This window comes from Pseudomonas sp. GL-B-26 (genome assembly GCF_019947405.1).
Taxonomy (GTDB): domain Bacteria; phylum Pseudomonadota; class Gammaproteobacteria; order Pseudomonadales; family Pseudomonadaceae; genus Aquipseudomonas.
The window spans coordinates 1-54,475 of sequence record NZ_JAGYGJ010000009.1 but is presented as its reverse complement, the minus strand read 5'-3'; the positions used below and the strand labels follow the sequence as shown (position 1 = coordinate 54,475).

The window sequence follows — 54,475 nt, the reverse complement described above, 5'->3', positions numbered from 1 at the left end:
CGGCCCGGACGAAGTGCACCGTGCGGCGATCGGCAAGTTCGAGATCGGCAAGTACGTGCCTAAAGAGATGATGCGCAGCAGCCACTGATAATGTGGGAGCGAGCTTGCTCGCTCCCACAGATTCGGTTCTTCAGTCGACCATTGGCAACCCGTAGAACGCTCGCGCACACGCCGTGCTGTGAGCGGCCAGATCTTCCTCGCTCTCCCCACGATGCAACGCCACTTCACGCAATACTTCGGTCAGATACGCCGGTTCGTTGCGACCATTCTTCGGCTTGGGTCGCAGACTGCGCGGCAACAGATACGGCGCATCGCTTTCCAGCATTAGCCGTCCCTGTTTGATCTCTTTCACCAGTGGATGCAGGTGCGTGCCCCGGCGCTCGTCGCAGATCCAGCCGGTGATGCCGATGTGTAAATCCAGATCGAGGTAACTGAACAGCGCCTTCTTTTCGCCCGTGAAGCAATGCACCACGGCAGCCGGCAATTGATCACGGTAATCGCGAAGGATTTCCAGCAAGCGCTGACTGGCATCGCGCTCGTGGAGGAACACCGGCAATTGCAGCTCGACTGCCAACTCCAGGTGCTTTTCCAGGACTTTTTCCTGCTGCGGGCGCGGCGAGAAATCACGGTTGAAATCCAGCCCGCATTCACCCACCGCCACGACGTTCGGCTCTTTGAGCAAACTGCGCAGACGCTGGGCGCTGTCGGCGTTCCAGTCGCTGGCGCAGTGGGGGTGAATGCCGGCGGTGGCGAACAGCCGTTGAGCCGTTTCGTCCAGTTGGCGGCACAGTTCCAGCGCCTGCTCGCTGCCCTCGACACTGGTGCCGGTGAGCACCAATTGGCAGACCCCGGCAGCGTAGGCGCGGTCGAGTACAGCCTGGTGTTTGTCGGCAAAACTGGGGTTGGTCAGGTTGACGCCGATATCGATGAGTTGCATGGTGCTACCTCGGACCAAAGGCCGGAAAGCATATCAGAGCTGTAGATTTATAAGAAAAGCCAAGAACTACAACGAGTTAAAGCTGTCTCTTGATGCCGCGAGACAGGTCAGGGTGGCCACGGTGCCATCACTGTGCCAGTCTTTCGCACTTTGCCAGCGCTCAAGGCGCTCTGTTTCTGTCGTTCGATTTCATGAAAATTCTTGAGATCGGCCCAGTATTCTTTCTGGAGAGTGGATGATACGTCCCTCGGTTTTGCTACTGCTGTGTTGCTCGTTGCTGCTGCCGATGCCGGCGGTCGCGCGTTTGGCCGGGCCGCTGCAAGCCGTGCCTTCGACCAAAGTGCGCGACTTGGCGGAAATCCGCAGCAGTCGCGTGCTGCGCGTGTTGGTCAACCAGAGCCGCAACAGCTCCGGCGAAGTCCAGGGCCAGGCCATCGGTGTTGAATACCATCGCTTGCGTGCCTTCGAGCAATACCTCAACGGTCACGCCCGTGACGGTCAGGAAATCACCCTCAAGATCATTCCCAAGGGCAAGGATCAACTGATCGGCGCGTTGCAGCGCGGCGAGGGTGATCTGGTCGCGCCGGGGGAACTGCTGGACCTGCAACCGGGCCACGCGGTCAGCACCAGTGAACCGATTGCCAGCAACATCCCGTTGATATTGGTCGGGATCAAAGGCGAGCGACGTTACACCCGTCTCGAACAGCTTTCCGGCAAAACCCTGGCGTTGCCCACCGGCAGTGCCGCCGGGGACGCGGTCAGTCAGATCAATCAAAAGCTCGCGCTGCTTAAACTGCCACCGGTGATCATCGAGTGGGTCGATCCCAGTCTGGCGGTCGAGGATGTGCTGGAGATGGTCCAGGGCGGAATCTTTCACCTGACGATCGTCGAACAACCCATTGCCGAGCGCTGGGGCAAGATCCTGCCCAAATTGCGTTTCGATCGGCAGGTGCTCATCAGTGAACCGGGCGAAGAATTCTGGTTCGTGCGCCGCGACGCCTCAATGTTGCGCGCGAGCATTGATCGCTTCCTGACCGGTTACAAAAAATCATCGGATCAGGATGCCGCGTTCCTGCGGATCTATCGACGCCTGTATCAAGTGCACTATCCATTGGCCAAGGCTGATCGCCAGCGCCTCGAAAAACTTCGGCCGGTGCTGCAGAAACACGCCGAAGCCCAAGGCATGGACTGGTTGAACCTGGCGGCCCTGGCGTTCAAGGAATCGGCCCTGCAACCCAATGCCCGCAGTGGCAGCGGCCCTACCGGCCTGATGCAGATCACCCCGTCCGCCGCCCAGCGGGTGGGGGTCAACAACATTCAGAATCTCGACGCCAATGTGCAGGCCGGGGCCAAGTACCTGGCCATGATTCGTCGCAAGTTCTTCGCCAGCCCCAAACTCAACGAGCGCGAGCGCATGGCGTTCGTGCTGGCGGCCTACAACATGGGGCCGGAGCGGGTTCAGGGCATGCGTGCCGAGGCTCGTCGGCGCGGTTTGAATCCCAATCAGTGGTTCTTCCAGGTCGAACGCATCGCCATGGAGCAGGTGGGAATGGGCGCCGTCAGCTATGTTAATAGCGTGAACAAGTATTACTTGGCGTTCGATCGGGAGCGGGAGTCGTTGGAGCCCCAGGGGCAGAAAGTTGCCTCACGTAAATAATCGAATAAACTGATTGTTATGGCGCATTAATTGCGCTTTTAACATGGGATTTACTGATTAATATAGCGGCCAACCAACACACACTGACAACGGATGACACAGCATGAGCACACTGATCAACAAGGTACTGTTTACCCGCGCTGGCTACGGCCTGACTGTCTTGCGGATCTTCGTCGGCATCATCTTCGCTGCCCACGGCTCGCAGAAGCTCTTTGGGGCGTTCGGTGGTTACGGTTTGGCGGGCACCGCGCAGTACATGGAAAGCATCGGCCTGGCGCCGGGCTATCTGATGGCGACGCTGGCGGGCGGTACCGAGTTCTTCGCCGGTCTGGCATTGATCATAGGCTTGCTCGTTCGCCCGGCAGCCCTCGGCCTGGCGTTCCTCTCGCTGGTGGCAATCTTCTCGGTGCACCTTCCTAACGGTCTGTTCATGGCCAACAACGGTTATGAATTCGCTCTGGCCCTGCTCGGTGGCAGCATCGCGGTGCTGATCGAAGGCGCCGGCAAGCTCTCGGCTGACCGCGCTATCGCTGGCTGACCGCTCTGGTTCAATTAAAAGGCCCGCATTGCGCGGGCCTTTTTTGTTCTCGTCATTCTTGACACTGTCCGGTCAGCTTCTCTAGGATGCTGCCCATGCGCCGATTTAAACAGCTACTTGCGGGGCGCCAGGTGACTCATTCAGTTGCTGATAGAAGCTTGAAACAGGCTTCGAAATACCGCTAAAGCGCTGGTTCGGTGTTGCCTCTCACCTGCCATGCAGACTTTTGAGGCAGAGACACGACACAATGAATGCACTAAGCCCGGTTATACGCCCCGCGCCGATCACGGCACACCTGACCCAGCGCAATCCAAAAATCCTGCTTGGCGGCAAACATCAGCCGACACTTTTGCGTTATCTCGATGGCTGGCCACGTCGCACCGGTGGGCCTGCGGCCTTCCTGATCCAGTTTGTCGAAGAGGGTGAATCGCTGGCTCGATTTGCCAGCGACAGTTTCGATCTGGCGGTGATTCAATCGCCCAGCTTCGAGGACGCCCCCGAAGTGATCAAGCAATTGATTCGCGTTGCCCGACAGGGGCTGATTACCCGCCGTTGAGGTTTAGAGCGCTGCGGCTCAAAGATAGTCGATCGCCACGATATACACGCACTGCTCACCGGTCGGTGTCTGGACCCGAACCTCGGCGTCCAGCGCCTTGCCGATCAGGGCGCGCGCCAACGGCGAATCGATGCTGATCAGGCCCAGTTTCAAATCCAGTTCATCCGGCCCGACGATACGGTAGCGCGACTCCTTCCCGTCCTCGTCTTCAATCGTGACCCAGGCGCCAAAATAAACCTTGTTCGGATCGCTCGGTTTTTCGCTGACGACTTTGAGCGCTTCCAGCCGCTTGGTGAGAAAGCGTACGCGACTGTCGATCTCGCGCAGCATCTTTTTGCCGTAGGTGTATTCGGCGTTTTCCGAGCGATCGCCCTGTGCCGCGGCCTCGCTGACGGACTGTGTCACCTGCGGCCGCCGAACATGCCAGAGCTCATGAAACTCGGCCCGCATCCGCGCTTCACCTTCGGGGGTGATCAGCGCGGTGCCAGCGGTGCGGGGAGGGCGATAACGGCTCATGGCAACTTCTTGTGGTGGAGAGAGCTTGAGTCTATCAACCCTCGCGCAAGACTGTCAGGGGGCTGGCGTTCAGCGCGCGACGTGTGCCGAACACGCCGGCACCCCCGATCAGCACTGCGCCGATCAGTGGCAATACCAGCAACCACGGATGCGGGTGCCACGGCAGGTCGAAGGCGTAGCGGTAGAGCACCAGACTCACCAGTTCCGAACCCAGCGCTGCCAATAATCCGCTGACCGCCCCCAGCAAACCGAACTCGATCCGCCGGGCCTTGACCAACAGTTGCCGCTCGGCCCCTAGCGCTCGCAACAAGGCGCCTTGGCGAATGCGTTCATCGAGCGTCGCCTGCAAGCCTGAAAACAACACCGCCATCCCCGCCGCCAACACGAACAACAGCACGTACTCCACCGCCAGGGTGACCTGGGCGAGGATGCTGCGCAGCTGTTCGAGCAAGGCTTCGACTTGCAAGATGGTCACTGCCGGGAAGGCTCGTGACAGATCCACGATCTGCTGATCATGACCCGCTGCCAGATAAAAACTGGTCAGGTAGGTCGCCGGCAGATCTTTTAGTGTGCCGGGCTGGAAGATCATGAAGAAGTTAGGCTGGAAGTTGTCCCAGTTGACCTCCCGCAGGCTGGTGACTTTGGCTTCGCGATTGACGCCGCCCACGGTAAACACCATGTGATCGCCGAGCTTGAGCTTCAGGCTTTCAGCGACTTTGCCTTCCACCGATACGCCGGGAATTTCTTCCGGTGTCTGATCAGTCCACCAGTTGCCCGCCGTGAGTTTGTTGCCCGTCGGCAAATCCGCCGCCCAGGTCAGGCTCAGGTCGCGCTGGATCGCTCGATCACCGGCCGAATCCTTGCTGACGATTTCCTGTACCGGTTCGCCGTTGACGCTGATCAGCCGTCCAGGTACCACCGGGTATAGCGGCGCCGATTGCGCAGACAGTTTGATCAGGCGATCGATGAATGCCTGTTTGTCCGCCGGCAGGATGTTCAGTGCGAAATAGTTGGGTGCGTTTTTCGGTAGCTGGTTCTGCCAGGTGTCCAGCAACTCGCCGCGCAGCAATGCGATCAGCGCCATGGACAGCAGAATCAACCCGAAGGCCAGGGATTGCCCAGCGGCTGCCAGCGGATGACGCAGCAATTGGCCCAGTCCGAGGCGCCATGGCAAAGAGGCACGGGCCAGCATTCGACGCAGGCTCTTCAGAAGCAGCAACAGCAAGCCGCCAAGCACCAACGCCGCGATCACGCCGCCACCGAGCAGGGCGAAGGTCAATATCAGGTCCAGGCTCAGGCGCCACATGATCAGCCCGAGGGCGCCCAATGCCGCGCCGTAGACCATCCAGGTGCTGGAAGGAATCGGCAGCATGTCCCGACGCAATACCCGCAATGGTGGAACCCGACCCAGTGCCGCCAGTGGCGGCAAGGCAAAACCGGCCAGCGCCACCAATCCGGTGCCGATCCCGGCAATGGCAGGAAACAGACCGCCCGGTGGAACGTCGGTCGGTAATAAATCATGCAGCAGCGCGAACAGTCCCAGTTGCGCGAACCAGCCGATGAGGGCGCCGCTGATGCTGGCGAGCAGCCCGAGCGCCGTCAGCTGCAAACTGAACAGCACCATGGTTTCCCGCCGGGACAATCCCAGACAACGCAGCAATGCGCTGGCATCGAATCGGCGAGTGGCGAAGCGCGTGGCCGACAGCGCCACCGCCACACCGGACAGCAGAACCGCCACCAGACTGGCCATGTTCAAGTAACGCTCGGCCTTGCCCAAGGCGCCGCCGATCTGTCGGTTGCCATCGCGGGCATCTTGCAAACGCTGGTTGGCGGCCAGTCCGGGTTTGATCAATTGACGATAGGTTTCCAGCGCCTCGGCTTTGCCGCGCCAGAGTTCGCGGTAACTGACCCGGCTGCCGGGTTGCACCACGCCGGTCGCGGCGAGGTCGCTGAGGTTGATCAGCACCCGCGGCGTCAGGCTGTAGAAATTGCCGGCGCGGTCCGGTTCGTAGGTCAGCACTCGCGCCAGTTTGAGGGTTCGCATGCCGACGTCGATGCTGTCGCCGATCTTCAGGTCCAGCGCCGTCAGCAGTCGTGCTTCGACCCAGGCTTCACCGGGTTTCGGTCCGCCACCGGGTTCTTCCGGGGCGAAGGGCACCGGGGCACTTTTCAGCTCGCCGCGCAGTGGGTAGACGTCGTCGGCAGCTTTAATGCTGGACAACTGAATGCCGTTGTCAGTGGCGATGACGCTGGAGAATTCCACCACCTGAGCGTGCTCAAGGCCCAGCTCCGTGCCGCTTTTAATTTGTTCGGGGCGCGCGGGAGAGCTGCCTTCAAGCAGCAAGTCGGCACCGAGAAACTCGGTGGCGCGCAGCATCATGGCGCCGTTCAGGCGGGCACCGAAGTAGCCGATGGCGGTACTCGCCGCCACGGCCACCAGCAAGGCAAAGAACAACACGCGCAACTCACCGGCGCGGGCGTCACGCATTAGTTGGCGGATGGCAAGACTGAACAGGCGCAACAGCGGCAGGCGTGCCATCAAGGCTCCAGAGGGGCGACCAGCAGGCCGGCTTCAAGGCGAATCAGACGCCGGCAGCGATGTGCCAGGCGTTCGTCGTGGGTCACCAGCACCAGGGTTGTGCCGCGTTCCTGGTTGAGTTCGAACAGCAGATCGCTGATGCGCTCGCCGGTGTGGCTGTCGAGGTTGCCGGTGGGTTCGTCGGCGAACAGCACATCGGGTTCTGCGGCAAACGCACGGGCAATCGCCACACGCTGCTGTTCGCCACCCGAGAGCTGGCGTGGCGAATGGGTCAGTCGCTGGCCCAGACCGACCCGTTGCAGCAGCTCGGTGGCGCGTTCACGGGCGTCTTTGCGGCCATCGAGTTCCAGCGGCAGCATGACGTTTTCCAGGGCGTTGAGACTGTCGAGCAGCTGAAAGGACTGAAACACAAACCCGACATGCTCGGCCCGGATGCGGGCGCGCTGGTCTTCATCGAGATTGCTCAGGGCTTGCCCGGCGAGGGTGACGTCGCCGCTGCTCGGCAGATCGAGGCCAGCGAGCAAGCCGAGGAGGGTGGACTTGCCGGAACCGGAGGCGCCAACGATGGCCAGGCTGTCGCCCTTGTTCAGTTCCAGGCTGAGTTCGTGCAGGATAGTCAGTTCACCTTCCGCGCTGGGAACCACTTTGCTGAGGTTCTTCGCGGTGAGAATGCTTGCGCCCATGGAGAATCCGATGCGTGTGTGGTTTTTGAGTGCTGGCCTGGCCTTGATGTGCATGGCCCAGAACGCAGCGGCGGGTACAGTCCTGATCGTTGGCGATAGTATCAGCGCGGGTTTCGGGCTGGATACCCGGTTGGGATGGGTGTCATTGCTCGAGCAACGGCTCAAGCGCGAAGGTTTCGACGATAAGGTGGTCAATGCGTCCATCAGCGGCGACACCAGTGCCGGAGGCCAGGCGCGCCTGCCCGCGCTGCTTGCAGAGCATAAACCGGAGTTGGTAATCCTCGAGTTGGGCGGCAACGATGGCCTGCGCGGATTGCTGCCAACGCAATTGCAACAAAACCTTGCAGCAATGATCGACAGCTCTCGCGCGAGTGGCGCCAAGGTGCTGCTGCTCGGCATGCAATTGCCACCCAACTACGGCGTTCGTTATACCGAGGCCTTCGCGAAGGTCTACAGCACCCTGGCCGAGGAGAAAAAAATCCCGTTGGTGCCGTTTTTTCTCGACGGCGTGGGCGGTCATCCGGACTTGATGCAAGCCGACGGCTTGCACCCGGCTGTCGGGGCTCAGGACAAGTTGCTGGAAAATGTCTGGCCTACACTGAAACCGCTGCTTTGAAATAATCTCCTGGGCGGATCAGAGCGGAAGCTGATCCTCGAAAAAAATGATTTTCATCTCTAGCGAAAAAAAACGCGGAATCCCGAGGTGAGACAACGAGATCAGAACGGAGAAAGCTGTTTGCTGTAGCCGAACTTGACTCCCGAGGAGAAAAATCCCCCGCACTCATTCTGTTTCTTGCAGCTCTGACACTCGGGTGCGAACTCGTTTTTCCAATCACTAATCGATTTGCGGTAGTAGGGCAGAATGTCCGGATTCACCAAGCAAAGCTGATGGTTGTAGACTGAAATGTTCATGCCATATCTGGCCAGAATGCTAACAGACCTGCTGAGAGTGTCTTTGTACTCAATTGGGTCAATCCATAGCTCGTCAAGATTTGCCCTGGTGAAGCCCATCATTTCAAGGCCCATCAGTGCTACCTGATCAACAAACAGAAGATTGCGGGCGATGAACTCACACAGTTCAGGAAGGCGCTGTACTGAGAGTTTGTGAATGACCACTCGGATCTCAACCTTCTGACCCAAACGCTTCAGGTTGAGAATGCCCTGGATGGTTTCATCAAATGCTCCTCGAGCTTGGACGATGTAATCATGCAGTGTGGGATCGTCTGAGTAGACTGGGATTCCGATCATCGCGTCGGACAATTCTATTGCTGCATATTTTTCTGCGAACGTTGGGTCTTTGAAGCTTCGACCATTCGAAAGGATGTGGATTGCGGTTCTTGGCAGATAGCTTTTGGTCAGGCGGATGATCTTAAGAAAACGCTCTTTGTCGGTCGTTGGCTCACCCCCAGTAAACCCTAGCTCCCGGGTCTCTTTTGGGATCAACGGAATCAAGCTTTCGACCTCATCGAGTATCCATGAATCGTCAGCTGCTTTGGGCGGTTGAGAACACATAAGGCAGTAGTTATTGCACTGCTCGGTCAGCAGGATGCTGTTGTTGGGGGACGTAGCCCTAAACAACACTCGAATGCTCTGGCGATCAGCTGAAAGCCGGATAACGTCATTGTCACCGATGTAGCTGTAGTCATTTGGCAGGATTGAGTAGTCAGATCCGGTAGGCAGCTTCTCCGCCAGCTTCTGATGTTGCTCCGTCAGTAGATAGTGTGCGAATCCGCTGGGAATCTGATGATCGGAAATCAGATAGGCCATTTCCCGGCGCAAGACTTCAGGCAGGTTCCGGTTGGTGGAAACCTTGATCAGGGTGAGATCCTTGTAAACATTAACCGCGTGGATACGAATAATCTTGCCACTGAGCTTCAGCATCGATTCGCCCACCCCATAAAAATCCGTTTTGTATGTTCATCACTTCCCATCAGTCCAATGAGATGCTTGAAAATCCCCATGTTGCGCTTGCAGAACGAAGATTCAGGTTTTCTCGCTACTAGGTCCTTGTGCATGGCGTGATGGTAGACGGGCTCGGCACCACAGTAGGGTTCAAACGCACAGTCAGAGCACATAGGGGCGCTTAAGGTGAAGGAGTTCTCCAGTGCATCCAGCAGTTGGTCAGAGAGGATGATCTCCTCATAGGAATGCTCAAGAATATTGCCCAGCCTGAACGTATGATCGCCCATCTCGGCAAGCATTCGGCTTTCGTCTGAGGCATAGACCGATCCGTCGTAGTTGAACACGATGGCGGCGATACCAGCGCCAGCAGGGTTCATCAAATCAACAAATCCAGGATCCCCTGATGTCAGCATTTTCGTCAGCACGAGTGCGGAGTACTGCTCGACAAATCGTACGCCGGACTTGTTCAGCTCAATGATGTACTCAAGGCCTTCCTTGTAAAATTCCAGCCAGCGCTCGGTGTCATACGACATGAATTTCTTGGTCTTGATTGCGAAGCCGTATGGGGAGAGTGTACGGAGAAAGATTCCGTCAAAGCCTAGGCGCAAGTATTCATCGATGATGTCACGTACTCGCGGCAGACTCTTATCCGTAGTCGTCATCAGAGCTGAAACCTGATCGTAACCAAGGGCGGCGCGCGCTTTATTCAGGCCTTCTTCGAAGCGCTGATGACTGTCTCTTCCGGGGCGCGGGCGGTTCGCATTATGGAGATCCATTGGCCCATCGAGAGAAGATGAAAGCACGATGTTGTGCTGCTTACAGAAATCGAGCACTTCATCAGTCAGTAGCGAAAGTGTGGTTGCAATGACGAACTGAAGGTCACGACCTTCCTTGAGGTTGCGTTTTTTTGCCTCAAGAACGACGTACTTCACCATCTCGAAGTTCAGCAGTGGCTCGCCACCCTGAAATTCTATTTTGATGGCTGGATTGGGTGACCTGAAAACAAAATCCAACGACTTTTCAGCCATCTTCGTCGTCATGTCGAATTCGCCTTTGCTCTCCGACTGCCTTGATACCTGGCAATACGGGCAACTGTGATCGCAGCGAAGGGTTACGACAAAGATATGCAGATTGGTGAACTGGGGCAGTCTGGACAAGCGTGTACGAATCTTGAGTGCCAAAAGCTGAAGCGGTGCCTGCTCATTGGTGAATCGGATGAACTGCTTCGACCGGAGCGTAGGGATCAGCTCTGATGTGACCGGGAGCGTCTTGCTGATCAGCGGTTCGAGCATCGGTATCGGTATGACGTGATACTCGCCTGCCATATTGGTGATGACGTACTCGTCGTCATTCAGGCGATCAAATTTGAATGGCAGCAACTCGTAGGGACGTTGCTGTACATAAAATTCCAGCTTTTGGAATTTACTCACTGATCAGTCCGGTTTTTGAGAAGGCCAGCCCAAGGATCAGATTCTTGATCGGTAGGGTTTCAGCGTTCAGCTGGTGGCGCAGCTGGTAGTCGAGTACGTCCTTTTTGAATTCTTGAACCGCAGACAAAAACGAAGGTTCATCTATGCCGATATTCGAGGATAAGGTGCAGATAAATTTTCCATCAGCGCATGTGATATCGGCTGTCAGTGAGTTCATCGAGCGGTAAGCGGCTTTTTGCAGAACCTGTACGTCATAAAGCCGCTCATCAAAGGCGAGCGTAGCCGCAAGTTCCATTTCAGGAGCCCGAGTGGTGGGAACTATGTGAGCTGTGCGACGCGTGGGAGCTATGAGAGCTGTGATAAGCCATGAATTGACCTTGATCTCCGCGTTTTAGGACAAACGCAAATAGATCATTGCCGCCGCGAGCCGAAATGTTTTCGCTCTGAGTAGCCGATTTGAGTGAGATGGTGGTGTCGGTGCTGGGCTCGGCAACCTCGTGGGTGGCTAAGGCTGAAGCGTGCTCGGTAGCTACGGCTGCTGCCAGAGTAGCCATTGGTACCAAAAAGGAGCGCTTTTTCATTATCGGATTTCCTTATCATTGGTGAGGTTATACAGCGAGTCTCGCTGGCGGTTGGCCATGATGTCAATGTGGAATTAACAATGGAGCGCTATCCATCTCTTAAATCCGACAGGCGTACCATGGCTGCCCAAGTTAGAGGTCTACAGCACACTGGCCGAGGAGAAAAAGATCCCGCTGGTGCCGTTTTTTCTCGACGGCGTGGGCGGTCATCCGGACTTGATGCAAGCCGACGGCTTGCACCCGGCTGTCGGGGCTCAGGACAAGTTGCTGGAAAATGTCTGGCCTACACTGAAACCGCTGCTTTGACGCTTTTCTAGCGGCGGTGTTTCGGCTAAGGTGGCGCCCCCGATTTGGAGCCCCCGATGCCGCGTCCTGCCTGGTCACTTTTTGCCTACCAACTGATCGAGCCTGACGAACAGCTGGATCTGTTCGCCTGCCAGGAAGTGCGGGTACATCTGGTGACCCGTCAACTGGAGTTGGGCGGCTCGGCGGACCGGACCTTGTGCGGCAGCCTGTTGCCAGCACAACCGCGCTGGTCGAGTGTCGATCGCCGTGTGTTCCAGGATCAGCGCCTGTGCTCGCTGTGCCGGGCCATTCTGGAATCGCAAAAACGCGGCACGTCGCCGATCTGGCCGGAACTGCGTTTCGAGCTTTAGAAGCCGATAGATTGCTTGCTATCGGTCAACTCCCCGATTTTGCAGATGCCGGTGTACAATCCCGTTTTTATACCCTTGTCGATCATGCGAAGGATTTTCCGGATGTTGCCGCGCTTTCCTGCCGTCACCCGCTACCTGTCTCTCGCCGCCCTCTGTGTGGCGGGTCCCGTAGCAGCATTGGAGCTGCCCCTGCCACCACCCGGTGAAGACATCGTCGGTCAGGTCCAGGTGATCAAGGCCAAGTACGAAGATACCTTCGCCGACCTTGGCACCACCTACGATCTGGGCTATTCGGAAATGGTCGCGGCCAACCCTGGCGTCGATCCATGGCTGCCGGGCGCAGGCACCGAAGTGGTGCTGCCGACGCGCTTCATCCTGCCACCAGGCCCGCGTGAAGGCATCGTCATCAACCTGGCCGAGTACCGGCTCTATTACTTCCCGAAAGGCCGGAACGTGGTGTACACGTTCCCGCTGGGTATCGGCCGTGAAGGCTGGGGCTCGCCGATTGCCCATACCAGCATCACCGCCAAGACGCCGAACCCGACCTGGACCCCTCCAGCGTCGATCAAGGCCGAGCACGCCGCTGACGGCGATCCATTGCCGAACGTGGTGCCGGCCGGCCCGGACAACCCGCTGGGGCCGTTCAAGTTCACGCTGGGCACGCCGGGCTACCTGATCCACGGTTCGAACAAGAAGTTCGGCATCGGCATGCGCACCAGCCACGGTTGCTTCCGCATGTTCAACAACAACGTGCTGGAAATGGCGAGCATGGTGCCGGTAGGCACGTCGGTGCGCATTATCAGCGACCCGTACAAGTTCGGTATCAGTGGCGGCAAGGTGTATCTGGAAGCGCACACGCCGCTGGACGACAAGGGCAACCCTTCTGTGGTCGACAAACACACCGCGGTGATCAACGCGATGCTCAAGCGTGAGGACATCACCAACAACCTGCGCATGAACTGGGATGTGGTCCGCGACGTGGTTGCCGCCGAAGATGGCCTGCCGGTGGAAATCGGAGTGCCGAATTCCTCGGCGCCGATGGTGACGAGTGCGCCGATCGACCCGTTGCAGTAATGCTTGAAAGGAACCCGCCGATGCTGACCGCGTCGGCGGGTTTTTTATGGCCTGGACAAAACGCCAGGCAATAAAAAAGCCGACCCAAAAAATGGGTCGGCTTGATAACAATCCCGAGGGATTATTACTTGCGGCTAGCTTTGTCCAGCATGCGCAGAGCACGCTCGTTAGCTTCGTCAGCAGTCTGTTGTGCTTTTTGAGCAGCAGCCAGAGCTTCATCAGCTTTACGGTAAGCTTCGTCTGCACGAGCCTGGGAGCGAGCTGCTGCGTCTTCAGTAGCGGTCAGACGTGCTTCGGTTTCTTTCGATACGCTGCTGCAACCGGTAGCCAGAACTGCGGCCAGAGCCAGAGCAGAGAATTTCAGAACGTTGTTCATCGTGTTCCCCTTCAAGGACTTTCTATTAAGTTAGCTGTCTCCTCAGATTGAGGAAATAGCCGGCGTACATACTACCCATTACTTGTCGTAAGTAAACTGACGTAAAGCAAGAAGCCAAAAAAATTGTAGGCGTTGATTCTTTTTCGAGCAACTTTTAACTGCATTGTTTAAAAAATATCCAGCTGGGAGGCCCGAGCTGAGCGAGCCGCCGAAAAAAAGTTCCGCGCGCTCACAGCTCTTTTCCGAGTCTTGGCTAAAGTCTGTCTAGATGGATTCGTCTACACTTTTGTTCAGAATCTGCGTGGTGCCTCTCATATCTTTCTCCATGTTCAGGTGACTTTAACAAAGGGCGCTCGTCTTAAGTCTCAACATCCGGCAATGTTCAGGCTGTCGACCTTCAGAGATTTTGGTCGAGCCGTCTCTGCGTAACACGGAGCAGCACCCCCGCCCCCCCAGCGTGATGACGAGCGTACCTTGAGCATTTCTGCCAATGGTGCCTACTATTTGATACGTGCTCGGTTGCGCGAGATGGGTGCAGTTCTTCTCGGTGTCCATTCAGGCACGGGGTGGCGTAGATGTTCCTTCGCCGGAAAAACATCGGTAAGGTAGGGGTCAGAATTCCAGACCCGCGAGGAGTAGTGATGAGCGAGGCGTTGTCCATCCACCATGACCAGGCTGGTCATCAGTTCGAGACCAATGTGGACGGTCATCGTGCCTACCTGACCTATATGGATCTGGGAAAACAGACCCTGGATATCTATCGCACCTTTGTGCCCAACGCGCTGCGTGGTCGCGGCATTGCGGCAGCCTTGACCGAGAAGGCGTTGGAGTACGCTGAAGAAATGGGTTACACCGTCATTCCATCGTGTTCCTACGTGGAACGCTACATGGAGCGCCACCAGCGGCATGCAGCCAAGCTGAGCCAGTAACCTTTCAAAGAATCGAACGCATAAAAAACGCCGGGTCAAACCCGGCGTTTTTTTGTGCGGCGAAAAGTGATCAGCTGCGATCGCGTTTCGGCAGCACGTCCTTGAGCTTGGCATGCATGCTGCGCAAGGTATTTTCGGTGGCGGTCCAGTCGATGCAGGCATCGGTGATCGACACGCCGTATTGCAGGTCGGCGAGGTCTTTCGGGATCGCCTGGCAGCCCCAGTTCAAGTGACTTTCGACCATCAGGCCGATGATCGACTGGTTGCCTTCGAGGATCTGGTTGGCGACGTTCTCCATCACCAGCGGTTGCAGGGCCGGGTCCTTGTTGGAGTTGGCGTGGCTGCAATCGACCATGATGTTCGGCTTGATCTTCGCTTTGTTCAGCGCTTGCTCGCAGAGCGCGACGCTGACCGAATCGTAGTTCGGCTTGCCGTTGCCACCGCGCAGTACCACGTGACCGTAGGCATTGCCCTTGGTGGTGACGATCGACACGCCACCTTCCTGGTTGATGCCCAGGAAGCGGTGAGGGCTGGAAACCGATTGCAGGGCGTTGATAGCGACCGTCAAGCCGCCGTCGGTGCCGTTCTTGAAGCCGACTGCCGAGGACAGGCCGGAGGCCATTTCACGGTGAGTCTGGGATTCGGTGGTGCGCGCACCGATGGCCGACCAGCTGATCAGGTCCTGCAAGTACTGCGGGGAGATCGGGTCGAGGGCTTCAGTTGCGGTCGGCAGGCCCATCTCGGCCAGGTCCAGCAACAATTGACGACCGATGTGCAGGCCGTCCTGAATCTTGAAGGAGTCGTCCAGGTACGGATCGTTGATCAAACCTTTCCAGCCGACGGTGGTGCGTGGCTTCTCGAAATACACGCGCATGACCAGATACAGGGTATCGGACACTTCGGCCGCCAGCGTCTTCAAGCGCTCGGCGTATTCGTGGGCAGCCTTGATGTCGTGGATCGAGCAAGGCCCGATGACAACAAACAGGCGGTGGTCGGTGCCATCAAGAATGTTGCGAATGACTTCGCGGCCCTTGGTGACGGTGCGCAGGGCAGCGTCGCTCAGAGGGATATCACGCTTGAGCTGATCCGGAGTGATCAGCGTCTCGTTGGAAGCGACGTTTAGGTCGTTGATCGGTAAATCAGCCATCGTTTACTCGTCAGGTCACGGGTGCCGGCCGCCAGCGAACCCGCGCGGCGGAGCACAGCAAATTAAGCGCGTCGGGGAGCAGAACCTTAGCGCGTTACACCGTGGCTCGACAATGGGCAGACACCGGTTTAAGGGGCATTCTCAATTAGTTTCCGAGGGGAAACCCATTGAGGATGCCCCTGTTAATCCAGCACAACCTGCACAAATGCCTTGCGAACCGTGTCGTGAGAGAACTCGTCGGCATGTTCCTGGACCCATTCGAGGGCCAGGGCCTGAGTTTCCTGCAGATCGTCATGCGCGTCATGCAGGCGGCAGTAACGTTCGATCTGACACACCTGCTCGCCCATCCGGGCACTGAACATCATCTGTTCGTCAACAAAGGCAATGCCTACCAGATAACCGCGTTTGCGTCGCAGGCACCAGGCCACATAGCCCAGAAAACGCATGTCGGGGTTCAAGGTCGGCATGCGTATTTCCAGCGCCGTACCGTGGCGCCACGCCCGGTGATAATTGCAAGCCATGCCCCCGAGGCTGATAGTGTGCAGCTGTTGCCGTGAAATACACTCAGGTTTGAGCAACGTTAATTCGACGGGCACATCGTCAGGGTGAGGAATAAAACGTCCCATGAACACGGACTCCATGTGTCGGCCATCTGACATTGTTTCACCCAGTATAGTGGTCGAATCGGAACTGACTGATTTCGACGCCGACCAACGGCTGCTGGCGATGAGCGGTGTGTCGCTGGTCATTTTCACCAGCGTCGGCTGCGCCAGTTGCCGTTTTGCCCGTGAGCAATTGCCACGACTCGATCTGGACGTCGATCGGCTGTGCTGGATCGATGCCGGGAACAATGGCGGGGTGGTCGAGCGTTATCAGGTTTTTTATTTGCCGGCGCTGTTTGTAGTGCGCGACGGTGAATTTTTCGGGGCACTAAAATCGCGCCTGACTCGCACCGAGCTCAATGCAGCCGTGGGCCAGGCGTTGAGTCGAATTGCAGAGGAGTTGCCATGATGGGGGCAGTGACCAAACCGACAATCGGTATTATCGGAACCGGCGCGATCGGCGGGTTCTACGGGTTGATGCTGGCGCGTGCCGGTTTCGATGTGCATTTTCTGTTACGCAGTGAATTCTCAGCGGTGGCCGAGCGTGGGTTGCAGCTCGACAGTGCAACGCATGGCGCGCTGACGTTGAATCCGGTTCAGGCCTATTCGAGTGCCGAAGACATGCCGCCCTGTGACTGGTTGTTGGTGGGCGCGAAAACCACCAGTAACGCGCAGCTGGCACCGACGATCATTCAAGCCGCGGCACCGAATGCCAAAGTGTTGTTGCTGCAAAATGGCCTGGACGTTGAAGACAGTCTGCGAGCGTTGCTCCCCGATTCGCTGCACGTGCTCGGTGGGCTCTGCTATATCTGCGTTCATCGCGACGGACCAGGCATCATCACTCATCAGGCGCTCGGCGCGGTGAATGTTGGCTATCACAGTGGCCCGGCAGCCGATGAGCAGGCGCGCATGGCGATTGTCGAGGAGGGCGCCGGGCTGTTCCGCGACGCCGGCATCGACTCTCAGGCCATGGCGAACCTGCATCAGGCGCGCTGGCAAAAACTGGTCTGGAATATCCCCTACAACGGTCTGTCGGTGCTGCTCGGGGCAAGCACCACGCCGTTGATGGCCGATGCCGACAGTCGGGAACTGATCAAGGCTCTGATGGCGGAAGTGGTTCAGGGAGCAATCGCCTGCGGTCACGACGTACCGGCCGGTTATGCCGATCATCTGTTCATGGTCACCGAGAAAATGCCGGACTATTGGCCGAGCATGTACCACGATTTTCTGCACAAACGACCACTTGAGCTGGATGCGATTTACGCTCGGCCACTGGCCGCAGCGAAGGCCGCAGGGTGCGAGTTGCCGCGAATCGAAGCCTTGTATCGCAGTTTGAGTTTTATCGATCGACGTAACACCTGAGTCGATCATCCTGAGGGGGAAGGGCATGGCAAAGACTATCGACGACAAACTGGTGCTGGCGATTTCTTCGCGTGCGCTGTTCGACCTGAGCGAAAGCCACAAGGTCTATCTGTCGAGCGGCGTTGAAGCCTATCGGCAATATCAGATCGAACACGAAGACGAGATCCTCGAACCCGGTGATGCATTCCCGTTGGTGCAGAAACTTCTCAACCTTAATTCCAGCCTTGGCCGCGCCCGGGTCGAGGTGATCCTGGTGTCGCGCAACAGTGCCGACACCGGCCTGCGGGTGTTCAATTCGATCCACCACTATGGCCTGGCGATTTCCCGCGCGGCGTTTGTCGGCGGACGCAGTCCTTATCCGTACCTCAAAGCGTTTGGCTGCGACCTGTTTCTCTCGACGCATGCCGAAGACGTGCGCAGTGCACTGGATGCCGGGTTCGCCGCAGCGACCATTCTGTCGGGTGGCGCCAGCCGTGCGGCCAGTGATGAATTGCGCATTGCCTTCGATGGTGACGCGGTGCTGTTTTCCGACGAATCGGAGCGCGTCTATCAGTCCGGTGGTCTGGAAGCGTTTCAGGCCAGCGAGCGTGAAGCCGCCCGCGAGCCTTTGCGCGGTGGGCCGTTCAAAGGCTTCCTCGCCGCCCTCAATCTGTTGCAGCGCGAGTTCCCGGAAGACGCCTGTCCGATCCGCACCGCGCTGGTGACGGCGCGATCGGCGCCCGCCCATGAGCGAGTGATCCGTACCTTGCGCGAATGGGACATTCGTCTGGATGAGTCGCTGTTTCTCGGCGGCCTGACCAAGTCGGCATTTCTTGAAGCCTTTGCCGCCGACGTGTTTTTCGACGATCAGGCCGGTCATTGCGAGTTGGCCCGCGAGGTGGTCGCCACCGGCCACGTGCCGCATGGCATAAGCAACGAGCAAAAGGTTTAAGCCCACGGTTCAACGCGTTACGCGAAACGTCGTACTCGCCAAGGCACTGCTAAGCTGAATCAATCTCCGCCATGTCGGCACTCGAGGAGGTCATATGATTCATTCTATGTTGTACGCCACTGACCTCGGCCTGTACGCACCTTTGGTAATGCAGCATGCCTTGGCGCTGGCGCGCACATTCAATGCCGATCTCTACGTGGTACACGCCGTTGAACCGATGGGGCTGTTTGCCGAGTCGGTGCTTCAGAGTTACCTCGATGAGCAGTCGTTGAATGAGTTTCACAGTCAGGGCCTGAATACGGTGATTGCCAATATCGAGCAGCGGGTGCTCGACAGCTTTCGTGAAGAATTGGGGGATGAAGGGGAGCAGGACCTGGAGCGGATCAAAGCAGTACGGGTGCTTCAGGGCGATCCGTCGCAGGTGATTCTCGACCAGGCGCAGAAACTCTCCGTGGATTTGTTGATCGTAGGTAGTCATAGCCATGGTGCTGGCGCGGAAACGCCTTTGGGCCGGACTGCAGCGCGGGTGTTGCAACTGTCACGGGTGCCGGTCTATCTGGTGCCGCTGGTGGAACGTCGTCGCCAGGGGGATCGTTAGTGTCCTGCCTCGCGTATTCACGAGGCAGGACACCAGAACACGAATAGTGGCAGTTTGATAAAAAAGTTCTAGATTTATTCTTCAAACCATTAATATAGTTATATACCGTCGCTGATGCCCGTGGCGTCTACCTGCTTTGAGGGATTCATATGAAGCTTCAACAATTGCGCTACATCTGGGAAGTGGCGCACCACGACCTCAACGTTTCCGCTACAGCCCAAAGCCTTTACACGTCGCAACCGGGCATCAGTAAGCAGATCCGTCTGCTGGAAGACGAATTGGGGGTCGAGGTTTTCGCTCGCAGCGGCAAGCACCTGACCCGCGTCACCCCGGCCGGCGAGCGAATTATCACCACCGCCGGCGAGATCCTGCGCAAGGTTGAAAGCATCAAGCAGATCGCCCAGGAATTCTCCAACGAGAAAAAAGGCACCCTGTCGATCGCCACCACGCACACCCAGGCGCGTTATGCGTTGCCACCGGTGATCAGCAATTTCATCAAGCAATACCCGGACGTGGCCCTGCACATGCACCAGGGTTCGCCGATGCAGATCGCTGAAATGGCCGCTGACGGCACCGTGGATTTCGCCATCGCCACCGAAGCGCTGGAACTGTTCGGTGATCTGGTGATGATGCCGTGCTATCGCTGGAACCGCTGCGTGGTCGTGCCTCAGGGCCATCCGCTGACCAAGCTGTCGAAGCTGACCCTCGAAGCCCTGGCCGAATACCCGATCGTGACGTACGTGTTCGGTTTCACCGGCCGTTCGAAGCTCGACGAAGCGTTCAGCCATCGCGGCCTGACGCCGAAAGTGGTGTTCACCGCCGCCGACGCCGACGTGATCAAGACTTACGTTCGTCTGGGTCTGGGCGTGGGCATCGTGGCGAAAATGGCGGTCGATGCCAAACTCGATAGCGACCTGGTCATGCTTGATGCCAGCGACTTGTTCGAATCCAGCATTACTAAAATCGGCTTCCGTCGCGGCACCTTCCTGCGTGGCTTCATGTGCGACTTCATCGAGAAGTTTGCCCCGCACCTGACCCGCGAAGTCATGGCCAAGGCCATCCAGTGCCACAACAAGCAGGAACTGGAAGAGCTGTTCGACGGCGTCGAACTGCCGGTGCATTAATCTCCCGCGTTAAACCACCTCGGTAACAGAAAACTGTTGCCGAGCACCTGCCACCAGAATCTCCACCTCGTCCCCTTCGAACTTGCCCAGCAGACTCTTGCCCAGCGGTGAGCGAGGGGTGATGACGGTAATCCATTGCCCCACAAGGTCGACCTTCAAACCCGCCGCGTCGGGGGCCAGAAACAACCATTGCTCACGACCCTTTTCGTCTTCCAGACCGAGCAGGGCACCGACTTCAATACCGCGCTGATCGTCGTAAGGGCGCAGCGTCAGGTTCTGACAAAGCGTCAGTGACTGTCTGATTTCCTCCACCCGTCTGGCTTGCCCGGCTGCCAGGTAAGACGCCTCCAGACCCAGCGTGTCGTACTTGTTCTCGGCGATGTTTTCTTCGTGGGTCGCGGTTTCGTAAGCGGTTTGTGCAGCACGCTCGGCGATGTCGAGGTCGATCCGCAGCTTGTCGAGAATCAGTTGGTGGACGGTCGGCTTGTGCATAGAGAGCTTCTTGATCAATCGCAGAATTGCAGGACGTTGGCGCGGCTTTTTTCGCTCGGCGCAGTCTGGTCCTGTTGCAGCCAGAACTGGCATTTCGGGTTGGACAGATTGCGGCCGGTGCTGCGGGCCTGATCCATTCGTTGCTGCTGCTCGTTTTTGCGCAGGTTCTCTTCGTACTGTTCGAACAACGGGCTCTGCGGTGGAATGTCCGGCACCGGTTGCACCACCACCGGTGGTTTGGCCAGTTGCTGCACGGCCTCTGCCACGGGCGCCAGCTGCTCGCTGAACAACAGTCGGGAGGCAAGCCAGCACGTCAGCGCGATCGCGATAAACCCCAGCCACACACCCAGGGCAATGCTGCCGGTCAATTGCAAGGCGTTGAGCTGGATCGGCAACGGGCGGCGCGGGTTGGGACGATAGGGCATGGCTGCCTCCTGGCGGATGGTCGCGGGCGAGTGGCGATTGTCGCATGAAGATTAATCGCCGTCGGCTCTTCTGCACGGGGTAATTTATGAGGACAATCGGCGCCTTTGCCAACGGGAGCCTGGAATGCGTGAAATGAAAGCCCGCTGGGATATTTTCTGCGCGGTGGTCGACAACTTTGGCGACATCGGCGTGACCTGGCGTCTGGCCCGACAACTGGTGGCCGAACATTCGATGACGGTGCGTCTGTGGGTCGATGATCTGCGGGCCTTCGAGCGCTTGTGCCCGGAAATCGACATCAACGCCTCACAGCAATGGCAGCAGGGCGTCGAAGTGCGTCAGTGGACGGCCGACTGGCAGCCCACTGAAGCCGCTGATGTGGTGATCGCCGCGTTCGCCTGCCAATTGCCGAGTGCTTACATGGAGGCCATGGCCGAGCGGGAAAAACCGCCGCTGTGGATGAATCTCGACTATCTGAGTGCCGAGGACTGGATCGTCGGCTGCCACGGCTTGCCGTCGGTGAAATACAAGAGCGTACAAAAATTCTTCTTCTTTCCGGGGTTTCAGAAGGGCACCGGTGGCTTGCTGCGTGAAAGCGGATTGCTGGAGCGTCGTCAGCAGTTTCAGCAAAATCCCGAGGCTCAGCGAGAATTCCTGCAAGGTTTAGGGATTGATCGCGCGCAAGGTTCGCAGTTGATCTCGCTGTTTGCCTACGAAAATAACGGGCTGGCCAGTTGGCTCGAGGCAATGGCTGCCGACTCGACGCCCACTCATCTGCTGGTGCCCGAAGGTCGGATTCTTGGGGATGTCGAACGTTGGCTCGGTGTGGACGGTCTGGTGGCCGGCGCGCTGCATGTGCGCGGTGAATTGACCGTGCAAGTGCTGCCGTTCGTCCGACAGGATCAATACGATCACCTGCTCTGGTGCTGCGATTTCAATGCCGTGCGCGGTGAAGATTCCTTTGTCCGCGCCCAATGGGCGGGCCGGCCGCTGCTCTGGCACATCTATCAGCAGGACGAAGACATCCACCTGGACAAGCTCGATGCCTTCCTCGCTCTGTACACCAACGGCCTGTCCGAGCCTGCCCGCGAGGCGATCAGCGGTCTTTGGCGGGCGTGGAATGCGGGTGACAATATGACCGGGCACTGGCAAACGACCCGAAAACACTGGCCAGAACTGCAAAAACACGCCGAAGCGTGGTGTCTGGAACAGGCTTTGCAGGCAGATCTTGCCGCAGCGCTGGTACAGTTTTATGTAAATTGGATATGATACGCGGCCTAGATTTTTGTAAATCCCATCCAAATTCGGATATTCGCAATGAAAACTGGTAAAGAACTGAAACCCGGTACCGTGATCCGTCTCGAAAACGATCCTTGGCTGGTTCAGAAAGCTGAATTCACCAAGTCTGGTCGTAACAGCGCAATCATGAAGACCAAGCTGAAAAACCTGCTGACCGGTTACAAGACCGAGATCGTTTACAGCGCCGACGACAAGCTGGACGACGTAATCCTCGACCGCAAAGAAGCGACCCTGTCCTTCATCAGCGGCGACACCTACACGTTCATGGACACCACCGACTACACCATGTACGAGCTGAACGCTGAAGACATCGAAGCCGTTCTGCCTTTCGTTGAAGAAGGCATGACCGATGTTTGCGAAGCGATCTTCTTCGAAGAGCGTCTGGTTTCCGTAGAACTGCCGACCACCATCGTGCGTGTAGTTGACTACACCGAAGGTTCGGCTCGCGGCGACACTTCCGGCAAGGTGATGAAGCCTGCCAAGCTGAGCAACGGTACTGAGCTGCAAGTTGCTGACTTCATCGAAATCGGTGACAAGATCGAAATCGATACCCGCGAAGGCGGTTCCTACAAAGGCCGTGCTAAATAAGCACTGCTTCAGGAATGAAAAAGCCCGACCATTGAGTCGGGCTTTTTTGTACCTGCCGATATCTTGGGGAATGCTGCAAACCCCCTGTGGGAGCGGGCTTGCTCGCGAAAGCGGTGTGTCGGTCGACAATAATGTTGACTGATGTACCGCCTTCGCGAGCAAGCCCGCTCCCACATTTTTACTGCGTTATTTCTTCAGGTGTTGTTTGAGTTCTTCGGAGGCTTGCAGCATCGCCGAGCGCACCGCTGGCACCTGGCTCACCACGTTGAGCAAACCATAGTCGTGGATCATGCCGTTGTAGCGAACTGCAGTGACCGGCACCCCAGCCTCGTCGAGTTTGCGGGCGTAGGCTTCACCTTCATCGCGCAACACGTCGGCGCCGGCAGTTTGCACCAGGGCAGGTGGCAGGCCCTTGAGTTGCGCAGCGGTCGCCCGCAACGGCGAGGCATAGATCTCGTTACGCTGCTTGGCGTCGGTGGTGTAGTTGTCCCAGAACCACTTCATCATGTTTTTGGTGAGGAAGTGCCCCTCGGCAAACTGGTTGTAGGACGCCGTCTCGAAGCTGGCGTCAGTCACCGGCCACAGCAGCACCTGGAACTTGATCGCCGGCGTGCCCTTGTCTTTGGCCATCAGCGCAACCACTGCCGCCATGTTGCCGCCGACGCTGTTGCCGGCCACGGCCAGACGTTTGCCGTCGACGTTGATCTCTTTACCGTGCTCGGCCACCCATTGGGTTGCGGCGTAAGCCTGGTTGATCGCCACCGGGTAATGCGCTTCCGGTGACGGGGTGTAATTGACGAACACCGCCGCCGCCCCCGAACCGGTAACCAAGTCCCGAACCAGACGCTCGTGGGTCGGGAAATCCCCCAGCACCCAGCCACCGCCGTGAAAGAACATGAACACTGGCAGCGGACCTTTGACCCCGGCGGGCCGGACGATGGTCAGGTTGAGCGGTTGGCCGTCGACTTGAATGGTCTTCTCGCTGACATCAGCTTTTGGCAGCGTCAGTTTCACCCCGGCCTGCGCGCCGACCAGCACGGCGCGGGCTTCTTTAGGCGTGAGTTGTTCCATCGGTTTGCCGGTGCCGGCGTTCAGAACGTCGAGGAACGCCTGGGTGTTGTGTTCAACACCCTCACTTGCGAACGCGCTGTGGATGGACAAGGCGAGAAGGGTACCGGTCAAGACTTTACTGAAAGTGCGCATGTTCGTTTCCTGGTTCGGGCCTGGGAATCAGCGGTTAGACGGTAACGTGCAGGCGCACATCGACGTTGCCACGGGTGGCGTTGGAGTACGGGCAGACCTGGTGTGCAGCGTCGACCAGGCTTTGTGCATCGGCCTGTTCAAGTCCCGGCAAGCTGATGTGCAGGTCGATATCAAGGCCGAAACCGCCAGGGATCTGGCCGATGCCGACGTGGGCGGTGATCGAAGCGTCGTTCGGGATGGTGCGTTTGGTCTGGCTGGCGACGAATTTCAGTGCGCCGATGAAGCAGGCGGAGTAACCGGCTGCGAACAGTTGCTCAGGGTTGGTCGCTGCCCCGCCGGCACCACCGAGTTCTTTTGGGGTGGCGAGTTTGACGTCGAGGATGTTGTCGCTGGAAACCGCACGACCATCACGGCCGCCAGTGGAGGTTGCGATTGCGGTGTAGAGAGTTTGCATGCTGTGAGCCTCATTCGGATTCTGGTGTTTTGCGCTAAATGTTTGCGCGCTAAGTAAGTGCGAAATAAATGTAGCTCGCGAATATTTAGCGCGCAAGATAAATTTTTGAAGAAATTTTGGTTTCAGGGGCGGGCGTAGATTAGATGTGTTGAGCTAGAGCTGTTGCAGCAGGATTTTCAGCGAGGAATTTTTTTACGGGGGGAACGAGGCCGGAAGGGACACCACAAAACAAATGTGGGAGCAAGCTCGCTCCCACAGGGGATTTGTGGTGGTTTGAAGATTACAGGCTGTCTCGCAGATTGCTGCGCAGCTCTTGAAGTTCGTTTTGCAGCTTCTGCAGATGCTCCAGCGTCTGACCGCTGGCGGCGAGGATGCACTGCGGAATGTCACGGGCCTTGTCCCGCAACGCACGACCTTTCTCGGTCAGCTCGACAATCACCACCCGCTCGTCTTCGCGGCTGCGGGTGCGACTGAGCAGGCCTTCGACTTCCAGGCGTTTCAGCAGCGGTGTCAGTGAGCCAGGATCGGTCAGCAGTTGCGCGCTGATTTCACCCACGGTCAAGCCATCCTTTTGCCACAACACCATCATCGCCAGGTACTGCGGATAAGTCAGGCCCAGCGCTTGCAAGAGCGGCTTGTAGACCTTGGTCATCAGCAGCGAAGTGGAATGCAGGGCGAAGCAGATCTGGTTGTCCAGCAGCAGCTCTTCGTAGTTATCCGGGGTGTTGCGCTCGGTGGTCATTTCGAAGCCTTGATCAGTGATCGTCATAAATCTAGCGGGCAAATCTTTAATGCACCAGACAATTCTAGCCTAGTGCCGGTCGAGAGTACTTTGCAGCGCAAGATCCCACGGCGGGATCGGGCTGAAGCGGGTTTTCAGGTACTCCAGCAACAAGCGGCTGCGGGGATTGGGTTGTTGCTCAAGGCGCAAGGCATAAATGCCGGTCGTTTCCGGTGGTGGCAGGCCGTGTTCGCAGAACAGCGGAAGCAGTTCACCGCGTAACAGGTATTCGCTGGTCAACCAGGTTGGCAAGTGTGCGATACCCAGCCCGGCCAATGCGCCGCAGACCAAGGCCTCGGCATTGTTGGCACTCATGCGGATGCGCGCCGGGCGGTGCAAGTGCATCTGCCCGCCCCGTTCGAAGCGCCAGGCGAACGGCGGAGCCAGGCCATCCCAGTCGAGCCCGTCGTGTTCAATCAGCTGCGCCGGATCGGTCGGCACACCACGCCGTTGCAAATACTCGGGGCTGGCGCAGGCAATGCGCACCATACTCGCCAGCGGCGTGGCCACCAGCCGGGTATCGGCCATTTGTCCGGCGCGCAGCACCAGATCGACCTTGCCCAGATTCAAACCCTGCATGTCGACGAAACTGTCGATCAGGTGCAACTGCACATCGAGGCCTGGGTAGAGCATCAGAAAGTCGGCAATCACCGGCGCCAGATGTCGCCGCCCGAACGCTGCCGGTGCATCGATCCGAATCAAGCCTTCCGGTGCGCTGCTCAAGGATACCGCCTCAGCCCGAGCCAGCCGCAGTTCTGCCACGATCCGCCGCGCGCGCTCGGCAAATGCCAAACCCGCCGGGGTTGCGCGCACCGCGTGGGTGCTGCGAATGAACAACTGGCTGCCGACGGCGTTTTCCAGGCTGTCGATTCGCCGCGCCACCGCCGAAGGGGTCAGCGGGTGGCGGCGGGACGCGGCGGAAAAACTGCCGGTTTCCAGCACGTCGAGGAACAGACCCAGTTGTTCGGTCAATTGATTGGGGTTCATGGTGGTGTCAGCGCTTGTGCGAAGTTGGCACAGCCATTGTGCGTTGCTGTGCGTTTCCCCGCCAGCGCCGACTGCGTAGGATGAATAGCCTGACGTGAAGGGAAAATCGCCTGTGATTGAGTTTTTGATGTACCTCGTGTTTGGCGCCGCCCTGGGAACCCTCGGTGGGTTATTCGGCATTGGTGGTGGTTTGATTGCGATCCCGCTGCTGGGCGTGTTGTTCGGCCTCGATCAGCAGATTGCCCAAGGCACGGCGCTGGTGATGGTGGTGCCCAACGTGATGCTGGCGCTGTGGCGTTACCACCAGCGCAACCGGATTGAATTGCGCCATGCGCTGCCATTGGCGTCGATGGGGTTCTGTTTTGCCTGGATCGGTTCGATCTGGGCGGTGGGCATTGATGCGCAAACCATGCGCGTCGGATTTGTCGCGTTCCTGATTGCCCTGTCGGCCTACAACCTGGTGCGAATGTTCGCCGCCAACGCGCCGGCATCTGCGCAGATGAATTACTCATGGCCATGGCTGGGCGTGCTCGGTGCCGCCTCCGGCACCATGGGCGGGTTATTTGGCGTGGGCGGGGCGGTGGTGGCAACGCCGGTGCTGACCAGCCTGTTCGGCACCAGTCAGGTGGTTGCGCAGGGTTTGTCACTGGCGCTGGCGTTGCCGAGCACGGGTGTCACGCTGGTGACTTACGCGGTGCACCATCAGGTGGACTGGATGATCGGCCTGCCCTTGGCGGTCGGCGGTCTGATGAGCATCAGCTGGGGTGTGAGAATCGCCCACGCACTGCCGGAGCGACTGCTGCGCGGGTTGTTCTGCGGTTTCCTGGTGTTCTGCGCGGTGATGCTCGCCCTTAAAGTTTGAAGCCTTCGACGATGTGTTCGGCCAGGCACTCGGTGATCGGCGACGGGTTGTGCAGGTTGCGCACCAGCATAATGCTGGCCTCGGGCAGAATCGGCAGGTCTTCGGCTTCACCGAGTATGCGCATGTCGGGCGTGATCAGGCTTTCGAGTTGCGCGGTGACGGCCAGTCCGGCGCTGACCACCGCCATGATCGCCGACAGGCTGTCGCTGTTGTACGCCACGCGGTAATCGCGACCCATGGCGTCCAGCGCATTGCAGGCCCACAGCCTGCAGAAGCAATCACTGTTGAACATCGCCAGTGGCAGCGGCGTTTGCTCATGAGCGCTGAAGCATTGCGCCTCGGCCCAGACAAAATGCTCCTTGCGCAACAACTGGCCGATCTCGTTGCCCGGTTCGCGGGTGACGATGGTCAAGTCCAGGTCCTGGCGTAGCAGCAATTGTTTTGATGATTCGCAGTGCACTTCGATCTGGATCAGCGGATACGTCTGGGCAAATCGTCGCAGAATCCCCGGCAAAAAACGCATCACGTAATCGTCGGGCGTGCCAATGCGCACCATGCCGACCATGTGCGGCTCACGCAACGTGTTGAACACCTCACTGTGCAACTTGAGGATGCGCCGGGCATAACCCAGCAGCACCTGGCCCTCAGCCGTCAGCCGCACCTGCCGTCCATCACGCTGGAACAATTGACGCTGCACCACATCCTCTTCCAGCCGCTTCATTTGCATGCTCACGGCGGATTGAGTGCGGTTGACCAACTCGCCGGCGCGGGTAAAGCCGCCCTGGTCGGCGATGGCGACAAAGGTGCGCAGCACTTCGGTGTCGATACTCGGGTAGGCAGACATTCATCAATCTCCGAGATGTATTACATAAGAAACATTCGTTGGATTGATCTTAGTCCCGGCGCGACACTTGAGCCATCCAAACGGAGGGCAACAAGATGAAAGGTCAAAAAGGTTATGTCGACGTAGAAAAACACTCGGTGCACCTGATCTCTGATTTGCTGCACAAATTCAATCGCTGGTACGAACTGCACCGTGAACGTGAAATGTTGGCGGGCATGAGTGATGAAGCGTTGAAGGACATCGGGCTGAGTCGTGCGGATGTCCAGCACGAAACCATCCGCCCATTCTGGGATGACCCGATGCACAAATGAGTTATACACAACTACACAAACCGTCTCCCGGTGAGGTAGGTTGCGAGCAGACAAGGAGATGCTCATGCCCGCAACACTGTCCTTTTCCATCAAACAGGCTCGGCGTCTGGCGCTGGTCGCCCAAGGATTCAACGGGCGCCAGCCGCCAGCGGCGATCAAACCGGTTCAGCTCAATCGTCTGATCGAGCGGCTGGGCATTCTGCAAATCGATTCGGTCAATGCGTTGGTGCGTTCGCACTACCTTCCCTTGTTTTCCCGCCTCGGCAATTACTCATCCGACTTGCTCGACCAGGCTGCCTGGAGTTCGGGCCGGCGGCGCACGCTCTTCGAGTATTGGGGGCATGAAGCCTCGTTGCTGCCCTTGTCGATGTACCCGTTGATGCGCTGGCGAATGCTGCGCGCAACTCGTGGTGAAGATATCTACCAGCAATTGGCACGTTTCGGGCGTGAGAAGCAGGACACGATTCGTCGGGTACTGGCCTCGGTTGAGGAGCTGGGCGCATTGGGTGCCGGAAGCCTGTCGACCCGTCAGGAACGGGCAGGGCCCTGGTGGGACTGGAGCGCGGAAAAGCATGCGCTGGAATGGTTGTTCGCCGCCGGTGAAGTGACCGTGGCCGGGCGGCGCGGGTTCGAGCGGCTTTATGATCTGCCGGAGCGGGTGATTCCTTCGGCGATTCTTGCACAGCCGCTGCTGAGTGAGGCCGAGGCCCAGCGCGGCTTGTTGCTGCATGCCGCGACAGCCTTGGGTGTCGGAACAGAAAAAGACCTGCGCGATTACTTTCGTTTGAGCCCCGGTGATGCCCGTCCGCGCTTGGCGGAACTGGTGGAGGCCGGTGAATTGCTGGCTTGTGAAGTCCAGGGCTGGCGGCAACCGGCCTATTGTCTGCCGGAGCCAAAAGTGCCGCGCAAGGTTGAGGCTAGCGCCTTGCTTTCACCCTTCGACTCACTGATCTGGGAGCGCAGTCGCACCGAGCGTCTGTTCGATTTCCGCTATCGGCTGGAGATTTATACGCCGCAGGACAAGCGGGTCTACGGCTATTACGTGCTGCCGTTTTTGCACAATGAACGGATTGCCGCGCGTGTGGACCTGCGCGCCGAGCGGGCGTTGGGCAGGCTGGCGGTGCACGCCGTGCATGAGGAAGAGCCGGGGCTGGATGAGGAGGGGATGACCGCGTTGGCGGTGAATCTGCGGCGGATGGCGGATTGGCTGGGGCTTGAGCGGGTTCAGTTGAATTGCCCGCGGGCGAGTGCGGCTCGGTTGCGGGTGGCATTGGCAACGATTGGCGCTGATTGAGTTGACGCCATCGCGAGCAGGCTCGCTCCCACATTAGACCGCGTCCGTATGGACAACTCGGTCAACTGTGGGAGCGGGCTTGCTCGCGAAGGGGGCGCTGCGATTTAACGGCGGACTTGCTTCAACGTCTCGGCAATCAAAAACGCCAACTCCAGCGACTGATCGGCATTCATCCGCGGGTCGCAATGGGTGTGATACCGGTCCGACAACCCGTCTTCGGTAATCGGCCGCGCACCGCCAATGCACTCGGTGACATTCTGTCCGGTCATCTCGATGTGGATGCCGCCGGCATACGTGCCTTCCGCTTCGTGAACCTGGAAGAACTGCTTCACTTCGCCAAGGATCTGCGCAAAGTCGCGGGTCTTGTAGCCGCTGCTCGCCTTGATGGTGTTGCCGTGCATCGGGTCGGAACTCCACAGCACTTGCTTGCCTTCGCGCTGCACGGCACGGATCAGTTGCGGCAGGTGATCGCCGACCTTGTTCGCACCCATCCGCGCAATCAGGTTCAGACGACCCGGATCGTTGTCCGGGTTGAGCACATCGATCAGGCGAATCAGGTCTTCGGGGTTCATGCTCGGGCCGACTTTGACCCCGATCGGGTTGTTCACGCCACGCAGGAACTCGACGTGAGCGCCGTCGAGCTGACGGGTGCGGTCGCCGATCCACAGCATGTGCGCCGAGCAATCGTAGTAATCGTTGGTCAGGCTGTCACGACGCACGAAGGCTTCTTCGTAGTTCAGCAGGAGCGCTTCGTGGGCGGTGAAGAAACTGGTTTCGCGCAGTTGCGGCGAGCTGTCCATGCCGCAGGCGCGCATGAACGCCAGGGTTTCGTCGATGCGATCGGCCAGGTGGCTGTACTTTTCGGCCAGCGCCGAGTTGGCGATGAAGTCCAGGTTCCACTTGTGCACCTGATGCAGGTCGGCGAAACCGCCCTGGGCGAAGGCGCGCAGCAGGTTCAGGGTCGCGGTGGACTGGTGGTAGGACTGGAGTAAGCGCTCCGGGTCCGGCACGCGGCTTTTTTCGTCGAAACCGATGCCGTTGACGATGTCGCCACGGTAGGCCGGCAGGGTTACGCCGTCGATGGTTTCATCGTTGGCCGAACGCGGCTTGGCGAATTGCCCTGCCATGCGCCCGACCTTGACCACCGGGCAACCGGCGGCGAAGGTCATGACGATCGCCATTTGCAGCAGGACTTTAAAGGTGTCGCGGATTTTCGCGGCGGAGAACTCGGCGAAGCTTTCGGCGCAGTCGCCGCCCTGCAGCAGAAACGCGCGGCCCTGGGTCACTTCGGCAAACTGACGGCGCAACTCCCGGGCTTCACCGGCAAACACCAGCGGCGGATAACTGGCCAGCGTTTGCTCGACGTGCAGCAAATGCGCTGCGTCGGGGTAGTGGGGTTGTTGCTGGATCGGCAGGGCGCGCCAGCTGTCAGGGCTCCAGGGTTGGCTCATCACGGTCTCTAGTGTTTTACGCTCGGACGGTCATGTTATCAGCAATTAGTGCGTGACCTGTTCCCGTCGCTTCGCGGACAATCGCGCTTTTGCCGCGCCACTCCGCGGTTTTATTGCGTTGCCGGGCCCGGTAACGATCAGGAGACGAAATGACTGAGGAGCGCGTCGAGCATCTGCTCGCCGAGGTACAGGATGAGTTCGGCGTGATTCGCGTGCTGGAAGTGGCCGATTACCGTTTTCTCGAGTTCGGTGATGCCATCGAACAGAGCTGCGTGTTCACGGCTGACCCGAGCTGGCTCGAATACGATTACACCCGGGCGATGCTGATTGGCGCGTTGTGCCACGAGCAGCCGGAAAGCGCGCTGTTCCTCGGTCTCGGTGCTGGCACCCTGACCCAGGCCTGCCTCAAGTTCCTGCCGCTGGAAGACGTCGAAGCCATCGAGCTGCGTCCGGACGTGCCACGCCTGGCCATTGAATACCTGGGGCTGGATGACGATCCGCGGCTGTATATCCGTGTGGGTGATGCGCTGGAGTTGCTCGATACCGCTGAGCCGGCGGATCTGATTTTCGTCGACCTTTATACCGATGTCGGGCCGGGTGTCGGGCATCTGGCGTGGAATTTCCTGGAAAACTGTCAAAAACGCCTGAACCCGGGTGGCTGGCTAGTGATCAATCAGTGGGCCACCGATGATGGCAAACCGTTGGGCGCCGCATTGTTTCGCGGGCTCTATCACCGGCATTACTGGGAACTGCCGGTGAAGGAGGGCAACGTGATACTGCTAGTGCCTTCGGAGCTGGATCAGGAGCTGGACATGGACGGCTTGATCGCCCGGGCCGAAGGGCTGGCGCCGCGGTTGGGGTATTCGTTGCAGTCGTTGATCAAGGCAATCCGCCCGGCGACTTGATGCGATGAGGTCACCTGTGGCGAGGGGATTTATCCCCGTTCGGCTGCGCAGCAGTCGTAAAATCCGGCTGATGCGGTTTAGCTGTTACCACCGGGTTGAATGGTTTTGGGGCTGCTTCGCAGCCCAACGGGGATAAATCCCCTCGCCACAGAACCCCCTCACCACCGGTTGAACGTCAGCAGCCCTTGAACACACCCGGCCGCTTCTCGATCATCGACCGAACGCCTTCCTTGGCATCCTCACTGGCCAGCAGCTTCTTCGCCAGCGGCTGCAAACCCCGCGCCGCCGCTGTTTCCCCTTCATAACGCGCCTGTCTTGCAGACATCAATGTCGCCTGAACCCCAAGCGGCGCCTGCCGGGCAATCCGCTCAGCCAGCTCAATCGCCCGTGGCAGCAGATCCTCGCTGGCCATGACTTCCTGCACCAACCCCAGATGCAACGCCTCATGCGCATCGAATTCATCGCCGGTCAGCAGCCAACGCATGGCATTGCCCCAGCCAGCGACCTGATGCAGGCGTAATGTGGCGCCGCCGAACGGGAGGAGCCCGCGTTGCACTTCTTTCTGGGCGAAGCGGGTGTTGCTGGCACACAGGTTGATATCGGCGGCCAGCATCAATTCGATACCGATGGTCAGGCAGTAGCCTTGCGCGGCGACAATCACCGGTTTGCTGACTCTGGGGCCAGCAAATACACCCCACGGATCGCAGCCGCCGGGCGGTGTCTGCCAGTCTTCGGCCAGGGCCGCGCTGGCACTGACCAGGTCCAGTCCTGCGGTGAAATGCTCTCCATGGCCGAACACCACCGCCACCCGCGCCTCGCTGTCGGCCTCGAACTCGCCATAGGCCAGGCTCAGTTCGTTGAGCAGGTCGAGATCGAAGGCGTTGCGTTTGGCCACCCGATCCAGGCCGATCATCAGGACATGACCGTGCCGTTCACGGCTCACGCGACTGGAGCAGGGCTGATTCATGGAGTATTTCCTCGGGCGGGAAGGGGTGGGTAGGGGTATGTGAGACAGCAGGTCTGCCTGATAACGATGAACCGTTTTAGCGCCATCGCCAGCAGGGCCGGGCCTTTGAAAAATAGACCGTTGCACGATTATCCGCAAAGCCTGTGACATAACGGTGTATCCGTCAGTTTTCCGACAAATAATGCTCCCTTTTTGGGCTAATTCCGGTATAGTGCGCGCCGGCCTTTAACCGGGCCGCGTTTAGGTAGCGCAATTCCCCGAAGTCAGCTTCGGCTGCACGTCCGCACAGCGGACTCTCCCTTGACGAATCTTTTTCATTCATTCGTTTTCGCAAATCCCCGCCGACAAAGCAGCCAGGGCGACTCTTGAGTCTTACACGGCATGCGCAGCTTTGGAGCATGGGTCTTTGCGGATGCACTTAGAGGCAGACCCATGACCCAGGAAACCGGCGGCTTCGCCGCTTTTAATCTTAATCCGAATATTCTTGCAGCCGTCATCGCGACTGGCTACGAAGAGCCTTCGGCTATTCAGCAGCAATCGATCCCGATCATCATGGCCGGCCACGACATGATTGGTCAGGCGCAAACCGGTACGGGTAAAACCGCTGCGTTCGCCCTGCCGATCCTGCATCGCATCGATCCTGCCAAGCGCGAGCCGCAAGCCCTGATCCTGGCGCCAACCCGTGAGTTGGCGCTGCAAGTAGCAACCGCTTTCGAAACCTACGCCAAGCAAATGCCGGGCGTTACCGTTGTGGCCGTTTACGGCGGCGCCCCTATGGGTCCACAACTGAAAGCAATCCGTAATGGCGCACAGATCGTTGTCGCCACTCCGGGCCGTCTGTGCGACCACCTGCGTCGCGACGAAAAAGTTCTGTCGACCGTGAACCACCTGGTTCTCGACGAAGCGGACGAAATGTTGAAACTGGGTTTCATGGACGACCTCGAAGTTATCTTCAAGGCCTTGCCTCCAACCCGTCAGACCGTATTGTTCTCGGCTACCTTGCCGCAGTCGATCCGTGCCATTGCCGAACGCCATCTGCGCGATCCGCAACACGTGAAGATCCAGACCAAGACTCAGACCGTTACCGCGATCGAACAGGCTCACCTGTTGGTTCACGCTGACCAGAAGACCTCGGCTGTATTGAGCCTGCTGGAAGTTGAAGATTTCGATGCCCTGATCATGTTCGTGCGCACCAAGCAAGCGACCCTGGACCTGGCCAGTGCCCTGGAAGCCAAAGGCTACAAAGCCGCTGCGCTGAACGGTGACATTGCTCAGAACCAACGTGAGCGCGTGATCGAATCCCTCAAGGATGGTCGTCTGGACATCGTTGTTGCGACCGACGTTGCTGCTCGTGGCCTGGACGTTCCGCGCATCACTCACGTGTTCAACGTTGACATGCCGTACGACCCGGAATCCTACGTTCACCGTATCGGCCGTACAGGCCGTGCCGGTCGCGAAGGTCGTGCACTGCTGCTGGTGACTCCGCGTGAGCGCCGCATGCTGCAAGTGATCGAGCGTGTAACCGGTCAGAAAGTTGCCGAAGTTCGCCTGCCGGACGCTCAGGCCGTTCTCGATGCTCGCATCAAGAAACTGACCAACAGCCTGTCGCCGCTGGTGGCTGATGCCGAATCGACTCACGGTGATCTGCTGGATCGCCTGACTGCCGACATCGGTTGCACCCCGCGTGCACTGGCCGCTGCTCTGCTGCGCAAGGCAACCAACGCTCAAGCGTTGACCCTGGCTGCCATCGAGAAAGAACGTCCACTGGTGCCGAACAACGCACCGCGTGGCGATCGTCCAGAGCGTACCGGTGATCGTCCGGACCGTGGTGATCGTGAGCGTCGTGCTCCGGTTCCATTGGCCGAAGGTCGTGCTCGTTGCCGTACCGCGCTGGGTGCGCGTGATGGTATCGCTGCTAAGAACCTGCTGGGCGCTATCCTCAATGAGGGTGGTCTGGCTCGCGAAGCAATCGGTCGCATCCAGGTGCGTGACAGCTTCAGCCTCGTTGAGCTGCCGGAAGATGGTCTGGAGCGTCTGCTGACCAAGCTGAAGGACACTCGCGTTGCCGGTAAGCAGTTGAAGCTGCGTCGCTATCGCGAAGATTGATCCGCTCTCGGGCTGATTGATCGAACATAAAAAATCCCCGACTGGTTCGGGGATTTTTTTGTCTGCCGTTTGTAGCAGCTGTCGAGCCTGCGAGGCTGCGTTCGGCGGCGTAGCAGTCGTGAAATCAGACGCCGCGGTGTTTCAGGCACACTGTACTTGCAGGTTTTACGACTGCTTCGCCCGAGCGCGGACCGAGCCGAACGCAGCCTCGCAGGCTCGGCAGCTGCTACAGATTTAGTCCGTCACTTGGCCGCCGCTTGCCGTCACTACATGCACGCTCATGCGTGGCGTCGCCAGGTCGAGCCCGGCTTCGTCCAGGTGTCGCTTGAGTGACAGGTTGAATGCTCGGGACACTTCCCATTGCTTGATGGGTGCGGTCTTGAACCGGGCACGAAGAATCGCGTTGCCTGACTCGAAGCTCTCGACACCCTGAATCTCCAGTGGCGACCAGATGTTGCGCCGTTGCAGTGGGTCGCTGCGCATCTTCTGACCGACGTCGCGCATCAGTTTGATCGCGTTATCGATGTCCATGTTGGAAGGTATCGCCACCCGGAAAATCGCGTAGCCGAATTCCCGGGAGTAGTTCTTGATGCTTTTGATTTCGCTGAACGGAATGGTATGGACGATGCCGTCGATGTCCCGCAGGCGCACGGTACGAATGGTCAGCCCTTCGACGGTGCCCAAGTGGCCGCCAACGTCCACGTAGTCGTCGATGGCCAGCGAGTCTTCGATGATGATGAACAGCCCGGTGATCAGGTCCGCCACCAGCGACTGTGCACCGAAACCGATGGCCAGACCGATCACGCCGGCACCGGCCAGCAATGGTGTGACGTTCATGCCCATGTTCGCCAGGGCGACGATCAGCGCAATGATGAAAATCGCTACGAACAACACGTTGCGGATCAGCGGCATCATTGTCTGCGCGCGGGCATTTGCCAGGCCTTTGCGCGAGCGGGTGAGGGCGTGGTGCACGGCGGTGTCGCTGAGAATCCAGATCAGCCAGGCAAAAATCAGCGTGCCGCCAAGGCTGAACAGTTTGACGCTGACTTCATGACCTTCGCCTTCGGTGAAGCGGATCAGCGACATGCCCCAGACCCGCAGGCCGAGTTCGATGAACGCGAGCCACACCACCAAATGAGCGAGTGTGTAGAAGAAGCTTTTCAGGCGCTCCGAATACAGCGCATGACGCTTCACGCCGCGCTGTGGTTTGAGTGAATGGCGGCGCACGAGGCCGTTGATGACCATGCACAACACCAGCAGCACCGTGCAGATCAGCGACTGACGCAACGCGGTGCTGGTATCGCCGGCCGAGACGAACGTGGCAAACAGCGAAATACCCACCAGCACCAGCGCCGGCATGTACCAAAAGGTGCCGAGAATCTCGATCGTGTCGCTGAGGGCGCGGCGGGTCAGGCGTCGGGACAGCGGTTGGTTGCGAATCAAGTGGGCGATCGGGCGCCGGAACCGCAGGATGAACAGCCCCGTAGACAACGCCGCCAGTACGTTGGCGACCGTCGCGGCGGTGTGCGCCAGATGAGTGCCAAGGCTTTCGACCAGTCGCGGATCGCTCAGGGCTTCACCGAAGGCTGCGAAACTGCCGATCAGCCACAGCGGCCGAAAGGCTTGATGCCGCAGGATGTACAGGGCGCGATGGCGGTGTGGGCCGTCGAGCAGCGAAAAGGCGATCACGCAGATCGCCGAAAAACAGGTGCCGACCACCAGCGCATAAGCCAGCACCATCGCCAGGCTTTTGCCCAGTGACGAGGGCAGGGCGTAGCTCATGTAGACCGTCATGACCAAGGCAATCAGCCACGGCCCGAGTTTGCGCAGGGCGAAGCGCAGCATGTCCAGGGCCTTGGGGTGCTGCGGCAGTTCTTCGGTCAGGCCGAAGCGCATCCGCACCCGGTGGCTGACCCAGATCAGCGCGGCGGCCAGCAAACTCCAGAGCATCAGGATCATGGCAAAGGCAAAGATGATCGGCAGCCATTCATTGGCTGGCAGCACCAGCGCTGTCAGTTCATCCTCAGCCAGTTTGAACTCTTCGGACCAGCGAGTGAGAGGGCTGTCGGCGCCTGAAAACTGTTTTTCGAAACTGGCCAGGGTGCCACCGATCAGTCCCAGGACGCCTACTTCGGTGGCCGGCTGGGCTTTTTTGGTGACATCGCGCAGCTTCTTCAAATCCGCCAGCAATTTGGTGCGTTGCTGATCGTTCTCCAGCGACTTGATGACTTCGTCCAGGGATTGCCCCAAGGGCTCTTGCGCCTCAGGCTGTTTTGCCGAACTGTTGAGCAGGCCAGGCAAGCCGATCGCCTGGGCGGGTGCCATCGGCAGCAGCGTCATGAGGCAGACAAGGAATAAATACGGCAGGGCAAAAAGGCGAGCGAACACTAGGCGGTCAACCTCGGGATGAGCGGATCGGCCGAGTGTACGAGCCCGCCAAAATCAATGCGAGCCAGGGTGAGGATTTATTCGTTGAGTTTGGCGAGGATCTTGAACACCACGGTGGCGAGGATCATCAACATGCCGATCCACATCGCGAACACGCCGATGTTCTTGTCGCGAAAATTGAAGCCGATTGCCAGCATGATCATCCCGGCAAGAATCGGGATCAGCATGGCGTGAAATGAAGACATCGAGATCATGAGCGACTGCCTTGTCGAAAGGGGTATTGAAAGTGTAGGAGCTGTCGAGTGAAACGAGGCTGCGATCTTTTGACTTTGCTATTTAAAAACAAGATCAAAAGATCGCAGCCTCGTTTCTCTCGACAGCTCCTACCAACTCCTGCACGGGTTATGGCAGCTCGCGGCAGGCGTAAAACGCGCTCAACACTTTGACCAGGTGCGCCAGGTCATGGCTGCCGCACAGTTCACGGATCGAGTGCATGGCGAAGGTTGGCAGGCCGATGTCCACGGTGCGCACGCCCAGGTGGCTGGCGGTGATCGGGCCGATGGTCGAGCCGCAACCCATGTCGCTGCGCACTACGAAGCTCTGCACCGGCACTTCTTCGGCCATGCACAGGTGGCGGAAGAACCCGGCGGTTTCGCTGTTGGTGGCGTAGCGCTGGTTGCTGTTGACCTTGATCACCGGGCCGGCGTTGAGTTTCGGGCCGTGATTGGCATCGTGCTTGTCAGCGTAGTTGGGGTGCACGCCGTGGGCGTTGTCAGCCGAAACCAGCAGGGATTTCTGAATGGTGCGGACGAATTCATCACCTTCGGGCAACAGACGACGCAGTGTTTGCTCAAGCATCGGGCCGTCGGCACCGCAGGCTGAACAGGAGCCGACTTCTTCGTGATCGTTGCAGACCAGCACGCAGGTTTCGTCGGTTTCGGTGGTCAGCAAGGCTTGCAGGCCGGCGTAGCACGACAGCAAATTGTCCAGGCGTGCGCCGGCGATAAAGTCGCCATGCAGGCCGATGACCGCAGCGCTTTGGGTGTCGTAGAAGCTCAGCTCATAGTCGAGCACCACGTCAGCGTTCAGGCCGTGTTCGCGGGCGAGTTGATCGGTGAGCACGGCACGGAAGTCCACGCGCTCGTCACCGGCAAATTGCGCAAGGATTGGCGGCAGTTCGGTCTGGGCGTTGATCGCCCAGCCCATGTTGGCTTCACGGTTCAGGTGAATGGCCAGGTTCGGGATGATGGCGATCGGCGCCTTGAAGTCGACCAGCTGGCTCTCGACCTTGCCGTCACGGCGGAAGGTCACGCGACCGGCCAGGGACAGGTCGCGGTCGAACCATGGCGCCAGCAGTGCACCGCCATAGACTTCGACGCCCAGTTGCCAGAAGCCCTGGCGTTGCAGTTCCGGCTGGGGTTTGACCCGCAGGCACGGGCTGTCGGTGTGCGCGCCAACCAGGCGAATGCCGCCGTGCAGGGGCGAATGACGGCCCATCTTGAACGCGACGATCGACGAGTCGTTACGGGTGACGTAGTAACGACCGTTGGCTTCGGTGGTCCATGGCTCGCGCTCGTCAAGGCGTTGATAGCCCGCCGCTTCCAGGCGCTGAACAAGGCTGGCGGTGGCATGGAATGGGGTAGGGGAGGCCTTGAGGAAATCGATCAGGCCTTGGTTCAACTCTTCGCGCATAAGTAGCTCCAGACAGCAATGGCGCAAGTTTAACGTATTGGCTCACGGCATTGCAGAGACAATGCCGTTCGACGTACGCCAGCTGCCGATTGGCGAAGAGGATGAGTCAACCGGTGATCAGCTTGCCATTGAGGAACACTTCGCGACGTTGCTTGCGGCCTACATATTCATGTTTGCTCGCGAGGTACACTTCGTTGAATTTTTCCTTCGAGATGCCCGGGATCTGTCGAATGTATTCGTCCACCAGTCGGTCATAGGCGGCTTCGGTGATGAACTTATAGATGTCCCGGCGATAGAAAAAGCCCAGTTGAAAACCGAGGGTTTCGCTTTGATGGTTTGTCTGCCCGACAAAGCAGTTTTCAAAGTCGATGGCTTTGAGTGGGGTCTGCGACGTTTCCGGGGTCATGATGTTTCCAGCCCAGAAATCCATGTGCGTGATGTTCTTGCGTGACAAGGAGCTCAGCAATTCGAAGGCATCGAGAATGAATGTTTCGACGCTGTCCGGGTTGCGTTTAAGCCATTGCACACCGTCGATATGATCATCGAGCAGGCGCGTGATAATGAAATACTCCTGGGTCAGCCCCAGTCGGTCCTTGGTGTAACCGAACCCTTGCAGCGGCGGCATTTGTACGCCACGGCGTTGTGCTTCGAGCGTATTGATCAACTCTTCCAGCGGCCAGTCGAATCGGCCATTGCGCTGTGGTTTGCCAAAGGTGACCCGCACTTTTGCCTTCAAGGTATCCAGCGTGTGGACCTTGGCAAACAGCGGCGAATCGCCGGAGACCAGCGGCGCGCTCGCACGGGGGAGCTTGCGGGCGCGTCGTTTGTGTATGAGCTGTTCAAGCGCCTGTTGTGCTTCGGCTGAAGGCTGCTCGCTAAGGTGCAGCGTGGTGTTGAACAGGCAGAAGGTGAACGGGAAGTCGTCTTGGAATGTCTTGTTGCTGAGCACAAGGGCTTCCTGCCTGAAAACAAAGTGCGGTTATTTTACGTTTCATTACAAATTCATGACAATATTTTCACGCCATGTTCACGTCGATTTGTAACAAGAAATAAAAAACGTCCTTCAATGGAAGGGCGTTTTTTGGTTCGCCGGTTGCTTAAAAAGGAGCAGGACACTCGAAGCGCAAGCGTTCGCCGCTTTGCGGGTGAGTGAAGCTCAGCATGCTCGCGTGCAAACATAGTCGTGGCCAGGCCGCCAATGCTTGCTCGTGGGCATACAGCCCGTCACCCAGCAGTGGGTGGCCGATGGAAAGCATGTGCACGCGCAACTGATGGGAGCGGCCGGTGATCGGCGTCAATTCGACACGACACCAATCGCCGCAACGCTCCAGTACGCGCCAGAAGGTCAGGGCGTGTTTGCCCAATTCATGGTCCACCACATGGCGTGGCTTGGTCGGCGGGTCGTAGCGCAAGGGCAGATCGATGCTGCCACTGTCCAGTTCCGGCTGACCCCAGCACAGGGCGGTGTAGGCCTTTTCGGTTTCGCGGTCATGAAATTGCCGAGACAGCTCGCGATGCGTGTCCGGATCACGGGCCAACAGAATAATGCCGGAAGTTTCCCAGTCCAGCCGATGGACGATTCGTGCTTCCGGGTAGCCGTTTTCCTGCAGGCGGGTAATCAGGCAGTCCTTGTTGTCATCGGCCCGCCCAGGGACGGAGAGCAGCAGGGTCGGTTTGTTCACCACCAGTACGGCGGCGTCCTGATGGATGATGCGGATGTTGGACAGCGGCATTAAAACAGCCTCGTAACAAACGCCAACGGCGACTCAGGCCCCTTCCATTAACAGAAGGGGCCTGAGCCGCCGTGGCTCCAGCCGGATCGACTCAGCGGTCTGGCAGGGTGATATTGAGTTCCAGAATCGAGCAACTGCCCTGGTTTTCCAGAGCGACGTGCACGTCATCGGACCCGATATTGACGTACTTGCGGATGACCTCGACCAATTCCTTCTGCAAGGCTGGCAGGTAGTCCGGTGTACTGCGTTGGCCGCGTTCGTGCGCCACGATGATCTGCAGACGCTCTTTCGCTACCGACGCGGTGCTGACCTTTTTGCTGGCACGAAAGAAGTCAAAAAGATTCATTATCTACCTCCAAACAGGCGCTCGAAGAATCCCTTCTTCGTTACATCGAGAAAACGATGCTCCACGTTTTTGCCCAGCAGACGATCGACCGCATCGCTGTATGCCTGACCGGCATCGCTCTGGTCATCGAGAATGACCGGCACGCCCGAGTTGGAAGCCTTGAGTACCGCTTGGGATTCCGGAATGACACCCAGCAGGGCGACCGCCAGAATCTCTTTGACGTCTTCGACGCCGAGCATCTCGCCGTCACTGACCCGTTGCGGGTTGTAGCGGGTCAGCAGCAGGTGTTCCTTGATCGGGTCTTCGCCCTTTTCAGCGCGGCGCGATTTGCTGGCCAGCAGGCCGAGCATGCGGTCCGAGTCACGAACCGAGGACACTTCCGGGTTGGTCACGATAATCGCTTCGTCTGCGAAGTACATGGCCAGGTGGGCGCCTTTTTCGATGCCGGCCGGAGAGTCGCAGACCACGTATTCGAAGTCTTCTTTCAATGCCATCAACACTTTTTCCACGCCTTCCACGGTCAGCGCGTCTTTGTCGCGGGTCTGACTGGCGGCCAGTACGTAGAGGTTTTCCAGGCGTTTGTCTTTGATCAGGGCTTGTTGCAGGTTGGCTTCGCCGTTTACCACGTTGACGAAGTCATACACCACGCGGCGCTCGCAACCCATGATCAGGTCGAGGTTACGCAAACCGACGTCGAAGTCGACGATAACTGTTTTGTGACCGCGCAGTGCGAGGCCGGTACCGATAGCGGCGCTGGTGGTGGTCTTACCCACACCACCCTTGCCGGATGTAACCACGAGAATCTTGGCCAAGGTGTTTCACCCCTAAGGAAAAAGGACTTGTTAGCCCCTGAAAAACATCTCTTTTAAAAACTACTGCAGTCGGACAGCCTTGGCTGGAATTCGGTTTTGAGCGATGCCTACCCCCGGTAAACACTGCTTTTGGCCTTTTTCCTACTTCGTTTGAGCCGTTTTCGCTACGTTTTAGAGATGCTTGGAAAATGCGGCAGTATCCGTTAAAGACGAATGATGTTCAACACATCGCCCGACAGGCTGACCTGTACACCCGCGCCCCACAAAGGGTCGCGACGCAGATCCTCCGAAACCTTGTAGTGGCCTGCGATGGAGACCAGTTCAGCGCTCATTTGCTGACAGAAAATCCTGGCTTTCGTGTCGCCTTTGACGCCGGCCAACACTCGGCCACGCATCGGGCCGTATACATGGATGTTCCCGTCGGCGAGAAGTTCCGCCCCCGGGCTGACCGACGAGATCACCACCAGATCGCAGCCCTGGGCATAAATCTGCTGGCCGCCACGTACTGGCGAGGTGATGATCTTCGTTGGCTTGATCGTCGGCTCCGGCGGTTTTTCCGGTTTTTTCATAACTTGACCTTCAAGCGGGTCAAGCGGACGTTCACGGGCGCCGGACGGTGGCAGCACCGGCAGGTCGACCGCGATGGCCGCGGCGATGTCTTCGATGCGGCTGGCACGGATCGCCAGGGTGCGCAGGCCATGTTGGCGGCAGACGCGCATCAGGCCCGGCAGATCGACCGCACCTTCGCTGGCCGGGAGTTTGTCCAGGGCCAGCACCAGTGGCGCGTTACTAAAGAAGTTAGGCGCCTGGGCGACCTTGGCGGCCAGTTGACGATCGAGGTTCTCGAGGTCGTTACGGGCCAGTTCCAGCACCGTAATGGCGAGCATGCTGCCCTTCAGCTGGAACACGGGATCTTGGTCTAGCGGTTCGGTTTGGCTCATGGTCGGCATACAACGACTTGTCACTAAAAGTGCCGAGACTTATAACGAGAACGCCCGCGAGCCGCAAGCCGGGTCGAACGATGTAGAATGCGCGGCCATTGTCTTTCCGGAACCTTTAATGGATCGCCCGCGTTTTCGAACAGCATTTCTATCTCCACGTTTCTGGCCGCTGTGGTGTGGCTTGGGGCTGTTGTGGCTGATTGTCCAGCTGCCGTATCCGGCGTTGCTGTCGATTGGTCGCGCCCTGGGTGCATTGATGTATCGAGCAGCGGGCGACAGACGGCGCATTGCCAAGCGCAATCTCGAACTGTGTTTCCCTGAAAAAACCGCTGCCGAGCGTAAGCGCCTGCTCAAGGAAAACTTCGCCTCAACAGGCATCGCGTTTTTCGAAATGGCGATGAGCTGGTGGTGGTCGCGCGAGCGTCTGGCGAAGCTGGCTCACGTCGAAGGCCTGGAGCATTTGAAAAAAGCCCAGCGCGACGGCAAAGGCGTGATCCTGATGGCCGTTCATTTCACCACGCTGGAAATCGGCGCGGCGTTGCTCGGCCAGCAGCACACCATTGATGGCATGTACCGCGAACACAAAAATCCGTTGTTCGACTACGTCCAGCGCCTGGGTCGCGAGCGGCACAACGTCGACTCGCTGGCGGTGGAGCGTGACGACGTGCGCGGAATGCTCAAATTGCTGCGCGCAGGCCGGGCAATCTGGTACGCACCGGATCAGGACTATGGCGCCAAGCAAAGTATCTTCGTGCCGCTGTTCGGGATTCAAGCCGCGACCGTCACCGCCACCAGCAAGTTTGCGCGGTTGGGCAAGGCGCTGGTGGTGCCGTTCACTCAGGAGCGTCTGGCGGACGGCAGCGGTTATCGACTGGTGATTCATGCACCGCTCGAGGGTTTCCCTGGCGAAACCGAAGAGGCCGATTGCCTGCGGATCAATCAATGGATCGAAGGCGTCTTGCGCGAATGTCCGGAGCAATACCTCTGGGCCCATCGTCGCTTCAAGAGCCGTCCGCCGGGTGAGCCGAAGCTGTACGCAAAACGCGGTTGAACCACCGTCCTTATAAGCACCATGGAGTGTTGCGATGAGTCCTGCTGAACCGGTTACAGGGTTGATTCTTTCCGGCGGCGGGGCTCGGGCGGCTTATCAGGTCGGTGTGCTGGCGGCGATTGCCGAGCTGTTGCCGGTCGGCGCGAGCAATCCGTTTCCGGTGATCGTCGGCACCTCGGCCGGCGCAATCAACGCGGTCAGCCTCGCCAGTGGAGCGATGGATTTTCGTGGTGCAATTCAACGTCTGACAGCCTTCTGGCAGGGCTTTCGCAGTCATCTGGTGCTGCGCAGCGACTGGCCGGGCGTGATCCACCAGGCCAGCCGTTTTGTCACCCACAGTTTGCTCGGGATTGGCGCTCAGGTGCCGGTGGCGTTGCTCAACAGTTCGCCGCTGCGCGGATTGCTCGACGACAAACTGCAGATGAGCGGGATTGCCGAGGCCATTGCACAGAAGCAGTTGCAGGCGGTTGCGGTGACTGCGTTTGGCTACGAGTCCGGTCAGGCGGTGACCTTTTATCAGGGCGGCGGCACCATCAATGCCTGGTTGCGCCATCGGCGAATCGGCGTCCCCACGCAATTGACCGTCGACCACTTGCTGGCCAGCTCCGCCATTCCGCTGTTGTTTGCGCCAGTGAAAATCGGTGAAGAGTATTTCGGCGACGGCGCGGTACGTCAGTCGGCACCGATCAGTCCGGCGCTGCACCTGGGCGCCAGCCGAGTGCTGGTGGTGGGCGTCAGCGGCAACCCCCGCGGCGTCGACCCGGAACAACCGCTGCTGCGCGCCTACACTGGCCAGCAGCCGAGCCTGGCGCAGATCGGTGGGCACATGCTCAACAGCACGTTCATTGACAGCCTGGAAAGCGATATCGAGTTGCTGCAGCGGCTCAATCAGTTCAGTCATCTGCTGCCCGATGGCACGCCGACTCGCGCGCTGGGTGTTGCGCCGGTGGACGTGCTGGTAATTTCGCCGAGTCAGCCGATCGATGAGATTGCGGCGCGGCATCGGCAGGAATTACCGGCAGCGCTGCGCCTGTTTCTGCGCGGACCGGGGGCGACCAAGACGAGCGGGGCGGGGGTGCTGAGTTATCTGCTGTTCGAGGCGGGGTATTGCAGCGAATTGATTGATTTGGGGCGGCGGGATGCGTTGGCCAAGCGGGATGAGTTGTCCCGGTTTCTGGGATTGTCATAAAGCAAAGATCGCAGGCTGCGCCAGCTCCTACATAGGAACGCATCTCCCTGTAGGAACTGCCGAAGGCCGCGATCTTTTGACTTTAAATCAGAAGTGGAACTTCACCAGGAAGCTCGTGGTGCTCTGATCGGTTTTGAAGCCCTGACTGTCTTCAATACCGTACTTGTTTTTCCAGTAGTCATACTCGACGCCAACGTACAACTGCTTTTCGCCAAGGTTCAGCGCCTTGCCCAAGTCGTATTTGACTTGTGGATTGAAGTGCAGGTTGGCGTGGTATTCGCCTTTTTTGTTGACGTCGTTGTCGACCACCCAGTCCATGAAACCGTCGATCAGGATGTTCGAATCGCCCACCGGGATGGTGTAGGACCAGACCGGGGTGATCTGCCAGATGTTGTCACCCGGACGGTCGCCTTCGGTGTGACGGTTGTAGAAGTTCAACTGGAAGTAATCGAAGCCCGGGATCGCCAGGTCAAAAGCAGGACCGACCAGGTAGGACTCGGTATCGTCTTCACCGAACTCGTAAGTCATGGCCAGCAGCACATCTTTGATCGGGCCGAACTCGAGTTTCTGATCGAAGATCTTGCCGAACGAAAGGCGCGGGCTGATTTCACCGTAGTAGCTGTTCTCACCGGCGTAGTAATCTTCCTTGCCGTTGTAGAAAATCTTGTCGATGAACATGAAGTTGTCGCCGTATTTCCAGCCATCGACGTGTTCGAAGGTCACCGTCTGCTGAATGCGCGGATTGACCTGGAAGTCCTTGCCATACAAGTAGGACAGGCTGTTGTTCTGCCATTGCAGCAAGTCGCCGGCCATGGCCTGGCCCCCGGCCAGCAAAGATCCCGCCAGCATCAGGCTAGTGCACGTACGTTTCATTCGGTAGCTCCCAAAAAGTAGGTGGTTCCACGTTATTTTTCTAAGGTCGGCGCTCTGGTGTGGCGCCTTTTTCTGTCGCTGTAAAAATCATCCAATCGGTCAGCTTCAGTGCTGTTAGCAAGAGCTGAGCCAAGGCTTTTGAAAAGCCAAAAAACTCCCGTTCGGCGGCTCAAGAGCGGTCGATTGAGAGTGGTTTTGGAGTGCCTTGGTACCGTCCAGTGCCGGGATAAGTTGGCTTTCTGGTCAGGAATTAGATCCGGGCTTTTTTTTAGACCAGATTCGGGCGGCCGCGGAGAATACTGACTCCTTGGCCAGGTCTCAAGTGCCCCGCAACAGCGCACCGACGACAGGTTTGGAGCACGGTTGCGGGCCATCTAGAAATGCACCTTCAGCAGCAGGCTGGTGGTGTTCTCATTAGTGTCGAAGTTGGCGGTGTTCTCGATGCCGTATTTGTCTTTCCAGTAGCTGTACTCGACGCCGACGTACACCTGTTTCTCCCGCCAGCCCAGGGCTTTGCCCAGGTCGTACTTGATCTGCGGGTTGAAGTGCAGATTGGCGTGGTAGGTACCATGTGAGTTCTGGTCGTTATCCACGACCCAGTCGATGTAGCCGTCGATCAACAGGTTCGAGTTGCCCAATGGCAGGGTGTAGGACCAGGCTGGCGTGATCTGCCAGACATCGTCGCCGGGACGCGAGCCTTCGGTCTGGCGATAGTAGAAGTTCAAGGTGAAAAAATTGAAGCCCGGTACCGCGAGGTCGAAACCGGGGCCGATCAGATAGGCCTCGGTGTCGTCTTCGCCATTCTCGTAGGTCATGGCCAGCAACACGTCCTTGATCGGACCGAATTCGAAACGGCGGTCGAGGATTTTGCCGAAAGACAGGCGCGGACTGAACTCGCCGTAATAGGCGTGAACGCCTTTGTTCCGGTCTTTCTCGCCGTTGTAGTAAGTGCTGTCGACGAACAGGAAGTTGTCGCCGTACTTCCAGCGGTCGGCGTGCTCAAAGGTTATCGTCTGCTGGATCGACGGGTTGACCGCGAAATCCTTGCCATACAGATAGCTCAGGCTGTTGGTCTGCCACAGCAGTAAATCGCCGGCCATGGCCTGACTGGCGGCCAATAGACCACCGCCTAACAGCATGTTTGTCTGTGTCCGAATCATCTGTTGCTCCCTCTTGTTTTTATTGTTTGAGGCACAGGCAGCCGCTGACCTGTGGGAGCAGGCCCGCTCCCACAGGTTTTGTGGCTTTAGTCAGTTAATGCGGGTGCGCGTGGCAGTCGTTGATGGCCGCGCGTTCGGCGCCGCCGAGGATGTTGAACAGCAGGTTCAGCGACAGTGCACTCAGCGTGGCCATGGCGATTCCGCTGTGGGTGATCGGGCTCATCCACAGCGGCAGGTGGGCGAAGAATTCCGGACGGACCACCGGAATCAGCCCCATGCCGATGCTCACCGCCACCAGCAACTGGTTGCGACGGTCACCGATGTCGGCTTCCTGAAGAATCTTGATGCCGGTGGCGGCGACCATGCCGAACATCGCAATGGCGGCGCCGCCCAGTACGGCGGGCGGAATCGAAGCCACCAGAAACGCGGCTTTCGGCAGCAAACTCAACACCACCAGCAAACCGCCGGCGACGATGGTCACCGAGCGGCAACGCACGCCGGTCATCTGCACCAGGCCGATATTCTGCGCGAAGGAGGAGTGGGTGAAGGTGTTGAAGAAACCGGCAAAGAACGAGGCGCCGGCATCACACAACAAACCGCGACGCAGCATCCGTGGGCAGACGTCCTGGCCGGTGATTTTACCCAGCGCCAGGAACATCCCGGTGGACTCGACGAAGATGATCACCACCACCAGGCACATGGAAAGGATCGGTGCGAGTTCGAACTTTGGCATGCCGAAATGCAGCGGGGTCACGAATTGCAGCCATGGCGCCTGGGCCATGCCGCTCAGGTCGACCATGCCGATCAGGCCGCAGAGCACGTAACCCAGGCACATGCCGATCAGCACCGAAATGTTGACCCAGAAACCGCGCATGAAACGGTGGACCAACAGAATGGTGGCCAGCACCAGCGCGGCGATGGCCAGGTAAATCGGTGAGCCGAATTGAGCGGCGCCCGCACCGCCACCCGCCCAGTTGACAGCCACGGGGAACAGCGACAAACCGATCGAGGTGATGACTGTGCCGGTCACCAGAGGCGGGAAGAAGCGTACGACTTTGGACATGAATGGCGCGATGATCATGCCGAAGAATCCGGCGGCGATGGTTGCACCGAAGATCCCTTGCAGACCGATGCCCGGCATGCCGGCCATGGCGACCATGCTGCCGACGGCGGCGAAACTGGCGCCCATCATCACCGGCATACGAATGCCCATGGGGCCGATGCCCAGCGACTGCACGATGGTAGCGATCCCGGCCACCAGCAGGTCGGCGTTGATCAGGAAGGCGATTTCTTCACGACTCAGGCCAGCGGCCTGTCCGATGATCAGCGGCACCGCGATCGCTCCGCCGTACATCAGCAGAACGTGTTGCAGTCCGACCAGGATCAGTTGCAAAAGGGGCAAACGCTGAATGGCGGGTGCGTCGGGGATGCGTGCTTTGGATAGCTCGGACATGCAACACCTCGGATCTTTTTTATTCTTGTGATTTTGTGCATCAGGTTGACCGCGGTGCGGCCAATCGCGAGCAAGCTCGCTCCCACACAAGCAATGCAAAACCTGTGGGAGCGAGCCTGCTCGCGAAGCTTTTCAACGGTTAGTTGGTTGGAGCTCCCTGAACAATCCAGGCGCCGATCAGGTCACGTTCCTGCTGGGTCATCTGGGTGATGTTGCCCAGTGGCATGATCTGGCTGGTGACGGCTTGAGCCTGGATGCGTGCAGCGTTCTGACGGATCTGCTCGGGGGTATCGAACATCACGCCGGCCGGTGCAGCGCTGAACAGCGGGCTGGTCGGTTTGGCCGAGTGGCAGACCGCGCAACGTTCCTGAATCACACTGTGAACCTTGTCGAAGCCGGGGCCGGCGTTGGACGCCTGAGCCGGTGCTGCGGCAGGTGCAGCAGGTTTCGCCGCTTCAGGTTTCACACCACCACCAAGAGCGGTCTCCGGCAGCGGCTGGTACTCGATGGTGCCAGGCGCCTTGGCCACTTCAGGTGCGCTGGGCATCTGCGCCGGGCCAGTCACGTAAGCCAGGCAGATCATGCCGACTGCCGCAACGGGCAGGGTCCAGGCAAATTTGTGGCTGTCATGACGGGTGTTGAAGTAGTGACGCACCAACACCGCCAACACCGCGATCCCGGCCAGGATCAGCCAGTTGTATTGGCTGCCGTAGGTGCTCGGAAAGTGGTTGCTGATCATGATGAACAGCACCGGCAAGGTGAAGTAGTTGTTGTGACGCGAACGCAGCAAGCCTTTGGCCGGCAGCGCCGGATCCGGCGTGCGGTTTTCGGCAATCGCGGCAACCAGTGCGCGCTGCGCCGGCATGATGATGCGGAACACGTTGCCGACCATGATGGTGCCGATGATCGCGCCGACGTGCAGGTACGCACCACGACCGCTGAACACTTTGCTGAAGCCGTAAGCGGCGCCAATGATCAGCACGAACAGGATGAAGCCGAGCAGGGCAGGGCGTTTACCCAGGGCCGAGTCGCAAAGGAAGGAGTAGACGAACCAGCCGACGAACAACGAGGCAATGCCCAGCGCGACCCCTTCAGGGCCGGTCAGGCTGCTGCCCGGTGCCAGCAGGTACAGCGTCGGGTTGGAGTAGAACACCACGCACAGCAGCGCGATCCCCGACATCCAGGTGAAGTAGGCTTCCCATTTGAACCAGTGCAGGTTGTCCGGCATGGTCGGTGGAGCCAGTTTGTATTTTTCCAGGTGATAGATACCGCCGCCGTGGATCGCCCACAAATCGCCCGCCAGACCACTTTTCGGGTTGACCCGATTGAGGTTGTTTTCCAGCCAGACGAAATAGAACGACGCGCCGATCCAGGCCACGCCAGTAATCATGTGAACCCAGCGCACGCTCAGGTTCAGCCATTCCAACAGATGTGCTTCCACAGTCTTTACCTCTCGCCTGTCACTCTGTTGTCGAGTGATCAGACCTTCTCTTATTGGTGGGGGGCGAGGATCAAACGCTCATCCTCTTTGAAAAAATGCTCATCGCAGTTATTGCCTGTGCCACTGCGATCAACCACCAGGAAGTCATCCCGCTTTTCGATCGTCAGCACCGGATGGTGCCAAACGCCGCGATGGTAATTAATGCCCTGCCTGCCGTTGGTGACGAAGGCGCGGACCAAGCCTGATACAGGTTCATCGCCAAGTGGCGCGACCACGATCAGAAAAGGGTTGCCGAGCAGCGGAATGAAAGCCTGGCTGCCCAGCGGGTGACGCTCCAGCATGCAGACGGTCAGCGGCATGTCCTGCGCGTCGGCGCGGAAGATGCTGATGATCGCGTTGTCCTCTGGCTTGGCGGTTTCCACCGTCGCCAGTTTGTGGAAGCGCATGGTCGAACCGTTGTTGATCATGAAGTGATCGCTGCCGTCGGTTTCGATCACGTCACCGAAAGGGGCGAAGGCTTCTTTGGTCAGCGGTTCAATCGTCAATGTGCGCATGCTGGTCTTCTTTTCCGAGTTCTGTGTTGTTTGTACTGCTTTTGTGGCGAGGGAGCTTGCTCCCGCTGGAGTGCGCAGCGCTCCCAAGCTTTTTGGGCCGCTGCGCAGCCCAGCGGGAGCGAGCTCCCTCGCCACAGGGTTCAGCGCTTACTTCGCGACCTTGCCCAATACCCGCAGGCGGCTCACACCACCATCCGGGAACACGTTCAGGCGGATGTGAGTGATCGGGCCCAGCGCCTTGATCTGCTCGGCGAAGGTGTGTTCGGCGTGCATTTCCAGTTTCTGCGCCGGCAGCAATTCGCGCCAGAACAGCGATTGGGTTTCGATCTGGCTGTCGGTACCACCCTTCACGAACGCGCCCTGGATCGAGCACGTGTCCGGGTAGTTGCCCTTGAAGTGCAGGGTGTCGACGATGACTTTCTCGATTTCGCCGGCATGGCCCAGCGCGACGATGACCCAGTCATTGCCTGGCGTGCGACGACGTGCGGTTTCCCAGCCGTCGCCCATGTTGATGCCACGGCCCGGGTTGAGGATGTTGCTCATGCGACCGAAGTGTTCGTCGGAGCAGGCGAGGGCGCGACCACCGTTCAGGGCTGCGGCCAGGTCAACTTGCTCGTTGTCGCCCACAGCCGACCAGTCGCGGAACGGAATACCGTAAACACGCAGACGGGCCACACCACCATCCGGGTAGATGTTGAAGCGCAGGTGACTGAACGCCTGGTCGTTGTTGATTTCGTGGTAGTGGTGGCTGTTGCCTTGCAGTTCGACGGCGGACAGCACTTCAGTCCACTGGGTGTTTTCGTCTGGCTCGCCCGAGGCCAGGAAGCACGCTTCCAGGGAGGCCGACGGCGGGAAGTTGCCGGTGAAGAATGAAGTGTCGATGTCCACGCCTTTGATCGAACCCGGTACGCCCAGGCGGATCACGGCGCTGTCGTAGCCTTCGAAGCGCTTGCGGCGCGACTCCCAGCCGTCCATCCACTTGCCGTTGTCATCGAACACGCCCTCCTTCCACACAGCCGGGGTCGGCTGGAACAGGCGGTTGGCATCAGCGAACCAGTCATCGGTGACCGAGATGATTTTGGTGCCCAGGCGGGCGTCGGCCAGGTTGACGAACTTCTCGAAAGGTACGGCGTAAGCTTTCATTCTTCTTGTCTGCCTTTAATTAGTTGGCTTGGGATGCTCGCAGGAGCCCTGGGTGCTTTTTGCGTTTAAGAACACTCGGGCCAGGCTCGCTATAGGGTCAGTAATCGGAACAACGCAATCTTGTTGATCTCCGCCAGCGCGCACTTGAACTCGGTGTCTTCCGGGTTGTGAATACGCGTTTCGAACGCCGCGAGGATCTGATGCCGGTTGCTGCCTTTTACCGCCATGATGAAGGGAAACTTGAACTTGGCTTTGTAGGCGTCGTTCAGCTCGGTGAAGCGCTGGAACTCTTCGGCCGTGCATTGGTGGATACCCGCGCCAGACTGTTCTTCAGTGCTGGCAGCGGTAAGCTGGCCCTGGACGGCGGCTTTGCCGGCCAGGTCCGGGTGAGCGTTGATCAGTGCCAATTGGCTTTCATGATCGGCGCTCAACAGGATGTCGCTCATGCGCTGGTGCAGGGTTTCGATCTCGTCGATCGAAGCGTCCTGGCCCAGGTCGAAGGCCTTTTCGGCCACCCATGGCGAATGTTCGTAGATGTCGGCGAAAGCGGCGACAAACGCGTCGCGGCTCAGGTTCGATGGTTTCAGGGTTTGGAACTGACTCATTTCGTGGCCCCTTGATACGGGTGGGTTTCGTGCCAGTGGCGAGCGATGTCGACGCGACGGCTGAACCACACCTGTTCATGACTTTTAGCGTATTCGATAAAGCGTTTGAGCGAGGCCAGACGCGCCGGACGGCCAATCAGACGGCAGTGCAGGCCGATCGACAACATCTTCGGTGCTTCGGCGCCTTCGGCATACAGCACGTCGAAGGCGTCTTTGAGGTATTCAAAGAAATCGTCGCCCTTGTTGAAACCCTGGACCTGGGTGAAGCGCATGTCGTTGGTGTCCAGCGTGTACGGAATCACCAGGTGCGGCTTGCCGGTCGGGTTGTTCGGTTCCCAGTAGGGCAGGTCGTCGTCGTAGGTATCGCAGTCGTAGAGGAAACCGCCTTCTTCCATCACCAGTCGGCGAGTGTTCGGACCGGTGCGGCCGGTGTACCAGCCGAGCGGACGTTCGCCGGTGATTTCGGTGAGGACGCGGATCGCTTCGAGCATGTGCTCGCGTTCCTGCGCTTCGTCCATGTACTGATAGTCGATCCAGCGGTAGCCGTGGCTGCAGATCTCGTGTCCGGCATCGACCATCGCGCGGATCACGTCCGGGTGGCGCTGGGCGGCCATGGCCACGGCGAAGATGGTCAGCGGAATGTCGAATTCCTTGAACAGTTTCAGAACCCGCCAGACGCCGGCACGGCTGCCATACTCGTAAAGGGATTCCATGCTCATGTTGCGCGCGCCTTGCAGCGGCTGCGCCGAGACCATTTCCGAAAGGAAGGCTTCGGATTCTTTGTCGCCGTGCAGGATATTGCGCTCGCCGCCTTCTTCGTAATTGAGCACGAAGGACAAGGCGATGCGGGCATTGCCCGGCCAGTGTGGGTGAGGAGGGTTACTGCCGTAACCGATCAGGTCGCGTGGGTAGTCAGCGCTCACTGCAGTCTTCCTTCTTATTCGTTCGACTTGTTCAAGGTCAGGGTTGTGTGGCGGCCTGCAATGTGATGACAGGCTGGCGTCACAGCGATGGGCTGATTGTATACAACTTTATATCAACTTTGTAAGCCTGTTTTTTTGCATTTTTCAAAACTGTAATCTTCACATGTTATTGCAAGAAACCTGCCTGATTGGTCAGCTAATGGATGGAAGGTCCTCTGATCCTATGGCGCGGCGGTAGATTCGGCGGGAATCACTGAATGACGGGTATAGCGGTAAATATGTTGTTTTTATTGTGTACAATTTTTTTGAAAAGTGTCTTAATCAGTCGCTCGCCGCAGCGTTTCGTGCTCCGAATCGGTGCGGTCTCCTTTTCAACTGACTTCGGGAGGCGCGAGGTCTGACTGCTCCACGCAGGCAGGCGCGCAGAATCAATGGGACGTTTGACTACACACGTTTTGGACGCTGCACACGGTTGCCCGGGCAGCTCGATCAAGGTCGAGTTGTATCGCGTAGAAGGTTCGCAGCTGGAATTGGTCGCCACTGCGATAACCAACAGCGATGGCCGGGTCGATGCACCGCTGCTGCAAGGCGATGACTACCGTTCAGGGGTCTATCAGGTTCAGTTTCATGCGGGCGATTACTACCGCGCCCGTGGCGTTCAGCTGCCAGAACCCGCGTTCCTGGATGTGGTGGTGCTGCGGTTTGGCATCTCTGCGGAACAGGACCACTACCACGTGCCGTTGCTGATTTCGCCGTACAGCTATTCGACCTACAGAGGAAGCTAGGACTTTCCCCCCAGAATCCTGCGCATAAGCTTCTTTGGTCTTTCGCCCGCTCACACTGCGGGCTTTTTTTTGCCTTTGGGAAAGTCAAAAGATCGCAGCCTCGTTTCACTCGACAGCTCCTACAGGGGATCGCGGTTTCCTGTAGGAGCTGTCGTGTAGTGGTCGAATATTTTTGGACCATGATGTAGGAGCGTCGACTTTAGGAATCATCATGGGATATCGGGTTGTTACATCTGAGGAAAAAGCGGAGGCGATCCGTTTGGTTGTGGAGATGGATTACT

59 protein-coding genes and 1 pseudogene (1 of these 60 cut by a window edge) are annotated in these 54,475 nt (G+C 58.6%); 24 read left to right on the top strand and 36 right to left on the bottom strand.

From position 1 onward, the window contains the following. A protein-coding gene (locus tag KGB23_RS08115; protein ID WP_033057213.1) for an acyl-CoA dehydrogenase crosses the window boundary here: on the top strand, nt 1-88 show its end. The gene continues 1,142 nt to the left of window position 1, outside the view; only the last 88 of its 1,230 coding nucleotides appear in the window; its start codon lies beyond the left edge, outside the window; it ends in the stop codon at nt 86-88. Between the two features lie 42 nt (nt 89-130). On the opposite strand, the gene KGB23_RS08110 is transcribed toward KGB23_RS08115, so the two are convergent. After that, nucleotides 131-937 carry a TatD family hydrolase gene (locus KGB23_RS08110; protein ID WP_150656347.1) on the bottom strand — a complete coding sequence of 269 codons (807 nt, stop codon included), beginning with the start codon at nt 935-937 and terminating at the stop codon, nt 131-133. A gap of 235 nt (nt 938-1,172) precedes the next feature. On the opposite strand from KGB23_RS08110, the gene KGB23_RS08105 reads away from it, so the two are divergent. From KGB23_RS08105 to KGB23_RS08095, 3 genes are all read left to right on the top strand, one after another. Beyond that, nucleotides 1,173-2,594 carry a transglycosylase SLT domain-containing protein gene (locus KGB23_RS08105; RefSeq protein ID WP_223430601.1) on the top strand — a complete coding sequence of 474 codons (1,422 nt, stop codon included), beginning with the start codon at nt 1,173-1,175 and terminating at the stop codon, nt 2,592-2,594. 103 nt (nt 2,595-2,697) lie between these two features. Continuing rightward, nucleotides 2,698-3,132, top strand: a complete 435-nt coding sequence (locus KGB23_RS08100; RefSeq protein WP_033057209.1) for a DoxX family protein — start codon at nt 2,698-2,700, stop codon at nt 3,130-3,132. Between the two features lie 247 nt (nt 3,133-3,379). Next, nucleotides 3,380-3,688: a class I SAM-dependent methyltransferase gene (locus tag KGB23_RS08095; RefSeq protein ID WP_150656345.1), complete on the top strand. Its 309-nt coding sequence runs from the start codon at nt 3,380-3,382 to the stop codon at nt 3,686-3,688. An 18-nt stretch (nt 3,689-3,706) separates the two neighbouring features. On the opposite strand, the gene greB is transcribed toward KGB23_RS08095, so the two are convergent. Genes greB through KGB23_RS08080 form a run of 3 tightly spaced genes read right to left on the bottom strand, consistent with a single transcriptional unit; the run spans nt 3,707 to nt 7,426 of the window. After that, a complete protein-coding gene (greB, locus tag KGB23_RS08090) occupies nt 3,707-4,204 on the bottom strand; it encodes a transcription elongation factor GreB (protein ID WP_129436988.1) in 498 nt (165 codons plus the stop codon). A gap of 34 nt (nt 4,205-4,238) precedes the next feature. Further along, complete coding sequence (locus KGB23_RS08085; protein WP_223430600.1) at nt 4,239-6,743, bottom strand: ABC transporter permease; 2,505 nt, start codon at nt 6,741-6,743, stop codon at nt 4,239-4,241. After that, the gene (locus tag KGB23_RS08080) at nt 6,743-7,426 is read right to left on the bottom strand and encodes an ABC transporter ATP-binding protein (protein WP_033057202.1); all 684 of its coding nucleotides are present in this window, start codon (nt 7,424-7,426) and stop codon (nt 6,743-6,745) included. The genes KGB23_RS08085 and KGB23_RS08080 overlap by 1 nt, the downstream gene beginning before the upstream one ends. Before the next feature lie 10 nt (nt 7,427-7,436). Here KGB23_RS08080 and KGB23_RS08075 point away from each other — a divergent pair, with 10 nt between their 5' ends. Then, on the top strand, nt 7,437-8,042 hold the full coding sequence (locus KGB23_RS08075; protein WP_150656342.1) for an arylesterase: 606 nt from the start codon (nt 7,437-7,439) through the stop codon (nt 8,040-8,042). Between the two features lie 101 nt (nt 8,043-8,143). On the opposite strand, the gene hxsC is transcribed toward KGB23_RS08075, so the two are convergent. From hxsC to hxsA2, 4 genes are read right to left on the bottom strand one after another with little or no spacing between them, the layout of a single operon-like run. Further along, nucleotides 8,144-9,307 carry a His-Xaa-Ser system radical SAM maturase HxsC gene (gene hxsC / locus KGB23_RS08070; RefSeq protein ID WP_223430599.1) on the bottom strand — a complete coding sequence of 388 codons (1,164 nt, stop codon included), beginning with the start codon at nt 9,305-9,307 and terminating at the stop codon, nt 8,144-8,146. After that, entirely contained in the window at nt 9,301-10,758 is a 1,458-nt protein-coding gene (hxsB, locus tag KGB23_RS08065; protein ID WP_223430598.1) for a His-Xaa-Ser system radical SAM maturase HxsB, read from the bottom strand. The genes hxsC and hxsB overlap by 7 nt, the downstream gene beginning before the upstream one ends. Next, a complete protein-coding gene (hxsD, locus tag KGB23_RS08060) occupies nt 10,751-11,053 on the bottom strand; it encodes a His-Xaa-Ser system protein HxsD (protein WP_223430597.1) in 303 nt (100 codons plus the stop codon). Before hxsD ends, hxsB begins: the two co-directional genes overlap by 8 nt. Before the next feature lies 1 nt (nt 11,054). After that, entirely contained in the window at nt 11,055-11,339 is a 285-nt protein-coding gene (gene hxsA2, locus KGB23_RS30365) for a His-Xaa-Ser repeat protein HxsA2 (RefSeq protein ID WP_223430596.1), read from the bottom strand. 135 nt (nt 11,340-11,474) lie between these two features. On the opposite strand from hxsA2, the pseudogene KGB23_RS08050 reads away from it, so the two are divergent. The 3 genes and pseudogenes from KGB23_RS08050 to KGB23_RS08040 form a co-directional block, all read left to right on the top strand. Beyond that, a pseudogene (locus KGB23_RS08050) lies at nt 11,475-11,645 on the top strand (arylesterase); the annotation flags it as partial. A gap of 56 nt (nt 11,646-11,701) precedes the next feature. After that, a complete protein-coding gene (locus KGB23_RS08045; RefSeq protein ID WP_003226812.1) occupies nt 11,702-11,995 on the top strand; it encodes a hypothetical protein in 294 nt (97 codons plus the stop codon). 102 nt (nt 11,996-12,097) lie between these two features. After that, complete coding sequence (locus KGB23_RS08040) at nt 12,098-13,069, top strand: L,D-transpeptidase family protein (RefSeq protein ID WP_223430595.1); 972 nt, start codon at nt 12,098-12,100, stop codon at nt 13,067-13,069. A gap of 124 nt (nt 13,070-13,193) precedes the next feature. On the opposite strand, the gene oprI is transcribed toward KGB23_RS08040, so the two are convergent. Beyond that, complete coding sequence (oprI, locus tag KGB23_RS08035; protein WP_002553018.1) at nt 13,194-13,445, bottom strand: outer membrane lipoprotei OprI; 252 nt, start codon at nt 13,443-13,445, stop codon at nt 13,194-13,196. 641 nt (nt 13,446-14,086) lie between these two features. On the opposite strand from oprI, the gene KGB23_RS08030 reads away from it, so the two are divergent. After that, entirely contained in the window at nt 14,087-14,374 is a 288-nt protein-coding gene (locus tag KGB23_RS08030) for a GNAT family N-acetyltransferase (RefSeq protein ID WP_008057026.1), read from the top strand. A gap of 70 nt (nt 14,375-14,444) precedes the next feature. Here KGB23_RS08030 and KGB23_RS08025 read toward each other — a convergent pair whose 3' ends face one another. Together KGB23_RS08025 and KGB23_RS08020 are read right to left on the bottom strand one after the other, a co-directional pair. Further along, complete coding sequence (locus KGB23_RS08025) at nt 14,445-15,521, bottom strand: 3-deoxy-7-phosphoheptulonate synthase (RefSeq protein WP_095128921.1); 1,077 nt, start codon at nt 15,519-15,521, stop codon at nt 14,445-14,447. Nucleotides 15,522-15,703: 182 nt separating this feature from the next. Then, nucleotides 15,704-16,147, bottom strand: coding sequence for a PilZ domain-containing protein (locus tag KGB23_RS08020; protein ID WP_046047532.1), 444 nt, complete (start codon nt 16,145-16,147; stop codon nt 15,704-15,706). Between KGB23_RS08020 and KGB23_RS08015 the strand changes: the two genes are divergently transcribed. From KGB23_RS08015 to cysB, 5 genes are all read left to right on the top strand, one after another. Beyond that, on the top strand, nt 16,146-16,532 hold the full coding sequence (locus KGB23_RS08015; protein WP_223430594.1) for a thioredoxin family protein: 387 nt from the start codon (nt 16,146-16,148) through the stop codon (nt 16,530-16,532). The genes KGB23_RS08020 and KGB23_RS08015 overlap by 2 nt on opposite strands. Continuing rightward, complete coding sequence (locus KGB23_RS08010) at nt 16,529-17,485, top strand: putative 2-dehydropantoate 2-reductase (RefSeq protein WP_223430593.1); 957 nt, start codon at nt 16,529-16,531, stop codon at nt 17,483-17,485. Before KGB23_RS08015 ends, KGB23_RS08010 begins: the two co-directional genes overlap by 4 nt. A 25-nt stretch (nt 17,486-17,510) precedes the next feature. Next, nucleotides 17,511-18,416, top strand: coding sequence for a 5'-nucleotidase (locus tag KGB23_RS08005; RefSeq protein WP_223430592.1), 906 nt, complete (start codon nt 17,511-17,513; stop codon nt 18,414-18,416). A 94-nt stretch (nt 18,417-18,510) separates the two neighbouring features. After that, complete coding sequence (locus tag KGB23_RS08000) at nt 18,511-19,014, top strand: universal stress protein (RefSeq protein WP_008148547.1); 504 nt, start codon at nt 18,511-18,513, stop codon at nt 19,012-19,014. 149 nt (nt 19,015-19,163) lie between these two features. Next, complete coding sequence (cysB, locus tag KGB23_RS07995) at nt 19,164-20,138, top strand: HTH-type transcriptional regulator CysB (RefSeq protein ID WP_008148549.1); 975 nt, start codon at nt 19,164-19,166, stop codon at nt 20,136-20,138. Between the two features lie 9 nt (nt 20,139-20,147). On the opposite strand, the gene KGB23_RS07990 is transcribed toward cysB, so the two are convergent. Together KGB23_RS07990 and KGB23_RS07985 are read right to left on the bottom strand one after the other, a co-directional pair. Beyond that, entirely contained in the window at nt 20,148-20,630 is a 483-nt protein-coding gene (locus KGB23_RS07990) for a GreA/GreB family elongation factor (RefSeq protein ID WP_046047528.1), read from the bottom strand. A 14-nt stretch (nt 20,631-20,644) separates the two neighbouring features. Continuing rightward, the gene (locus tag KGB23_RS07985) at nt 20,645-21,055 is read right to left on the bottom strand and encodes a hypothetical protein (RefSeq protein WP_095128926.1); all 411 of its coding nucleotides are present in this window, start codon (nt 21,053-21,055) and stop codon (nt 20,645-20,647) included. A 124-nt stretch (nt 21,056-21,179) separates the two neighbouring features. On the opposite strand from KGB23_RS07985, the gene earP reads away from it, so the two are divergent. Together earP and KGB23_RS07975 are read left to right on the top strand one after the other, a co-directional pair. Next, the gene (gene earP, locus KGB23_RS07980) at nt 21,180-22,322 is read left to right on the top strand and encodes an elongation factor P maturation arginine rhamnosyltransferase EarP (protein ID WP_223430591.1); all 1,143 of its coding nucleotides are present in this window, start codon (nt 21,180-21,182) and stop codon (nt 22,320-22,322) included. A 48-nt stretch (nt 22,323-22,370) separates the two neighbouring features. Next, entirely contained in the window at nt 22,371-22,940 is a 570-nt protein-coding gene (locus KGB23_RS07975) for an elongation factor P (protein WP_028619992.1), read from the top strand. A gap of 186 nt (nt 22,941-23,126) precedes the next feature. On the opposite strand, the gene KGB23_RS07970 is transcribed toward KGB23_RS07975, so the two are convergent. The 4 genes from KGB23_RS07970 to KGB23_RS07955 all read right to left on the bottom strand — a co-directional run bounded on the left by KGB23_RS07970 (nt 23,127) and on the right by KGB23_RS07955 (nt 26,365). Next, entirely contained in the window at nt 23,127-24,143 is a 1,017-nt protein-coding gene (locus tag KGB23_RS07970) for an alpha/beta hydrolase (protein ID WP_223430590.1), read from the bottom strand. A gap of 34 nt (nt 24,144-24,177) precedes the next feature. Next, a complete protein-coding gene (locus KGB23_RS07965; RefSeq protein WP_027925717.1) occupies nt 24,178-24,597 on the bottom strand; it encodes an organic hydroperoxide resistance protein in 420 nt (139 codons plus the stop codon). Nucleotides 24,598-24,877: 280 nt separating this feature from the next. Beyond that, nucleotides 24,878-25,339, bottom strand: coding sequence for a MarR family winged helix-turn-helix transcriptional regulator (locus KGB23_RS07960; protein WP_223430687.1), 462 nt, complete (start codon nt 25,337-25,339; stop codon nt 24,878-24,880). 69 nt (nt 25,340-25,408) lie between these two features. Then, entirely contained in the window at nt 25,409-26,365 is a 957-nt protein-coding gene (locus KGB23_RS07955) for a LysR family transcriptional regulator (RefSeq protein WP_223430589.1), read from the bottom strand. Nucleotides 26,366-26,492: 127 nt separating this feature from the next. Here KGB23_RS07955 and KGB23_RS07950 point away from each other — a divergent pair, with 127 nt between their 5' ends. Next, nucleotides 26,493-27,227, top strand: a complete 735-nt coding sequence (locus KGB23_RS07950) for a sulfite exporter TauE/SafE family protein (RefSeq protein ID WP_223430588.1) — start codon at nt 26,493-26,495, stop codon at nt 27,225-27,227. On the opposite strand, the gene KGB23_RS07945 is transcribed toward KGB23_RS07950, so the two are convergent. Further along, nucleotides 27,217-28,071, bottom strand: coding sequence for a LysR substrate-binding domain-containing protein (locus KGB23_RS07945; RefSeq protein ID WP_134099215.1), 855 nt, complete (start codon nt 28,069-28,071; stop codon nt 27,217-27,219). The genes KGB23_RS07950 and KGB23_RS07945 overlap by 11 nt on opposite strands. A gap of 95 nt (nt 28,072-28,166) precedes the next feature. On the opposite strand from KGB23_RS07945, the gene KGB23_RS07940 reads away from it, so the two are divergent. Together KGB23_RS07940 and KGB23_RS07935 are read left to right on the top strand one after the other, a co-directional pair. Beyond that, a complete protein-coding gene (locus tag KGB23_RS07940; protein WP_223430587.1) occupies nt 28,167-28,382 on the top strand; it encodes a DUF1127 domain-containing protein in 216 nt (71 codons plus the stop codon). 64 nt (nt 28,383-28,446) lie between these two features. Next, nucleotides 28,447-29,676, top strand: a complete 1,230-nt coding sequence (locus KGB23_RS07935) for a winged helix-turn-helix domain-containing protein (RefSeq protein ID WP_223430586.1) — start codon at nt 28,447-28,449, stop codon at nt 29,674-29,676. A 104-nt stretch (nt 29,677-29,780) separates the two neighbouring features. Here KGB23_RS07935 and KGB23_RS07930 read toward each other — a convergent pair whose 3' ends face one another. After that, nucleotides 29,781-31,127 carry a class II 3-deoxy-7-phosphoheptulonate synthase gene (locus tag KGB23_RS07930; protein ID WP_008031425.1) on the bottom strand — a complete coding sequence of 449 codons (1,347 nt, stop codon included), beginning with the start codon at nt 31,125-31,127 and terminating at the stop codon, nt 29,781-29,783. A gap of 149 nt (nt 31,128-31,276) precedes the next feature. Between KGB23_RS07930 and KGB23_RS07925 the strand changes: the two genes are divergently transcribed. After that, a complete protein-coding gene (locus KGB23_RS07925) occupies nt 31,277-32,032 on the top strand; it encodes a spermidine synthase (RefSeq protein WP_046047519.1) in 756 nt (251 codons plus the stop codon). 175 nt (nt 32,033-32,207) lie between these two features. On the opposite strand, the gene KGB23_RS07920 is transcribed toward KGB23_RS07925, so the two are convergent. Then, nucleotides 32,208-32,999 carry a crotonase/enoyl-CoA hydratase family protein gene (locus tag KGB23_RS07920; protein WP_223430585.1) on the bottom strand — a complete coding sequence of 264 codons (792 nt, stop codon included), beginning with the start codon at nt 32,997-32,999 and terminating at the stop codon, nt 32,208-32,210. Nucleotides 33,000-33,431: 432 nt separating this feature from the next. Here KGB23_RS07920 and KGB23_RS07915 point away from each other — a divergent pair, with 432 nt between their 5' ends. Further along, nucleotides 33,432-35,105: a DEAD/DEAH box helicase gene (locus KGB23_RS07915; protein WP_008146183.1), complete on the top strand. Its 1,674-nt coding sequence runs from the start codon at nt 33,432-33,434 to the stop codon at nt 35,103-35,105. Nucleotides 35,106-35,339: 234 nt separating this feature from the next. On the opposite strand, the gene KGB23_RS07910 is transcribed toward KGB23_RS07915, so the two are convergent. From KGB23_RS07910 to minC, 8 genes are all read right to left on the bottom strand, one after another. Next, on the bottom strand, nt 35,340-37,493 hold the full coding sequence (locus KGB23_RS07910) for a mechanosensitive ion channel family protein (RefSeq protein WP_223430584.1): 2,154 nt from the start codon (nt 37,491-37,493) through the stop codon (nt 35,340-35,342). Between the two features lie 77 nt (nt 37,494-37,570). Further along, nucleotides 37,571-37,738 (bottom strand): hypothetical protein, encoded by a 168-nt coding sequence (locus tag KGB23_RS07905; RefSeq protein WP_223430688.1) that lies wholly within the window; start codon nt 37,736-37,738, stop codon nt 37,571-37,573. A 157-nt stretch (nt 37,739-37,895) separates the two neighbouring features. Continuing rightward, entirely contained in the window at nt 37,896-39,185 is a 1,290-nt protein-coding gene (locus KGB23_RS07900) for a M18 family aminopeptidase (RefSeq protein WP_046047516.1), read from the bottom strand. 106 nt (nt 39,186-39,291) lie between these two features. Then, nucleotides 39,292-40,134 carry a hypothetical protein gene (locus tag KGB23_RS07895; RefSeq protein ID WP_223430583.1) on the bottom strand — a complete coding sequence of 281 codons (843 nt, stop codon included), beginning with the start codon at nt 40,132-40,134 and terminating at the stop codon, nt 39,292-39,294. 148 nt (nt 40,135-40,282) lie between these two features. Continuing rightward, nucleotides 40,283-40,918, bottom strand: a complete 636-nt coding sequence (locus KGB23_RS07890) for an RluA family pseudouridine synthase (protein WP_150656323.1) — start codon at nt 40,916-40,918, stop codon at nt 40,283-40,285. 91 nt (nt 40,919-41,009) lie between these two features. Further along, nucleotides 41,010-41,264, bottom strand: a complete 255-nt coding sequence (minE, locus tag KGB23_RS07885) for a cell division topological specificity factor MinE (protein ID WP_007898843.1) — start codon at nt 41,262-41,264, stop codon at nt 41,010-41,012. Next, nucleotides 41,264-42,076: a septum site-determining protein MinD gene (minD, locus tag KGB23_RS07880; RefSeq protein WP_223430582.1), complete on the bottom strand. Its 813-nt coding sequence runs from the start codon at nt 42,074-42,076 to the stop codon at nt 41,264-41,266. Before minD ends, minE begins: the two co-directional genes overlap by 1 nt. A gap of 203 nt (nt 42,077-42,279) precedes the next feature. Further along, complete coding sequence (minC, locus tag KGB23_RS07875) at nt 42,280-43,017, bottom strand: septum site-determining protein MinC (RefSeq protein ID WP_150656322.1); 738 nt, start codon at nt 43,015-43,017, stop codon at nt 42,280-42,282. 118 nt (nt 43,018-43,135) lie between these two features. Between minC and KGB23_RS07870 the strand changes: the two genes are divergently transcribed. Both KGB23_RS07870 and KGB23_RS07865 read left to right on the top strand, forming a co-directional pair. Continuing rightward, complete coding sequence (locus KGB23_RS07870) at nt 43,136-44,068, top strand: lipid A biosynthesis lauroyl acyltransferase (protein ID WP_150656321.1); 933 nt, start codon at nt 43,136-43,138, stop codon at nt 44,066-44,068. Nucleotides 44,069-44,102: 34 nt separating this feature from the next. Continuing rightward, on the top strand, nt 44,103-45,257 hold the full coding sequence (locus tag KGB23_RS07865) for a patatin-like phospholipase family protein (RefSeq protein ID WP_223430581.1): 1,155 nt from the start codon (nt 44,103-44,105) through the stop codon (nt 45,255-45,257). A gap of 87 nt (nt 45,258-45,344) precedes the next feature. On the opposite strand, the gene KGB23_RS07860 is transcribed toward KGB23_RS07865, so the two are convergent. The 8 genes from KGB23_RS07860 to puuE form a co-directional block, all read right to left on the bottom strand. Beyond that, nucleotides 45,345-46,130, bottom strand: a complete 786-nt coding sequence (locus KGB23_RS07860) for an outer membrane protein OmpK (protein WP_223430580.1) — start codon at nt 46,128-46,130, stop codon at nt 45,345-45,347. Nucleotides 46,131-46,504: 374 nt separating this feature from the next. Continuing rightward, a complete protein-coding gene (locus tag KGB23_RS07855; protein ID WP_223430579.1) occupies nt 46,505-47,290 on the bottom strand; it encodes an outer membrane protein OmpK in 786 nt (261 codons plus the stop codon). Nucleotides 47,291-47,384: 94 nt separating this feature from the next. Next, nucleotides 47,385-48,743, bottom strand: a complete 1,359-nt coding sequence (locus KGB23_RS07850; protein WP_076027965.1) for a nucleobase:cation symporter-2 family protein — start codon at nt 48,741-48,743, stop codon at nt 47,385-47,387. 139 nt (nt 48,744-48,882) lie between these two features. Further along, complete coding sequence (locus tag KGB23_RS07845) at nt 48,883-50,184, bottom strand: urate hydroxylase PuuD (RefSeq protein WP_056740369.1); 1,302 nt, start codon at nt 50,182-50,184, stop codon at nt 48,883-48,885. Between the two features lie 50 nt (nt 50,185-50,234). Continuing rightward, nucleotides 50,235-50,738: an ureidoglycolate lyase gene (locus KGB23_RS07840; RefSeq protein ID WP_150702853.1), complete on the bottom strand. Its 504-nt coding sequence runs from the start codon at nt 50,736-50,738 to the stop codon at nt 50,235-50,237. 147 nt (nt 50,739-50,885) lie between these two features. After that, the gene (gene alc, locus KGB23_RS07835) at nt 50,886-51,881 is read right to left on the bottom strand and encodes an allantoicase (RefSeq protein ID WP_017339775.1); all 996 of its coding nucleotides are present in this window, start codon (nt 51,879-51,881) and stop codon (nt 50,886-50,888) included. 89 nt (nt 51,882-51,970) lie between these two features. Beyond that, nucleotides 51,971-52,486 carry a 2-oxo-4-hydroxy-4-carboxy-5-ureidoimidazoline decarboxylase gene (uraD, locus tag KGB23_RS07830; RefSeq protein WP_223430578.1) on the bottom strand — a complete coding sequence of 172 codons (516 nt, stop codon included), beginning with the start codon at nt 52,484-52,486 and terminating at the stop codon, nt 51,971-51,973. Continuing rightward, entirely contained in the window at nt 52,483-53,409 is a 927-nt protein-coding gene (gene puuE / locus KGB23_RS07825) for an allantoinase PuuE (protein WP_111449005.1), read from the bottom strand. The genes uraD and puuE overlap by 4 nt, the downstream gene beginning before the upstream one ends. A gap of 431 nt (nt 53,410-53,840) precedes the next feature. Here puuE and uraH point away from each other — a divergent pair, with 431 nt between their 5' ends. Then, nucleotides 53,841-54,194: a hydroxyisourate hydrolase gene (gene uraH, locus KGB23_RS07820; protein ID WP_008146146.1), complete on the top strand. Its 354-nt coding sequence runs from the start codon at nt 53,841-53,843 to the stop codon at nt 54,192-54,194. Nucleotides 54,195-54,475 lie beyond the last annotated feature (281 nt).

Bases quoted from the DNA above. Each gene is read 5' to 3' on its own strand.
- KGB23_RS08110 (WP_150656347.1), bottom strand. From the start codon at position 937: ATGCAACTCATCGATATCGGCGTCAACCTGACCAACCCCAGTTTTGCC.
- KGB23_RS08105 (WP_223430601.1), top strand. From the start codon at position 1,173: ATGATACGTCCCTCGGTTTTGCTACTGCTGTGTTGCTCGTTGCTGCTG.
- KGB23_RS08100 (WP_033057209.1), top strand. From the start codon at position 2,698: ATGAGCACACTGATCAACAAGGTACTGTTTACCCGCGCTGGCTACGGC.
- KGB23_RS08095 (WP_150656345.1), top strand. From the start codon at position 3,380: ATGAATGCACTAAGCCCGGTTATACGCCCCGCGCCGATCACGGCACAC.
- greB (WP_129436988.1), bottom strand. From the start codon at position 4,204: ATGAGCCGTTATCGCCCTCCCCGCACCGCTGGCACCGCGCTGATCACC.
- KGB23_RS08085 (WP_223430600.1), bottom strand. From the start codon at position 6,743: ATGGCACGCCTGCCGCTGTTGCGCCTGTTCAGTCTTGCCATCCGCCAA.
- KGB23_RS08080 (WP_033057202.1), bottom strand. From the start codon at position 7,426: ATGGGCGCAAGCATTCTCACCGCGAAGAACCTCAGCAAAGTGGTTCCC.
- KGB23_RS08075 (WP_150656342.1), top strand. From the start codon at position 7,437: ATGCGTGTGTGGTTTTTGAGTGCTGGCCTGGCCTTGATGTGCATGGCC.
- hxsC (WP_223430599.1), bottom strand. From the start codon at position 9,307: ATGCTGAAGCTCAGTGGCAAGATTATTCGTATCCACGCGGTTAATGTT.
- hxsD (WP_223430597.1), bottom strand. From the start codon at position 11,053: ATGGAACTTGCGGCTACGCTCGCCTTTGATGAGCGGCTTTATGACGTA.
- hxsA2 (WP_223430596.1), bottom strand. From the start codon at position 11,339: ATGAAAAAGCGCTCCTTTTTGGTACCAATGGCTACTCTGGCAGCAGCC.
- KGB23_RS08045 (WP_003226812.1), top strand. From the start codon at position 11,702: ATGCCGCGTCCTGCCTGGTCACTTTTTGCCTACCAACTGATCGAGCCT.
- KGB23_RS08040 (WP_223430595.1), top strand. From the start codon at position 12,098: ATGTTGCCGCGCTTTCCTGCCGTCACCCGCTACCTGTCTCTCGCCGCC.
- oprI (WP_002553018.1), bottom strand. From the start codon at position 13,445: ATGAACAACGTTCTGAAATTCTCTGCTCTGGCTCTGGCCGCAGTTCTG.
- KGB23_RS08030 (WP_008057026.1), top strand. From the start codon at position 14,087: ATGAGCGAGGCGTTGTCCATCCACCATGACCAGGCTGGTCATCAGTTC.
- KGB23_RS08025 (WP_095128921.1), bottom strand. From the start codon at position 15,521: ATGGCTGATTTACCGATCAACGACCTAAACGTCGCTTCCAACGAGACG.
- KGB23_RS08015 (WP_223430594.1), top strand. From the start codon at position 16,146: ATGAACACGGACTCCATGTGTCGGCCATCTGACATTGTTTCACCCAGT.
- KGB23_RS08020 (WP_046047532.1), bottom strand. From the start codon at position 16,147: ATGGGACGTTTTATTCCTCACCCTGACGATGTGCCCGTCGAATTAACG.
- KGB23_RS08010 (WP_223430593.1), top strand. From the start codon at position 16,529: ATGATGGGGGCAGTGACCAAACCGACAATCGGTATTATCGGAACCGGC.
- KGB23_RS08005 (WP_223430592.1), top strand. From the start codon at position 17,511: ATGGCAAAGACTATCGACGACAAACTGGTGCTGGCGATTTCTTCGCGT.
- KGB23_RS08000 (WP_008148547.1), top strand. From the start codon at position 18,511: ATGATTCATTCTATGTTGTACGCCACTGACCTCGGCCTGTACGCACCT.
- cysB (WP_008148549.1), top strand. From the start codon at position 19,164: ATGAAGCTTCAACAATTGCGCTACATCTGGGAAGTGGCGCACCACGAC.
- KGB23_RS07990 (WP_046047528.1), bottom strand. From the start codon at position 20,630: ATGCACAAGCCGACCGTCCACCAACTGATTCTCGACAAGCTGCGGATC.
- KGB23_RS07985 (WP_095128926.1), bottom strand. From the start codon at position 21,055: ATGCCCTATCGTCCCAACCCGCGCCGCCCGTTGCCGATCCAGCTCAAC.
- earP (WP_223430591.1), top strand. From the start codon at position 21,180: ATGCGTGAAATGAAAGCCCGCTGGGATATTTTCTGCGCGGTGGTCGAC.
- KGB23_RS07975 (WP_028619992.1), top strand. From the start codon at position 22,371: ATGAAAACTGGTAAAGAACTGAAACCCGGTACCGTGATCCGTCTCGAA.
- KGB23_RS07970 (WP_223430590.1), bottom strand. From the start codon at position 24,143: ATGCGCACTTTCAGTAAAGTCTTGACCGGTACCCTTCTCGCCTTGTCC.
- KGB23_RS07965 (WP_027925717.1), bottom strand. From the start codon at position 24,597: ATGCAAACTCTCTACACCGCAATCGCAACCTCCACTGGCGGCCGTGAT.
- KGB23_RS07960 (WP_223430687.1), bottom strand. From the start codon at position 25,339: ATGACCACCGAGCGCAACACCCCGGATAACTACGAAGAGCTGCTGCTG.
- KGB23_RS07955 (WP_223430589.1), bottom strand. From the start codon at position 26,365: ATGAACCCCAATCAATTGACCGAACAACTGGGTCTGTTCCTCGACGTG.
- KGB23_RS07950 (WP_223430588.1), top strand. From the start codon at position 26,493: ATGTACCTCGTGTTTGGCGCCGCCCTGGGAACCCTCGGTGGGTTATTC.
- KGB23_RS07945 (WP_134099215.1), bottom strand. From the start codon at position 28,071: ATGTCTGCCTACCCGAGTATCGACACCGAAGTGCTGCGCACCTTTGTC.
- KGB23_RS07940 (WP_223430587.1), top strand. From the start codon at position 28,167: ATGAAAGGTCAAAAAGGTTATGTCGACGTAGAAAAACACTCGGTGCAC.
- KGB23_RS07935 (WP_223430586.1), top strand. From the start codon at position 28,447: ATGCCCGCAACACTGTCCTTTTCCATCAAACAGGCTCGGCGTCTGGCG.
- KGB23_RS07930 (WP_008031425.1), bottom strand. From the start codon at position 31,127: ATGAGCCAACCCTGGAGCCCTGACAGCTGGCGCGCCCTGCCGATCCAG.
- KGB23_RS07925 (WP_046047519.1), top strand. From the start codon at position 31,277: ATGACTGAGGAGCGCGTCGAGCATCTGCTCGCCGAGGTACAGGATGAG.
- KGB23_RS07920 (WP_223430585.1), bottom strand. From the start codon at position 32,999: ATGAATCAGCCCTGCTCCAGTCGCGTGAGCCGTGAACGGCACGGTCAT.
- KGB23_RS07915 (WP_008146183.1), top strand. From the start codon at position 33,432: ATGACCCAGGAAACCGGCGGCTTCGCCGCTTTTAATCTTAATCCGAAT.
- KGB23_RS07905 (WP_223430688.1), bottom strand. From the start codon at position 37,738: ATGTCTTCATTTCACGCCATGCTGATCCCGATTCTTGCCGGGATGATC.
- KGB23_RS07900 (WP_046047516.1), bottom strand. From the start codon at position 39,185: ATGCGCGAAGAGTTGAACCAAGGCCTGATCGATTTCCTCAAGGCCTCC.
- KGB23_RS07890 (WP_150656323.1), bottom strand. From the start codon at position 40,918: ATGCCGCTGTCCAACATCCGCATCATCCATCAGGACGCCGCCGTACTG.
- minE (WP_007898843.1), bottom strand. From the start codon at position 41,264: ATGAATCTTTTTGACTTCTTTCGTGCCAGCAAAAAGGTCAGCACCGCG.
- minC (WP_150656322.1), bottom strand. From the start codon at position 43,017: ATGAGCCAAACCGAACCGCTAGACCAAGATCCCGTGTTCCAGCTGAAG.
- KGB23_RS07870 (WP_150656321.1), top strand. From the start codon at position 43,136: ATGGATCGCCCGCGTTTTCGAACAGCATTTCTATCTCCACGTTTCTGG.
- KGB23_RS07865 (WP_223430581.1), top strand. From the start codon at position 44,103: ATGAGTCCTGCTGAACCGGTTACAGGGTTGATTCTTTCCGGCGGCGGG.
- KGB23_RS07860 (WP_223430580.1), bottom strand. From the start codon at position 46,130: ATGAAACGTACGTGCACTAGCCTGATGCTGGCGGGATCTTTGCTGGCC.
- KGB23_RS07855 (WP_223430579.1), bottom strand. From the start codon at position 47,290: ATGATTCGGACACAGACAAACATGCTGTTAGGCGGTGGTCTATTGGCC.
- KGB23_RS07850 (WP_076027965.1), bottom strand. From the start codon at position 48,743: ATGTCCGAGCTATCCAAAGCACGCATCCCCGACGCACCCGCCATTCAG.
- KGB23_RS07840 (WP_150702853.1), bottom strand. From the start codon at position 50,738: ATGCGCACATTGACGATTGAACCGCTGACCAAAGAAGCCTTCGCCCCT.
- alc (WP_017339775.1), bottom strand. From the start codon at position 51,881: ATGAAAGCTTACGCCGTACCTTTCGAGAAGTTCGTCAACCTGGCCGAC.
- uraD (WP_223430578.1), bottom strand. From the start codon at position 52,486: ATGAGTCAGTTCCAAACCCTGAAACCATCGAACCTGAGCCGCGACGCG.
- uraH (WP_008146146.1), top strand. From the start codon at position 53,841: ATGGGACGTTTGACTACACACGTTTTGGACGCTGCACACGGTTGCCCG.